Below are 53,516 nucleotides of genomic sequence, written 5' to 3' on the forward strand. Positions count from 1 at the left end.
GCCTTCCAGTCCGTCGGGTTCACCCCGGAGACCGCCACCCGGACCAGCACCTCACCGGGACCCGGCTCCGGCACCGGCCGGTCGACCACTTGCAGCACCGAGGGGTCGCCGGTGCGCTCGTACACGATCGCCTTCATCGCCGTCTCCTCACCTGTGCCGCACGGTGCGCCGCCGGTTGCCGTACCCGGCGCGCCCCCGCTCATGCCGCACCCGGGCGCGGCGGGTCGTCGTCACCGCTCGCAGCGGAAACCCGCCCGCGCACACCGATCCCGGCGGCCCTGGAAACCGTACAACGGGGTAGTCGGTGGGAGGGATGGGGCCATGCGACACAGGCTGCTGGAGAAGGACGCGGAACCGCCTTGCAGTACCGGGTGGCCGGCGCAACCCGAGGCCGGCCCGGACGGCGCGCCGCCGCCCGGGTGGGACGTGGGGCGCGAAACCCGCCGGTTCCTGCCCCGGTCCAGCCGGAGCCGGTCGATCTGACCGCACCGCCGGCTCCCGACCGTCGCTACGCTGACCGGATGACGGCCACAGTGCCCGAGCGGCTGCGCTGGGCGGTGGACCGGCTCGATGTCCGCGCCGGCCACCGCGTACTGGAGATCGGCTGCGGACGGGGCGTCGCCCTGGCGCTGCTCGGAGAGGTCCCGGAGGTCGCCCGCGTGGTCGCGGTGGACCGGTCCGCGTCCGCCCTGCGGGCCGCCGGCCAGCGAAACGCCGATCTCGTCGCCGCCGGCCGGGCGGTCCTCCGCGAGGGTGAACTCGCCACCGTGGACCTGGTCGGGGAACGCTTCGACCGCGTCCTCGCCGTCAACGTGAACCTCTTCTGGACCGGCCCGGCCACCATCGAGTTGGACCGGCTCGCCGCGTCGCTCGCCCCCGGCGGACGGCTGCACCTCGTCTACCAGCCACCGGACGCCGCCCGCGCGGCCGACCTCGCCGTACGTCTCACCGACCGCTTGACGGCCGCCGGCTGGACCGTCCACGACCTCACCCGGCTCGACGGGCCGCCTCCGCTGCTCGGCGTGGTCGCCCACCCGGCCTGAGCAGTCAGGTCAGCGCCGCGACGGTCTCCGGCGTCAGCTCACCGATCGCGCCGAGCACCACCGCGGCCAGCCGCTCGGCGTCCGGGTCCAGCGGATAAGACCCGTGCGGCACCGCCACCACCGCCATCGCCGCCGCGGCCGCGGAGCGTACGCCGTTCGACGAGTCCTCGATCGCGGCGCAGCGGGCCGGGTCGACGCCGAGCCGGGCGGCCACGGCCAGGTAGACGTCCGGGGCGGGCTTGCCGTGCGTCGTCTGCTCGGTCGACAGGGTCGCACCGAACACGTCGGTGAGACCGGTCGCGGCCAGCGCCGCCTCGATCAGCCGAGCCGGCGACGAGCTGGCCAGCCCCAGCGGCCACCGCCCGGCCAGCCGGCGCACCACGTGGTCGGCCCCGTCGATCAGGGGTACGCGCTGCGCGTACCGCCGGGTCATCTCCTCCACCACCTCGGTGGCGACCTGCTCGGCCGTCCGGTCGACGCCCAGCTCCCCGCTCAGGTAGCGGGACCACTCGCCGGTGCTCATGCCCATCAGCCGGCGCTGCGTGTCGGCCTGCCAGGTGCCGCCGTGCGCCGCCACGTACGCCCGCCGCACCTCCTCCCAGACCGGCTCGGAGTCCACGATCACGCCGTCCAGGTCGAAGATCACCGCGTCCACCACGCACCCATCCTGCCGGATCCGCGGCAGCCGCGCGGGTCGGCTTCAGGTCAGGAACGGTGCCCACTCCCGCACGGAGGCGACCCGCACCCCCGGCGTCGTGAAGTACGGGTCGCCGGCCAGCACGGCGTCCACCGTCGCCCGGTCCGGCGCGTCGAGGACGATCACCGCCCCGGAGTCGCCGGCGAGCGGGCCGGCCATCCGGACGACGCCCCGCTCGCGCAGGGCGGTGAGGTTCCGTCGGTGCGCGGGACGGGCGGCGAGCCGTTCCGGTGCGTCGGTGAAGGTCAGTTCCACGATCCACATGCAGAAGACCGTACGGTCGGCGCCCGGGCGAGGCTGTATCACTTGTTACATGACCGGGCTCGCCGACATCCCTGCTCTGCGCGGGCTCGCGCCAGCGGTGCTGGAGCAACTCGACCGGGCCTGCCCGACCGTCCGCCATCGGTCCGGGGCGGTGCTGCGGCCGGTCGGCGCGCCCGCCCGCTTCGCCGTCCTGCTCGTCGCCGGCGCGGTGGTGGCCCGGCACACCGGCCCGTCCGGCGCTGAGCTCTGGTCGGCGCGGTGGGAGGCGCCGGCCATCGTCGACAAGCCGACGCTGCTCTCCGGCGGCCCCGCGACCGCCGATCTCGTCACCCCGCGCGGCTGCACGGTCCGGCTGCTGCCCCGTGACACCTTCCTGGCGCTGCTCGACCAGCACGAGCCGGTGCGGCAGCACGTGCTCGGGCACCTCGCCCGGGACGTGCTCGTCAACCGGGAGCGACTGGCGGCCACGACGACCCGGCCCGCTGTCGCCCGCGTCGCCGCGACGCTGCTCGACACCGCCAACCGCGCCGGCGACCCGACCTGGCGCGGCTCCCAGGAGGAGTTGGCGCGTGCCGCCGGGTTGACCCGTGTCACCGTCAACCGCGCGCTCCATCGGCTCAGCAGGGCCGGTGTGGTCCGGGTGAGTGCCCGGTGTGTCACCGTCGTCGACGCAGAAAACCTGGCCCGCTACGCGTCCGGAACCTGCTGATCAACCCTGTAGCGCGGGCAGGCCGATCGGACTGCCCGGCGGGATGACCGTGTGACCGGCCCGCGCGATGGGATCGAGCAGCTCGCGGACCCGCGCCGTGCGATCGGGCCCGAGGGCCCGCCACGGTCGGGCGGCGGCCGCGTCGGTGGCGTCCTCCACGGCCCGGAACCCGGCCCGACCCCGTTCGGTCGCCTCGCCGTCGGACGTGAGCCAGCCCCGCTCGGCCAGCCGGCCGCGCGCCGCCGTCCACTGCTCCTCCGACCAGCCCCGGCCGAGCAGGTTCGCCGGCGACATGTCCACGGCGACCCGCCAGGCCAGCGTCTCCACCGGGTCGAGGTCGGCAGCCACCAGCGCCGCGACGTGCCCGTCGCCCCGGTGCTCGCGCAGGGTGGTGGCGGCCTGCCAGAGCCGGGCGAGCGGGTAGTCGCCGCGGGGCAGCGCCGCGTTCGCCGCACCCAGGACCCGGCCGGCCACCTCGACCTCGTCCGCCGCGGCCTCCAGCAGGTCGGCGGCCTCCACCAGGTGCGCCTCCGGCAGCTCGTACGTCAGCTCGGCGAGCGCCTGCACGGCGCCGGTGAGCCGGGCCCGCAGCGCCTCCTGCGGGGTGGCCAGCTTCCAGACCGCCGGCAGGGCGCGCTGCACCATGTGCGGGGCGAAGTTGAAGAAGGCGGCCACCACCGGCGCCGCCTCGGTGGCGCCGAGCGGGGCGGCCCGGCCGGCGAAGTAACCCCGCCAGTAGCCGCGCAGCCCCACCGCCTCGTACGCGGCGCGGGCGCGCGGATGGAAGTACGTCACCGCGTGGACCGGCTCGAAGTGCGTCCACATCAACCGGGCGATCCGCCCCGGGTCGTCCGTCACGTGCACCTCCGCGTCCGCTCCGGTCACCCCGGACGGCGGGCCGCCGGGGTGACGCTGAACCTACTGCCGGGGGTGACGGGTCGGAAGCCCTCTGTGGGCAACCGCACCGCTCCGGGGACGGTCCGGCCGTCGGCGCACGTCGCGGCGCCCGCCGTCACTGGGCGCCGAGCACGTCCACGACGAAGCGCAGCGGGCCGGTCGGCCGACCGCTGGACGCGTCGGTGCCGTACGCCAGCTCGGCGGGGATGTCCAGCTGGACCCGGCTGCCGACGGTCACACCGACCAGGCCCTGGTCCCAGCCCGGGATGACCTGCCCGACGCCGATCGCGAAGCTCGCCGGCTCGCCACGCGACCAGGAGGAGTCGAACTCCTTGCCGTCGGCGTAGAAGACGCCCACGTAGTTGGTGGTGATCGTCTGACCCTGCTTGACCTCGGGGCCGGTGCCCTTGATCAGCGGGGTGACGACGAGCTTCGTCAGCTCGCCCTTGCCCGCCTCCACGGCCGGCTTGGTGTTCAACGCCGGGTCGGCCCCCTCCGGCAGCGGGGCGCCCGCACCACCGGCGGCGGGAGCGGAGGCACTCGCCGACGGGCTGCCGGCGGTCTGCTCCGCGGCGTCGTCCCGACCGCGGTCGACCAGCACGAACACGGTGATCAGGATCGCGACCACGGCGATACCGGCGAGACCGCCGGCCCAGGCCTGGCGACGCCGCTTGGCCTCGGCCGCCTTCTGCGCGGCGAGCTGCGCGGCCAGCCGCCGCTCCGACTTCTGTGCCCGGTTCTGCGTACGGTCGCTCACCGCGTCGACTCCCTGCTCGAAAGTGGTGGCCGGCACCGGGTGCCGGGGGGATGGCCGACGCACACGGTACCCGCCCGGAGGCCCACCGTGCCTCCTCCACCGTCGCCGCATCCGGCGCAGCCGTCACGCCGTCCCCGGCACCACCGTGAAGTCGGTCACCAGGTACCGGGCCAGCGACTGCCGGAGGTGGTGCTTCGGTCGGGCCCCGACGACGGACGCGACCACCGCACCGTCGCGGAACACCAGCAGCGTGGGCAGCGACAACACGGCGTACGTGCGGGTGACCTCCGGATTCTCGTCGGTGTCGACGGTGGTGAACAGCATCCGCCCCGCGAACTCGTCGGCCAGCTCGGTGAGGCTCCGGGAGATCGCCCGGCAGGGCGGGCACCAGTCGGCCCAGAAGTCGACCACGACGGGCCGGTCGGCGGCGAGCACCGTGGCGGCGAAGGTGTCGTCGGTGACGGCGGTCAGCGCGCCGTGCATCGTCTCGTGCATGCTTCCTCCCGGTGGGCGATGGCGTCGGCGAGCTGGTCCCGCAACTCCTGCCGGACCGCCTGGAGCCGGTCGATGCCGGCGTCGAGCTCGGCCAGTTTCCGCCGTAGCACGGCCACCGAGTCCGGGCAGACGTGCCCGGAGGCGTTGCCGGCGCGCAGGCAGGCGACGAAGGGGCGGATGTCCGCCAGGGCGAAGCCGGCGCCGAGCAGCGTCCGGATCTCGCGTACGACGTGCAGCTCCGACTCGTCGTAGATCCGGTAGCCGTTCGCCGAGCGGGCCGCCCGGACCAGGCCGTGCGTCTCGTAGTAGCGCAGGGTCCGGGTGCTGGTACCGGCGCGTTCCGCCAGCTCACCGATGCGCATCCGACCTCCCTCGTCCGACGCGCCTCACGCTAGACCTTGCCGCCGACGTCAAGGCAAGCGTGCTGGCGGCGGTTTCAGGTGTTAACAGGGGGCCCGTGCTCTACCGGAGGCGTTAAGAAGGGGCCCTTCCTTACACCTCAGGCGGTTTTGCGGGCGGCCTTCTTCGGGGCGGCCTTCTTCTTGGCCGGCTCGGCCTTCTTCTCCGCGGTCTTCTTCGCGGCGGCCTTCTTGGGCGCGGCCTTCTTCTCCGCGGTCTTCTTGGCCGGGGCCTTCTTCGCCGGGGCCTTCTTCTCGGCGGCCTTCTTCTGCGCCGAGCGCGCCGCCGAGATCGGGGTCGGCTCCCCGGCTCCCCGGCCGGCCGGCGCCTCGCCGCGAGCGGCCTTCGCCCGCTCCACGGACGCCTTCAGCGCCGCCATCAGGTCCACCGCCGCCGCCGGGGCCTCCTCGACCTCCTCCGGCTGGACGACCTCGCGGCCCTCCACCTTCGCGTCGATGACCTCCTGCAGCGCGGCCCGGTAGTCGTCGGTGAAGGCATCCGGCTGGAAGTCGCCGGCCATCGAGTCGATCAGTGAACTGGCCATCGCCAGCTCGGGCGGCCGGACCTTCAGGTCCTCGTCGAGGAAGCCGAAGTCCGGCTTCCGGATCTCGTCCGGCCACAGCATCGTGTTGAGCAGCAGCACGCCCTGGTGGACCCGCAGCGTGGCGAGCTGCTCCCGCTGCCGGATCGCCACCTTGACGATCGCCACCCGCTCGGAGTCGACGAGCGCGTCGCGCAGCAGCACGTACGGCTTGGTGGCGGTGCCCTCCGGTTCCAGGAAGTACGACTTGGCGTAGAGGATCGGGTCGACCTGCTCGGCGGGGACGAACTCCAGCACGTCGATCGCCCGCGAGGTGCTCAACGGCAGGTCGGCGAAGTCCTCGTCGGTGAGGATGACCATCTCGCCGCCGCCGATGTCGTACCCCTTGGCGATGTCGTCGTAGCTGACCTCCTCGCCGCAGACCTGGCAGGTGCGCTTGTAGCGGATCCGCCCGCCGTCCTCCTTGTGCACCTGGTGGAACCGGATGTCCTTCTCCTCGGTCGCCGAGTACAGCTTCACGCCGATCGAGACAAGCCCGAACGACACGGCTCCCTTCCAGATGGCGCGCATGCTGCACTCCCTTCCCCGGTAGCGACCATGCTCCCATCCGATCGAACGAGGCGCGAGGCGTTCCGCGTGCCACTACAGTCGGGTCGTGCCCGGCGCGCCGATCAAGCCGATGCTCGCGATGACCGGGCAGCTCCCGGCGGGTGACGGCTGGGCGTACGAGTTCAAGTGGGACGGGGTGCGGGCCCTCGCCGACATCGCCGGTGGCCGGCAGCACCTGTACGCGCGCTCCGGCGTCGAGATCACCGTCGCGTACCCCGAACTCGCCACGCTGCCTCAGCAGGTGGACGACGCGCTGCTCGACGGCGAGGTGGTGCTGCTCGGCGAGACCGGGCAGCCCTCGTTCACCGCCCTCGCCGAGCGGATGCACGTCCGGGACCGGACCAAGGCCGCCCGGCTGGCGGCCGTCATGCCCGTCACGTACATGATCTTCGACGTGCTGCGGCTCGACGGCACCGACCTGACCGGCCGTCCCTGGCAGGAGCGGCGCGCCGCCCTGGACGGGCTCGGCCTCGGCGGCGCGCGGTGGGCGGTGTCCCCGGTCTTCCCGGACGGTCTGGCCACCTACCAGGCGGCGGGTGAGCACGGGCTGGAAGGCGTGATGGCGAAGCGGGTCGGCTCGGCCTACCGGCCGGGCGTGCGCTCGCCGGACTGGGTGAAGGTCAAGCTGGAGGTGACCGGCGACTTCGTGGTGGGCGGCTGGCGGCCGGGGGCGCGGAAGATCGGCGGGCTGCTGGTCGGGGTGCCCCGGCCCGACGGCCGGCTCACCTACCGCGGCCGGGTCGGTGGCGGCATCGGCGCGGCCCTGGAACGGGAACTGCTGCGCGAGTTGGAGCCACTGCGGACGACCGGCTCGCCGTTCGCCGCGGACGTGCCGCGCGAGGATGCCCGGGGCGCGATCTGGGTAACACCCCGGGTCGTGGTGGAGGTGAAGTACGGCCAGCGCACCCCGGACGGGCGGCTACGCTTCCCCCGCGTGCTGCGGCTGCGGCCGGACAAGCCCGCCGAGGAGGTCGACGATGCCGGGTGACCGGTTCCGGGTCGAGGTCGAGGGCCGCACGCTGGAGCTGTCCAACCTGGACAAGGTGCTCTACCCGGCGGCCGCGTTCACCAAGGGCGAGGTGATCGACTACTACACCCGGATCGCCCCGGTGCTCCTGCCGCACCTGGCGGACCGGGCGCTGACCCGGATCCGGTTCCCCAACGGCGTCGACGGCGGCTCGTTCTTCGAGAAGAACGCCCCGGCCGCCACACCCGCGTGGGTCCGCACCGAGACGCTGCCCGCGCCGGGCTCGACGAAGGGCCGGGACAACATCGACTACGTGGTCGCCGACGACCTGCCGACCCTGGTGTGGCTGGCGAACCTCGCCGCGCTGGAGCTGCACACGCCGCAGTGGAAGATCGGCGAGCACCCCGACATGATGGTCGTCGACCTGGACCCGGGCGCGCCCGCGGCGCTGAAGCAGTGCTGCGAGGTGGCGCTGCTCATGCGGGACCGGCTCGCCGACGACGGCATCGACTCGTACCCCAAGACGTCCGGCAAGAAGGGTATGCAGCTCTGCTGCCCGATCGCCGGCACGCAGTCCTCCGACGACGTGTCGGGGTACGCCAAGCGGATCGCGCAGGAACTGGAGAAGGCGCACCCGAAGTTGATCGTGTCGAAGATGGCGAAGAACCTCCGGCCGGGGAAGGTCTTCATCGACTGGAGCCAGAACAACGCCGCCAAGACGACGGTGGCGCCGTACTCGCTGCGGGCGCAGTCGGTCCCGGCGGTGTCCACGCCGCTGACCTGGGACGAGGTGGCGGCGGGCGCGGCCGGCAAGCGGCCGGCGACGAAGCCGTACACCGCCCAGGAGGTGCTCAACCGGGTAGCGAAGCAGGGCGACCTGCTGGCCCCCCTCCTGAACGGCGGCCCCGACCTCCCGCTGTAAGGAAGGGCCCCCTGTTAACGCCTGCGGTAGAGGAAGGGCCCCTTCTTAACACCGGTCACACAGGCGCGGCGGCGTCAGGCGTACGGCCACGTGGTGTACGAGACGCGCGCGTTCAGGTTGGCCGGTACGCCCAGCCAGGCGTAACAGTTGACCCGGACGACCGTGTCCGCCCCCGAGCGCCCCCAGCCCGACAGGACGCAGTGCCCCCGGCTCGGCTGGCTGTCGAAGTGCGGCAGGTGCGCGTTGACGAAGGCGGTGCCGTACGTGGCACCGGTGCCCTGGAACGTCATCTCGTAGCGGCCGGTGCCGAGCAGCGTCCCCCGGGCACCGCCGTACGTGCCCAGCGTCGAGTTGTACGAGTCGCCGAAGATCCTGCCGTCGCGTACGTCCTCGCCGTAGAGGGTGCCGCTGGCGAAGCGCGGGCCGGCCGAGTGGCCGAGCAGGTCGATCCGGACGCCGTAGGTGACCGCGAACCGGGCGTCGACCGGGGTTCCGGCCGCGTTGGCGCAGCGCACCTGCCAGGAGTCCGGCCAGGAGATCTGGCAGTTGACCGCGCTGGTGCCGAGCGCGGTCACGTGGGTCATCGGGAAGTACGGATGCCCGTACTCGCTGTCCGGGTGCGGATCGACGTAGAACTTGTAGTGGCCGGTCCCGCGGCGCTCGTACCGGATCTCGCCGCCGGTGGAGTCGTACCGGTAGGTGGCCGGCAGGGTCCGCACGCCGGTCGGCGCGGCCTGGTCGGTGACGAACCACGCCAGCCGGCCCTGATGGATCTGCCGCCGGTTGGTGAAGGTCGCCACGAACCGGCTGTCCACCGGCGCACCGGTCGCCGCGAAGCAGCGCACCTGGATCAGCAGGTCGTCGCCGCCGAACAGGGTCCGGTACCAGCCCGCGACCGTGCAGTGCACCGGCCCGCCCCCGTAGGCGACCACGTGCGCGACGCCGCCGCTGGTCGCGGCGCCCTCCAGCTCCACGGTGTACGCCCCGGTGCCGGTGCGCCGGACGACCACGTCCCCATCGGTGGAGTTGGCGGTCCAACCGTTGGTGACCACGTACTCCGTGGTGGTCGGCCGGTCCGCCCAGACCGTGGCCGTGACGACCGGGTCGATCGCGGGGATCGGGTCCGCTCCGGCCGGCGTGGGCACGGCGAACGCCGCCCCGATCAGCAGCGCGCTGATCCCCGCCGCCATCCAGCTCGTACGTCGCATGAGCCCTCCCGCCCCTGCCGGCTACCTGGCCCCCGCGCCACGAGTCTGGCAACCGCCGTCAAACGCCAATTCCCGCTCACCCCGATGGCGCGCACATCCCGGCCTCCGGAACCCCCCGGGCCACCGAACCGGAGCACGGCCTGACGTTGTCCCGCACCGCACGGCCCCGCACCGGCCCCGCCCCGGCCCCGGCACCGGCCGGCACCGATCTTGGACAGTTTCCGTTCGCGCCGAACGGAAACTGTCCAAGATCGGCGACGAGCAGTCGGCGGGGCGGGGTGCGGGCGGGGTGCGGGCGGGGGCGGGGGGTGTCTGCGTAGGGTGGGCGGAGCGCGGCTGTTGGCCGGACCTGGCGGCAGCGCCGAGGCGTGGAGGAGTCCGATGGTCACCATCGACACCGTCGTACCGGCGGCGACGCAGGTCAGCCCGGTCACCGGAGCGGAGCGCCCGCTGCTCACCTGGCTCGACGGCGCGACCGGCGAACGGGTCGACCTGACCGCGACGCAGCTCGGCGAGTGGGCAGCCCGGTCGGCCGGTCTCCTGCGCGACGGTTGCGGGCTCGCCCCCGGCAGCCGGGTCGCGGTGCTGTTGCCGCCGCACTGGCGTACCGCTGCGGTGTTGCTGGGCGCCTGGGCGGTCGGGCTGGCGGTGTCGTTCCGGCCGCGCGCCACCGCCGGGCTGCCGGTGCTCGAGCCGGGGGCCGAGCGGCCGTACGACGCGGTGTTCGTCACTCCGGAGCGCCTGGACGACTGGCTGGAGGACGTGCCGGACGGGCTGCACCGCTACCTGGTCGGTGCGGCGGGCCCGCTGGCCGACGTGCCTGTCGGCTGGCTGGACTGGTCCGTCGAGGTGCTCCGGCACACCGACGACGCACCGGACCACGCGGCGATCCGCGCGACCGACCCGGCCAGCCCCGACGGGACCAGCTTCGGGGAGTGGGGCGCGCTCGCGACGGAGGTTGCCGGCCAGCTCGACCTGCGCGCCGGGGACCGGCTGCTGGTCGACGTCGCCGAGCACGAGCAGCCGGTCAAGTGGCTGCTGGCGCCGCTGTCGGCCGGCGCGTCGGTGGTGCTGGCCGCCAACCTCGATCCGGCCCGCCGGGACGCGCTGATCGCCGCCGAACAGGTCACCCGCGTCGTCTGACACCCGGCGGCGCGCCCGCCGGCACCCGCGTGCGGAAGCCTCGATGCCGCCGGCATGGAGTGCGATCCGTCCCGCCGAGGGTCTGTTGCCGAACGGCAACGACGTGGTCTTATACCGGAACGACGACGTCATTGATCCGCACTTTGACAACCCCGCGTCGGTTACCGCACTCCTTTCATAGCTCTCGAAAGGTGCAACGATGCACAGAAGACCGACGTTCAAACTGGCTGTCCTCACGACCACCGCTGCGACGTTCCTGGCGGCCGGCGCTGCCTCCGGCGCGGTGGCGTCGGCGGCGCCGGTGACCGCCTCCCCGGGCGTCGAGGCGTGTGAGCCGGATGACCACGGGCACAGCACGGCGCGGGTGAAGGAAGGCGCCACGGCCAAGGAGCCGGAGCTGTACTCGAAGAACGAGGCGAACGCCTACGGCGTCATCAAGGACTCGCCGCGTCTGGCCAACGGCAGCGTCACCGTGCCCACGGTGTTCCACCTGATCTCCGACCACCCGCTCACCGCGGCGGAGACCGCCCGGTGGAACACCCTGATCGCGGACCAGATGGAGGTGCTCAACGACTCCTTCTCCGGTGCGACCGCGCCGGACGCCGCCGACACCCCGTTCCGGTTCGACCTGGTGGACACGAACTTCGTGGTGAACAGCGACTGGTACACCGTCGTCCCGGGCAAGAACGAGCGGGACATGAAGAAGGCGCTGTACACCGGCGACTCCGAGACGCTCAACGTGTACGCGGCCAACATCGGCGGCGGCCTGCTCGGCTGGGCGTACTTCCCGAAGGGCTACAACAACGGCCGCGACTACATCGACGGCGTGGTGATCCTCGACGAGTCGATGCCGGGCGGCACCGCCGGCAAGTACGCGCTGGGTGACACGCTGACCCACGAGGTCGGCCACTGGCTGATGCTGGAGCACACCTTCGCGCACGGCTGCTCCGCCTCCGGCGACTTCGTCGCGGACACGCCGCGCGAGGCGCACCCGCAGTTCAACTGCCCGGTCGGTGCGGACACCTGCGACGCGCCCGGGCTGGACCCGATCCACAACTTCATGGACTACACGCAGGACTCCTGCATGAACATGTTCACCCCGGGCCAGGCGGACCGGATGAGCGACGCCTGGGTGGCCTTCCGGGCCGGCGGGCGCGGCTAACCACGCCGTCGGAGGGGTTGACGGGTCGCGGCACGGCGACCCGTCAACCCCTTCGCCGTTCCAGGCCGGTCACGCTCCGGGAGCAGGGCGCGGTGTGGTCGACCGGCAGGGCACACCGCGCGCCGCCGGGCAGCAGCCGGTCGCAGAAGACCCAGTGGCGTACGTCCTGCTGGTCCTCGGCCGACACGGTCACCCCGCCCGGCTCGACCCGCGCGCTGAGCCGGGCCAGCACCCGGGCGGCGGTCCGGGCGAAGATCCGGGCCCGAACCAGGTCCGGTGCGGTGACCGGCAGGTGGATCACCCAACGCGCGCTCATCGGTAGCGGTGGCTCGCCGACTGGACGCTCTGCCACGCGCGCAGCGCGTTCTTGATCCGTACGTTCTCCTCCTGCACCGCGACCAGGGCCGTCTGCGCGACGGTGAGTTCGTCGGCCACCTGGTGCAGGAAGGCGCGGATCTCGACCGGGTCGAGGCCCCGCCGGCGGACGTTGAAGCACCGGTCCCGGATCTGCCAGGGCCGTAGCGGATGCCGGGCCTGCGGCGGGGCCGGTTCGGCAGGGTTCGTCTGATGCCGGCGCATGAGCCGGCGGAGCAGGTTGTGCACGCTGACCACCCTTCGTCGGATCGGGTGACGGTGGAGGGGCGGTCTCCGCCGGTTGCGGTCGGCGGAGACCGCCCGTGCCCGGCCACCGCAGCCTTGATCGGCGGTACGACGGCAGGGCCGCGCCGGGGGAGCGCGGAGGTGAGGTCTCGGCGGCGATGCGAGACCGGTACGAGAGGCGCCAACCGACCGCAGCGGAACCGCATCACCGAGAGCGACGCTACCGATACCTCTCACCTCTGTCAACGCTCTCTTACCTATCGAATCTGGCTGGGCGTGCCTGCCGCACCTCCTTCAGTTATTGCCGCTCTTTCACCTGGTGCTCGATACTGGGAGGGCCAACCGACTGCAAGGGGCCTTCACGTGCCGATTCCGCCGACCATGGACGAGTTGATCAAGGATCTGCTGCGTCGGATCGAGGTGGGCGAGTTCCAGCCCGGATCACAGATTCCGTCCACACAGGAGCTGTCCGACCACTACAACGTGTCGGTGTCGACCATTCACCGGGCGGTAGCGAAGCTGCGAGGGCAGGGGATGCTTGTCGGCCGCCCGGGCCGCGGCGTTTTCGTCGCCGAGTCGAGGAAGCGCTGACTCCGCAGGCGGAACCGGGCGGGAACGGATCACCGCCGGACCCCGATCTGCTGGACTTCGCGGTCGGGCTGGCCGACCACGGCGCGCTTCCGCGCTGCTCGGCACCGGCCACCACCACGACGTCCTGCTCGCCTGTTCCTGACTGCGTGATACGGAACGTGAGCACCGCCGGAACGGGCCGATGCTAACGGGCTGTTAAATCCCTTCGCCCGGTTCAACGAAAGGCCGGGAGATCCGTCGAGGGCCCCGTCGTCTCGATGTACGAGGTCACCGGCCTTGCGCGGGTCAATCAGAAACAAGGTGACCAATAGAAGCAACTCTCGGGGCAGTGTTACGCGGAAAGACAGGGACTGCGGCGCTGGCCTAGTGTCCTCCTCGGCAGCAATCAATGCTGCTGCATCACGGGGGATGCATTCTTCAGCGCATTGAACATCGACGTCGTGGTGACGCGCATGGCACTGCCGTGCGTTGTCCCCGCAGGCGGTTTCAATGTGTGCTCACCTCCCCTGTCGGTGCGAAAGTCACACGGGAGGAGAAGCAGTGAGCTGGAAAAAGGCAACGGGGATCCTGGTGGCGACGATGGTCGCCTCGGTCTTCGGCTTCGCCGGCACGGCAGCGGCCGCCACGGACATCAGCGCGCCGGCCGCAGCCGACGCGGTGGTGGGCGTTGGCAGCGCGGACCTACTGCCGCGGTGGCGGTGGAAGACCCGGACGCCTTCGCGGCGACGGTGGACGCGGTCGAGCGTTACCTCGCCGCCGACCGCGCGGGCAACCTCCGCCTGGCCGTGCCGGCTCAGATCGCCGGCGACCTCGACGCTCAGGCGCTCGCCGCTCTGCAGCACAGCGTTGCGGTCTACAACGACCTCAACCGGGACGGCGGCCCGGCAGAGGTCACGGACGCGGAGACGTTCGGCATCCCCAGCGCGATCCTTGCGTTCGTCAAGAGCAACTGGAAGAAGATCGTCGACATCGCCAAGAAGTCGGGGAAGTGGGCCTGGTACAAGTCGGTGCAGTGTTCCGCGGGCGCGGCGAACGCGCTCTACCGGAACTACGGCAACGACGTCGCGGCGATGGCGGCAAATGCCAAGGTCGCGGTGGCTATCGCCGGTGCCGGCTGTGTCGCTAACCTGTAAGCCTGCCTGAATCGCATGCAGCCGAGGGGGCGCCCAACCTGCGGGCGCCCCCTCGGTGGCGACGCGGAACCGGTGCCCTGCCGACAGAAACCCGGCCGGACGGCCCTGTTGCTCAGTTGAGGTTGCCAGAGGATGTTCAATATCCAGTCGCCGATTCGCCGTTCGCTGCTCCGCACGGTCACGCTACTTCTCATTGTGGGAATCATCTCGGTCGCAGCTTCCTCCCTCGGCTATGGCGACACCGGGTTCGCTCTTTTCGGGGCGTCCGTTCTCGTGATGGCAGTGGCTGCGGACTGGATCAGCGCCATCCGCGAACTCCGGAGATCCCCACGAGAGACCGTCGAGCGTCAGCCGGATGGCAGGTCGTCCTAGTCCATGCGTACCGGCGAGGGATTGACCTACGAGCGTCTCGCGAGGACCGGCTTCCATCGATGGTGGCTGCCGCCCGTCGCTGTTCTGGCCGCGGCGTTCGCCGCCGCCGTCGTGGTGTGTGGACTGATCGGAGCTGCGTTCCTGGCGACGCGCGTCCTCGGACTGCAGAGTGCCGACAGTGACGTGATCGGTACCCCCCTGTTCGAGAACCTGCTGGGGCTGGTCGTCCTGGCTTCGTTCATTCCGGTCACCCTCGGTGTGGCGCGGGTGGTGCAACGGCGTCCGGCGGGGACCCTGCACTCCGTGGCCGGTCGTCTTCGATGGCGGTGGTTCGCGGTGTGCGGGTGCCTGGCCGTCGTCGTGGCGGTCCTGGCCATCGGGGCCCTGACGCTGGTCTACGACGACAGGGCCGAGCTACGACTGGAAATCGACCCCTGGCAGTTCCTCGGGCTCGCGGTGCTGCTCGTCGTCCTGGTTCCGCTGCAGGCCGCCGGTGAGGAGTACGTCACCCGTGGGTTCCTCCTGCAAACCCTCGGGGCGTACCACCGGTGGGTCGGCATCCTCGGTTCGGCCCTGGCGTTCACGCTGCTGCACGGCCTCGGCACCTGGTCCGGGTTCGTGGCCCTGTTCGTCGGCGCCATCATCTGGGCGCTGCTGGTCATCCGGACCGGGGGGCTCGAGGTGTCCATCGCCGCCCACGCGGCGACCAACCTTCTCGCCTTCGTCGTCACCGCTGCGGCAGGTGGCCTGGACGTCGTCGACGACACCACCGCCGCGCACGCGCCCCTCGGTGCCACGCTGATCCTGCTGGGCGGTGACCTCACCTACCTGGCCTGCGTCCTCACCGCCCTGCGCCTGGTCGCGCGGCACCGGCCGCAATGGATGCCAGCGAATCGCACGGCGCTGCAGGTGGTGGCAGATGAACCGCAGCTTGCCCCGCAGCCAACGGCCACCGGAGACGCGGACTCCGGCGATGCCCGGATGAGCCGCGACGGCGCCCCGCCGATCGCCGAAGAGGGCGTCAGCCTCGACCAGTAGGGAGCTCAGCGGTGCCTGGGCCGCGGGCGGCACCACGCCTCGCTATCCTGCTGCGATGCAAGCCACCGTGGACAGTCCAATGCTCGGCAGCCGGTTGGTGTCGGCGCTGGTGTGGACGCAGCTGCTTGTCGTCCTGGCGTACGGCTACGGTGTAGTCGCGTACCTGCTCACCGACGCGCCCTACTTCCCCGAGCAGGCTCCGCCCGGGTGGTCGTGGCCCGCCGTCGTGGCGGTGGGCGTCGGCTTCTTCCCCGCCCTGCTGTGCCTGCTCGCTGCCGTGCCGGCGCTGATGTCGGCCCAGATTCGGTCCGCGCGGCGGCAGTGGCGTGCGCTCGCGGCGGTCAGCGCCGCGAGCGTTCTGATGCTGCTGGTCATGGCGACGCCGCCCGGATGGGCGCTGTTCGACTGGTACGTCAGCTAGCCGCGAGCATGGTCGGGAGGCGCTGACCACCGACTCACTGACGACATCAGCTCCACAGGCAACCAGAGGAGACCTGTCCGGCGCGGCCCAGCGGCGCTGATCAGTCGAGCGAGGGCAGCGTCGGGCCGAGGACGTCGTCGGCGTCGACGATCGTGTACGCGTACCCCTGCTCGGCCAGGAACCGCTGCCGGTGCGCCGCGTACTCCGTGTCGATCGTGTCCCGGGACACCACCGTGTAGAAGTGCGCCTGCCGGCCGTCCGACTTCGGCCGCAGCACCCGCCCCAGCCGCTGCGCCTCCTCCTGCCGCGACCCGAACGTCCCCGACACCTGGATCGCCACCGCCGCCTCCGGCAGGTCGATCGAGAAGTTGCCGACCTTGGAAATCACCAGCGTCCGGAGCGAGCCGGACCGGAACGCGTCGAACAACCGCTCGCGCTCCTTGTTCGTCGTGGACCCCTGCACGATCGGGGCGTCCAGGTACTCGCCGAGCTGGTGCAACTGGTCGATGTACGCGCCGATCACCAGCGTCTGCTCGCCCGCGTGCCGGTCCACCAGGGCGCGCACCACCGGCAGCTTCGTGCGGGCGGTCGCCGCCATCCGGTAGCGCTCCTCGGCCTCCGCCGTGGCGTACGACATCCGCTCCGCGTCGGTGAGCGTCACCCGTACCTCGGTGCACTCGGCCGGGGCGATCCAGCCCTGCGCCTCGATGTCCTTCCACGGCGCGTCGTACCGCTTGGGCCCGATCAGGCTGAACACGTCGCCCTCCCGGCCGTCCTCGCGTACCAGAGTTGCCGTGAGGCCGAGCCGCCGACGGGCCTGGAGGTCCGCGGTGAACCGGAAGATCGGCGCGGGCAGCAGGTGCACCTCGTCGTAGATGACCAGGCCCCAGTCGCGGGCGCCGAACAGGTCCAGATGCGTGAACACGCCCTTCTTGCGGGACGTGAGCACCTGGTACGTGGCGATGGTGACCGGCCGGATCTCCTTGCGCTCGCCCGAGTACTCGCCGATCTCCTCCTCGGTCAGCGACGTGCGCGCCACCAGCTCCCGCTTCCACTGCCGCCCGGCCACCGTGTTGGTGACCAGGATCAGCGTGGTCGCCTTCGCCTCCGCCATCGCGGCCGCCCCGACGAGGGTCTTGCCAGCGCCGCAGGGCAGCACCACCACGCCCGAGCCGCCGGCCCAGAACGAATCCACGGCCTCCCGCTGGTACGACCGCAGCGTCCACGGCTTGCGGCCGTCCTTGCCGGCCTCGGCCAGCTCGATCGGGTGCGCCTCGCCGTCGACGTACCCGGCCAGGTCCTCCGCCGGCCAGCCCAACTTCAGCAGCGCCTGCTTGAGCCGCCCCCGCTCGGACGGGTGCACCGCGATCGTGTCGTCGTCGATCTTCGCGCCGAGCATCCCGGCGAGCTTCTTGCTCTTGGCGACCTCGACCAGCACCACCCGGTCCAGCGCCCGCAACACGAGGCCGTGCACCGGGTCGTTGGCGAGCTGCAGCCGCCCGTACCGGTCCATCGTCTCGGCCACGTCGACAAGCAGCGCGTGCGGCACCGGGTAGCGGCTGAACTTGATCAACGCGTCCACCACGCCCTCGGCGTCGTGGCCGGCTGCCCGGGCGTTCCACAGGCCCAGCGGGGTCAGCCGGTACGTGTGCACGTGCTCCGGCGAACGCTCCAGCTCCGCGAAGGGAGCGATGGCCATCCGGCAGGCCTGCGCGTCGGGGTGGTCGATCTCCAGCAGCAGGGTCTTGTCCGACTGCACGATCAGGGGTCCACCGCTCACGAAAGCGCCTCTCCTCCGCTCGGGACGCCGGCCGCCGCCTGCGGGCTGACCTGCCCCGGGCCGACCATCCAGTGTTGCACGCCAACGGCCGACGGCAGGAAAACGCGTACCTGTGCAACCTTGTGACGCATTCACACGTCTAGCAGGGTGACGACCGTCGCAGGGGGAGGCGCCATGTTCACGTTCCGGTTCGCCACCCGGCTCCTCGCCCTGGTGGTCGTCACGCTGGTCGGCACCGGTGCGTGCGCGTTCGAGCCGGGGTCCGAGGGCGGTGTGGGCGGGGGAGCCGCACCGGCCGGGGCCGCGGAGCAGCCAACGGGGGCGAGCGGTACGCCCGGGCCGGACCGGTCCGCCCCGGCGTCGCCGAAGCCGAAACCCACGCCGACCCGCAGCGGCCCCACCGCGAAGCCCGAACCGAGCCGCAGCGCGCCGAAGCCCAGCAGCTCACCGTCGCCGGCCGGCTGCCCGCAGGGCGAGCGGCAGCGCCAGGTCGAGACGTACCTCACCCGGCTGGGCGGTTTCGGGAAGCTGACCGTGGACGGCCGCCAGTCCGCCGCCGACTGCGCCGCCATCAAGCGCTTCCAGCAGAGGTACGACATCCGCCCGGCCCACGGCCGTGCCGGCCCCCTCACGTACGCGGTGGCGAAGCGGCTCGCGACGACCGACACCGACGTGTGCGGCAGGCGTTCCGGGCTCACCTTCTGCGTCGACCTGACCCGGCAGACCACCTGGGTGATGCGCGACGGCAAGGTGATCGTCAAGCCGACCGTCACCCGCACCGGCATGGCCGGCTTCCGCACCCCCGCCGGCACGTTCACCATCGACCGCCGGAACCGGAAGGAGTGGTCCAACCCGTACGAGGTGTGGCTGCCCTACTGGCAGCACTTCACGCGGGGCATGGGCTTCCACGAGACCACCACCTACCTGCACGACTACTCGCTCGGCTCGCACGGCTGCGTCAACCTGCTGCACGCCGACGCCATCCGCTACTGGGAGCTCGGCCGCATCGGCAGCCGCGTGGTGCTGGTCGGCAGCCGCTCCGGGTGACACCCTGGACTCCGGGTTCGCATGCGGACGGGGAGGACGCACATGACCGTCGACCAGGACGTGCCGGCCGAGGCGCGGCAGGCGCCGGACGAACCGGTCTCCACCGGGACCGTGGTCGCGTACGTGGCTGCCGGGGTGCTCCTCTTCGGCTGGTTCCTCTTCGGCTGGCTGGTGCAGCAGCAGGGCTTCATCGCGTCGGTGGGGGAGACCGCCGGCACGGCGTTCGGCCTGCTGCTGGTGATCGCGATCGTCGGGACGTACCGGCGCGACCGGCGCTGACCCGTTCGCCGTTCAGTCCTCCAGTACGGCCGCCGTGATCCGGTGCAGGGCGAACGTGTGCAGCATCTCGGTGCGCTCGTCCTCGGCGCGCAGGTAGCCGGCGCCGATCGACACCGGCCGCACCAGCCGGGACGCGGTCGCCCCGTGCGCGTCGACGTAGCCGACCCAGACCAGCGCCTTGTCGCGTACCGCCTGCTGGAGCACGGCCAGCGCGTCGGCGTGACTGTGCACCGGCACCGGGCCGGCGGGCGCCTGCCCGCGTACCACGGCCGGCGCGCGCCGGGCCGCCCGGGCGGCGGCGTCGCCACGCCGGATCTGGTCCACCACGCCGAGCAGCCGGGGCATCGGCAGCTTCGGAGCGGCGAGCGGGTCGACGGTCCGCGCGGCCACCGACACCCGGGCCGGTGCGCGCCGGACCTTCGGCCGGGTGAGGACCGCCGCGCCGGTGGCGTCCTCGGGCACCGGCGCGTACCCGGCCTCGCGCAGCGCGGTCAGCATCCGGCCCACCTGGTACGGGGTGGCCAGCACGGTCGGCGCGAGCCGGCGCAGCGCCAGCACCTCCAGCCGCTTGTCCGCCAGCACCTCGGTGAGCAGCGCCTCGTCGTCGCTGCGCACGTACGCTCCGGCGGACCCGACGCGCAGGCCGCCGTGCCGGCGGGCGGTGTCATCGACCAGGTACGTGAGCCCCTGCGGCACCGGGGTTCGTGACCGTCGCTTGAACAGGCCGTGCAGGTCGTCGGCGGAGTAGCCGGCGTCCAGCGCCCGCCGCACGCTCGCCGGGGTGACCCGGTGCACGCTGGCGCCGCCGGCCGACTCGTGCTCGGCCACCACGTCCAGCTCGGCGGCGAGCGCCGGGTCGGGCGGGCCGGGCACCACGACGGTGAGGTCGGCCTGCACCAGGAAGTGGTCGACCGGGGCGGGCAGCAGCGCGTCAAGCGCCCGTACCGCCGTCGACGGCTCGCCCTCGACGTCGTCGCGTACCCCCAGCGGGTCGCCCGCTGCCCGCTCGTCGCCGGCCGTGACGTCGGCGAGCAGCAGCCGCCCGTACGAGGTGAGCGCCCCCAGCCCGGTCACGCCCAGCGTGGCCGCCTCGGTGAGCACCTCCCGGTGCGCCGCCTCCCGCCCCCGGCTGCGCCGGGGCGCCCGCCAGTCGAGCAGCTCGAGGACCTCGTCGGGGGTGGGCGCGGTCGCCGGCTCCAGGTCGGCGAGGACTCCGAGCACACCGCGCCGGACGGTCGGCGCCCCGGCCCGTTCCGCTTCGGGGGACAGCACCGTGATCGGGCGGTCCCGGTCGTCGCGCTGGCCGACCAGCCCCGGCTGGCGGGTCATCGTGAGCCACGCCCGGGCCAGCTGTTCCCAGCGTTGCGCCAGCGACCCGGCTCGCCACACCTCGTAACCGGCGCTCGGCACCACCTGCTGGTCGGCCCCGTGGCGGGTGGTCACCGCACCGGGCAGCTCCAGCTCGCCGGTCAGCCCCGCCGCGTACGCGGTCTCCAGCAGCAGCGCGGCCGCCGGCTCGTCCAGCCCGACGGCCCGGGCCAGGCGACGCAGGTCGCGGACGCCCAGACCGCCGGAGCGCAGCACCGGGGCGGGCTCGGCGGCGAGCTGCTCGAGCAGCGACTCCGTCTGCCGTACCACCTCCATGGTCTGCCCGGCGCCGGCCGAGTCGACCGCCTTCGGTTCCCGGGGCGCGGCCGCGACCGGCGGCGGGGTGGTGGACAGCGGGCCGAGCGGGCCGGTGTCCCGGCGCAGCAGCAGCCCGACCTCCCGGGGCAGCTCGACGGTCCCGGGCCCGCCGCTGCGCCCGGTGCTGACCGGAACCAGCAGCCGGTGGTCGACGAGCCAGCGCACCGGCGAACCGGTCGGCGCACCGCCGTTCGTGGTGTCCGGCGGCAGGTCGTCCTCCGCGCCGACGGGCGGGGCCTGCAACGCGCCCGGCGGGACGCTGCCCACCGGCGGGCCGGCGGCGAGCCGGTCGAGGATGGCCCGGGCGGAGGGCGGCGCCGACAGCAGCGTGCGCCGCAGCTTGGCCGGGTCCGCGCAGAGCGCCGCCGTCCGCAGGTCCAGCTCCGCGGCGGGCCGGCCCAGCCCCGCCGGGTACGGGGAGATCTCGTCGATGCCGCCGACCAGGTGTACGCGGTCGTCCGGCCCGTACAGCAGCAGCAGGGACCGGAGCCGCTCGACGGCTGCTCGTACGGTGGCCGGTGCGGGCGGCTGCGCGCCGGAGGTGGCCATGGTGTGCACGGCGTCGACGCTTGTGGTGCCGTCGGCGGCCCGGGTCAGCCGTGCCGCGTCGAGGATCAGCAGCGTGAACCGGTCCAGGCCGTCCAGGGCGCGGGCAACCGACACCCGGGACTGGGCCCGGATGGCGAGCGCGGAGACGTCGGCGGGGACGGGGACGACGAGGTCCGGCCGCTGCTGGAGCAGGGCCGCCAGCGCCTCGTCGGGCAGCGCGCGCAGGTGGTCGGCGAGTGAGGTGGTCATCGTCGTTCCACGCTAGCCCGGCGGGAGGCGGTCCCGCCCCTCGGACGTTCGGCTCGCCCGGCTACGGTCTCGGCATGCCCCCTCCGCCGACGGTCGGTTTCGACCTCGACATGACCCTGGTCGACTCGCGCCCCGGAATCGCCGCGACGTACCGGGCGTTGACCGCCCGGACCGGCGTGCCGGTGGACGCCGAGGTGGCGGTGTCCCGGCTCGGCCCGCCGCTGCGGACCGAGATCGCCCACTGGTTCCCGCCCGAGCAGGTCGAGGACGCGGTCCACATCTTCCGCGAGCTGTACCCGGCGTACGCGATCACACCCACGGTCCCGCTGCCGGGCGCCCGGGAGGCGGTGGAGGCGGTCCGGGCGTACGGCGGGCGCGTGCTCGTGGTGACCTCCAAGCTCGGCCGCCTGGCGCGGCTGCACCTCGACCACCTCGGCCTGGTGGTCGACGAGGTCGCCGGTGACCTGTTCGCCGAGGAGAAGGCGACCGCGCTGCGGGCGCACGGCGCCACCCACTACGTCGGGGACCACGTGGCCGACATGACGGCCGCGCAAACCGCCGGGGTGCCCGGGATCGCGGTGGCGACCGGCCCCTGCACGGCCGACGAGCTGCGCGCTGCCGGCGCGGGCCTGGTGCTGGATGATCTCACTGGATTCCCGGGGGCGCTCGCAGGCATGATCCGGCTAGCCTTGTAGGCCGTAGCCGTCTTGAGTGAAGCAGAGGTTCTCAGGTGCCGACGGGTCGAGTGAAGTGGTACGACGCGACCAAGGGATACGGGTTTGTCACCAGTGACGAGGGTGGCGACGTGTTCCTGCCCAAGGCCGCGCTACCGGCGGGTGTCACCGACCTCAAGGGCGGGCAGCGGGTCGACTTCAGCGTGGTCGACAGCCGCCGGGGAGCCCAGGCGATGGGGGTCAAGCTGCTGGAGGCGCCGCCGTCGGTGGCGGAGCTGCGGCGCCGGCCGGCGGAGGAGCTGCACGGCCTCGTCGAGGACATGATCAAGGTGCTGGAGGCGAAGGTGCAGCCGGACCTGCGCCGGGGTCGCTTCCCGGACCGGAAGACCGCGCAGAAGATCGCTCAGCTGGTCCACGCGGTCGCCCGCGAGCTGGAGGTCTGAGGCACCAGCCCGGCGTCGGCGGCCCGGCCGAGCAGCGCCTCGACGGCGGCGAATCCGGCCTCGCCCAGGTCGGCGGTGAACTCGTTGACGTAGAGGCCGATGTGCCGGTCCACCACGTCGGGTTCCATCTCCTGCGCGTGCGCCAGGACGTAGTCCCGGCTGGCCGCCGGGTCCGCCCAGGCGCGGCGGACCGATTCGCGGATCCAGCCGGCGGCGGCTTCGGGGTCGACCGCGCCGCGGCGGGCCAGGATCGCGCCGAGCGGGATCGGGAGGCCGGTGTCGGCCTCCCACCACTCGCCGAGGTCGACAAGGGCGGTCAGCCCGTGCCGGGGGTAGGTGAACCGCGCCTCGTGGATCACCAGCCCGGCGTCGTACCGCCCGGCGGCGACGCCCGGCATGATCTCGTGGAACGGCACGACCTCGATCCGGGCCGGCGGCCGCCCGGCCGACCAGAGCCGGAAGAGCAGGTACGCCGTGGTCCGGTCGCCGGGCACCGCGACGGTGGCGCCGGTCAGGTCGGCGGAGGTTGGGCCGTCGCCATCGCCATCGCCGGCGTGGCCGTTGCCGGCGCCGTCGGGCCGGGTGAGCACCAGCGGGCCGCAGCCGCGCCCGAGCGCGCCGCCGCAGGGCAGCAGGTGATAGTCGTCGAGCAGCCACGGCAGCGCCGCGTAGCTCACCTTGACCAGGTCGAATGCCCCGCGTTCGGCGGCGGTGTTGGTGACGTCCACGTCCGCGTAGGTCACCTCGACCGGCGGTGCGCCGGGTACCTGCCCGTGTACCAGCGCGTGGAAGACGAACGTGTCGTTGGGGCAGGGCGAGATCGCCAGCGAGAGCGCCACGCCCCCACCGTAGCCCCGCCCGTGCGATGGCCGTGACGCGCAGCCCCGCCCGCCGGTAGCTACCTCGGCGCCTTTGGATCTGATGCCGTTTGTGCATCGGCGCGACCCGCGACACGCTGGCCCGTCACGCGTCGCGCTGCTCCGTCAAGCATCGCGCTGGCCGTCACGCGCCGCGCGCTGACCCAAACGAGTCAGCTCCAAAGGGAATCGACCAGACATGCCGCCTCACAAGCCGGCCGTGTTATCCACAGGTTTTCCACAGCCTGGTCGGGCCCTGTTGATCGGTGCGGGCCAGCCGTGAAGCATCGACGTCATGGCCGAACCCAACGAGGCGCAATCGACGGAACCCGGCTCGACCGGAGCTGCCGACCTGGGCGGCCTGCTCCGGGCCCTCCGCCGCACGGCGGATCTCAGTCAACGTGAGCTGGCCGAGAAGTCCGGCGTCCCCCAGGCGACCCTTGCGCGGATCGAGGCCGGGCACACCACCAACCCGAGGTTCCGGACGGTCGAGCGGTTGGTGCGGGCGACCGGCGGTGTAATCGTGGCCGGGCTGCCGGCAACCGGAGAGGGCGTCACCGCCCCGCCCCCGGTGCCACACGACGGATGGACGGACCAGGCGGGGCGCAGCTACCCCGCGCACCTCGACGCCTGGGAGGTCCGTGAACCCCGGGACTGGCCCGGTGCCTGGTGGGCGGAGTGGTACCGGCTGCCGCCGGCGCGGTACCCGCGTAAGGTGCCGGCGGTCACCTACGAGCGGAGCCGGCGGTACCGGGACCAGCGTCGGCGGGCCGAGGAGACCCGCCGGTCGATCCGGGTACGGCGGGTCGTGCAGCCGGACCTGCCAGACACGTCGTGGCGGTTCGTGGCGGAGCTGCCGGACGGTGAGCTGGTGGGCGAGCTGCGGGCGCACGAGCGCAGCCCGCATCTGGCGTGCGGCGACGAACCGAGCGACGAGCGCGAGGCGGTCCTGGACGAGATCCTGGTCGCCGCCGAGCACCGCCGGCTGGGGGTGGGCCGGCGGCTGGTCGCGCAGCTCGTCGAGGAGATGGACCGGCGTGGCATCCGCACCGGCTGGGCGCTTGCCGAGGGACCCACCGCCGACCTGCTGTTCGCCTGCGGCTACCGGGTCGAACGGCGAGGGTGGACACTCCGCCTCGACCGCCCGACCGGGCAGCACGGCTGATCAGGCCGCGACGACGGTCAGGATTGCCGGGGCCGCCTCGGTGAGGGCGGCGAGCGCCTCGCGGAGACGCCACGCGTCCCGGTCGCGCGGCCCGACCGGGTTGGAGACGGTACGCAGCTCGACGAAGGGTAGACCGGCGTGGGCCGCGGCGACGCCCACCCCGTACCCCTCCATGGCCTCGGCCACCGCGTCGGGGTGCCGGCGCAGCAACGCGGCGGTGCCGGCGGCCGTGCCGGTGACCGTGCCGACGGTCAACACCGGGCCCACCGCGGCGGCCGGGAGCGCGGTCCGCAGGGCGGCGACCAGCCCCGGGTCGGCGGTGATGGTGCTGCCGCCGCCGAGCACCTCCGCCGGCATGCCGAGCTGGTCCACCGGGATGAAGCCCTCCGGGGACTCGGCACCCAGGTCGGCGGCGATCGCGCTGCTGCCGATGACCGTGCCGCCGACCGGCACCCGCCCGACGAAGCCGCCCGCCACGCCCGCGCTGACCACCGCCCGGTAGGGGCGGCCGGCGGCCTCGGCCAGCGCCAGCAGCCGCGCCGTGGCGGCGGCGGCGACCGCCGGGCCGACCCCGACCGGCGCGACGGTGGCGGTCCCGTCCGGCAGGCCGGCCCGGACCGCCTGGGCCTCCGCGGGCACCGCGGTGACCACCAGCAGGCCGGTCACGGCATCGGCCCCCGCGGCTCCCGCCGGGTCTCGTCGTCCGTGCCGCCGGGTCCGCCGACGGCCGACGACGGCCGGTAGATGTGGTAGCCCGGCGGTGCCAGGTCGTCCAGTGCGGCGCCCGGTGTCGGGGCGGGTGAGGTGGGCGCCGGGTTGCCGGGGGTCGGGCCGACGTGCCCGGGCTCGTCCGGAGGTGACTCGTCCTCGGTGAGCTCGTCGTCGGCCAGCGGCCGGCCCACCAGCCTCTCGGCCCGCAGCCGGCCCGCCATCACGATGCCGCGGGCGGTGGCGAGCGTGGCCACGCCGGCGGCGACGGCGATGCCGAGCCGGCCGTCGAAGGGTACGAGACCCAGCCCGCCGCCGGCGACGAAGGCGAGCACGAGGACCGTCTCGGAATGGGCGAACGAGCTGGCGCGCAACCGCTCGGGGATGCGCTCCTGGATCGAGGCGTCCACGGCGAGCTTGGCGATGCCGCTCATCAGCGCGGCGACCAGGCAGAGCAGCCCGACCATCGGGAGCGAGAACTTCAGCGCGGTGAGCACCGCCACCCCGGCCACGATGACCATGCCGCTCGACTGGATCGTCGCCGGCCGGTGGATGCGCAGCCGGGTACCGATCGCCGTGGCCAGGAACGTACCGGCGGCCAGTGCCCCGCCGACCAGGCCGAGCGCGGCCTCGTCACTCAGCTCGCGCCCGAAGACGGTGGTGGTCAGGTCACCGGCCTTGATCGCGAAGGCCAGGAAGAGCAGCAGGAAACCGTAGACGGCGCGCAGCGTGGCGGCGCCGACGAGGGTGGCCATCACCAGCCGGCCGTGCGGCCGACCCCGGCCGAGCGGCCGCTCCCCGGTGCCGCGCCGGAGCGCCCGCAGCGGACGCGGCACCCGCTCCGGCGGCTCGGAATCCGCCTTCGGAGGCAGCCGCAGGGCGATGACCATGCCGACCAGGAAGATCACCGAGGCGACCCGCAGCGGCCACTGCGGCCCGAACCAGAAGGCGGCCAGGCCGATCGGGGCGACCAGGGCACCGGCCACCGTGCCGTAGACACTGGCCCGGGCACCGACCTGGGACAGGCCGAGACCCTCCGGGAGCAGCCGGGGCACGGCCGCCGAGCGGGCCACCCCGTACGCGCGGGAGAGCGCCAGCACACCGAAGGCCGCCGGGTACAGGCCGAAGCCGTGGATGTAGTCGGAGATCAGCCACGCCAGGAAGGCCCGGCCGAGCATGGTGGCGGCCAGCGCGTACCGGCGGCCGTGCCGGAAATGGTCGAGCAGCGGACCGACCACCGGGGCGAGGAGGGCGAACGGCACCATGGTCACCAGCAGATAGAGAGCGACCTTGCTGCGCGCCTCGCCGAGCGGGACGTTGAAGAAGATCGTCCCCGCCAGGCCGATCGCGATGAGGGTGTCGCCGGCGCAGGAGACCGCGTGCAGGTCGAACAGGCGGACCATGCCCACCTCGCGGCCGGCGCCCCGCGCCCGGGCACGACCCGCCGAGCGGGTCACCCAGCGGCCGCTGCTGACCGAGCCGCGCAGCAGCAGGCGGACCGCCTTGACACCCGTGCCGACGGTCCGCCCCAGAACGGAACGCTCGGAGCGGGAGAACAGCGGCATGTGCACCAGTCTCGCCCATCCGGGGAGTGCCTGTCAGGCGGCCCTGCGCATGGGGAACAATGGTCGGGTGACCAGGCCCGCCTCCGCTCGTGCCGCCCGTCTCGACCAGGTCTGCGCCGCCGCGGTCGACGTGGCCCGCGACGCCATCACCGAGGTCGACCCGGCCGACGTCGGCGACCACCTGCAGGCGGTCGCCGAAGGCGACCGGCTCGTCACCCACTACTTCGAGTGCCGGCAGGCCGGCTACCGCGGCTGGCGCTGGGCCGTCACCGTCACCCGGGTGCCCCGCAGCCGCACCGTGACGATCTGCGAGACGGTGCTGCTGCCCGGCCCGGACGCGCTGCTCGCACCCGGGTGGCTGCCCTGGCAGGAGCGGCTCAAGCCGGGCGACCTCGGCCCGGGCGACCTGCTGCCCACCCCGCCGGACGACGAACGGCTCCAGCCCGGCTACCTGCTCTCCGACGACCCGGCGGTCGAGGAGACCGCCTGGGAGCTGGGTCTCGGCCGGCCACGGGTGATGTCCCGGGAGGGGCGCATCGAGGCCGCCCAGCGGTGGTACGACGGGGACCACGGACCCGCCGCGCCGATCTCCAGCGCCGCCCCCGCCGCCGCCCGCTGCGGGACGTGCGGGTTCTACCTGCCGCTCGCCGGTGCCCTGCGGCAGTCCTTCGGCGCCTGCGGCAACTTCTTCGCCCCGGACGACGGCCGGGTGGTCAGCGCCGACCACGGCTGCGGCGCCCACTCGGAGATCCTCGTCGAGACCCCGGAAACGCCGGTCGAGGAGCTGCCCACGGTCTACGACGACAGCGCGGTGGAGGCGGTCTCGGTGAGCCGGGCCCACGGGTCGGTGGAGGCCGCGGAGCCGGCGGAGCCGTACGGGCACCCGTGAGGTGACAGCCGCCGCGGGTCAGTGACCGGCGCGGCGGCGACGGCGGTTCGCGTCGTGCCGCATCATCACCGCGAGACCGGGGAAACCCCACAGGAATCCGGCCAGGCAGGTCCAGAGCCAGCTCTCCCGCCCGCTCTCGACCAGCTGGTCGCGGAAGAGCAGCAGCACGAGCCCGGCGACCGCCCAGGCGGCGATCCCGGCGAGGGCGAACGGCACCATCGGCGGGTCGAGCGGCTCGGGCCGCGGCGGCTGCTGCTTCGGCACCGGGCAAGCGTACGGGATCGGCTTCCGCACCCGGCCGGCGATCTGCGACGATGCGGCCGACAAACGGAAGATCACCTGCGAGGACCCGATGGCTGTAGCTCCGCCCGACAACGGCACACCGCCCGCAGCGCCGCGGAACGGATTCGACCGCTACTTCGAGATCTCCGCCCGCGGCTCGACGATGAGTCGCGAGGTCCGGGGTGGCCTGGCCACCTTCTTCACGATGGCGTACATCGTGGTGCTCAACCCGCTGATCCTCGGCTCCGCCGTCGACGGTGACGGCAAGAGCCTCCCCATCCCGGCGCTCGCCGCCGCGACCGCGCTGGTCGCCGGCCTGATGACGATCCTCATGGGCGTGGTGGGCCGGTTCCCGCTGGCGCTCGCCGCCGGTCTCGGCGTCAACGCGCTTGTCGCGTACGAGATCGCCCCGGAGATGACCTGGGCGGACGCGATGGGCCTGGTGGTGATCGAGGGTGTGATCATCGGCGTGCTCGTGCTCACCGGCCTGCGTACCGCGGTGTTCCGCTCGGTGCCCACCCAGATGAAGACCGCGATCGGCGTCGGCATCGGCCTGTTCCTGACCATCATCGGTCTGGTCGACGCGGGCTTCGTCCGGCGGATCCCGGACGAGGCGAACACGACCGTGCCGGTCGGGCTGGGCATCGGCGGGAAGCTGGTCAGCTGGCCGATGCTGGTCTTCGTGGTGGGTCTGCTGCTGACCCTGGTGCTGGTGGTACGCCGGGTGAAGGGCGCGATCCTGCTCGGCATCCTCGCCTCCACGGTGCTGGCCATGATCGTCGAGGCGATGGGGAACATCGGTCCGTCGTTCGTCAACGGCGAACCCAACCCCGAGGGTTGGTCGCTGAACGTTCCGACGATCCCCACCACCTGGGTGGACGTGCCGGACCTGTCCCTGCTCGGCAAGTTCAACGTGCTGGACTCGTGGAGCCGCGCCGGCTGGCTGGTCGTGCTGATGTTCGTCTTCACCCTGCTGATCACGGACTTCTTCGACACGATGGGCACGATGGTCGCCGTCGGCCAGGAGGGCGGCATGCTCGACGAGCGGGGCACCCCGCCGCGGGCGAGGGAGATCCTGCTCGTCGACTCGATCGCCGCGGCCAGCGGCGGCGCGGCGAGCGTCTCCAGCAACACGTCGTACATCGAGAGCGCCGCCGGTGTCGCGGAGGGCGCCCGGACCGGCGTGGCCAACCTGGTCACCGGCGTGCTCTTCCTGCTGGCGATGTTCGTGGCGCCGCTGGTGCAGGTCGTGCCGTTCGAGGCCGCGTCGACCGCGCTTGTGGTGGTGGGCTTCCTGATGATGACCGCGGTCCGGACGATCGACTGGTCGGACTACGAGATCGCGATCCCGGCGTTCCTGACGATCGTGCTGATGCCCTTCACGTACTCGATCTCCAACGGCATCGGGGCGGGCCTGATCACGTACGTCGTGGTGAAGCTCGCGAAGGGCAAGGCGCGGGAGATCCACCCGCTGCTCTATGCCGTCGCCGCGCTGTTCGTGCTGTACTTCCTGCGCGGGCCCATCGAGTCCGTGGTGCTGTGACACGTGCTCCGGGCCGGTCGGCCGAACCGGACGACCGGCCCGGAGCAGGGCAAACCTCCCGTGAGGCTGGTCATATCGTATGTCGTTAGCCAGGCTCATTAGTTAGGCTAACTATCGTGACGGAGCGGACGGTGACGGCTCAACGCATGCCACCGGCGCAACTGGCGGTCCAGTTGCGTAATGCGATCACCCGGCTCAACCGACGGGTCCGGCAGGCCCGGCCGGTCGGCGACCTCACGGTCACCCAGCTCTCCGCGCTCACCAGCCTCCGGCTGGCGGGCGCGCTGACGCCCCGGGAGCTCGCCGACGTCGAACGGGTCCAGCCACCGACGATGACCAAGATCGTCGCGAAGCTGGAGGAGCGCGGCCTCGTGCAGCGCACGCCGCACCCGACCGACGGCCGGCAGGTCATCCTGGCGGCGACCGAGGGGGGCCGGGCGGTGCTCGACCAGCTCGAACGCGCCCGGGACAGTTGGCTGACCCACCGGCTCGCCGCACTGACCGACGAGGAACGGGACACGCTGCGCGAAGCGGCGGAGATCCTGCACCGGCTGGCCCGCGCCTGACGCACCCGCGTCACCGCGCCCGCGCCGTCGCACGGCGATGACGCGTACGCGAGGAGGCGCACCAAGAGTGCAGGCGAAGCTGAGCACGATGTTCCAGTCCCTACAGGTCCGCAACTACCGGCTCTTCGCATCCGGGCAGCTGATCAAGCTGATCGGCGTCTGGATGATGTTCATCGCCCAGGACTGGCTCGTCCTCGAGCTCAGCGACAACTCCGCCACCGCGCTCGGCATCGTCACCGCCCTCCAGTTCACCCCGGTCCTGCTGCTCACCCTGATCTCCGGGCGGCTCGCCGACCGGTACGACAAGCGCATGCTGCTCTTCGTCGCCAACGCGTTCTGGACGGTGCTGGCGCTGGCCATGAGCCTGCTGGTCATCACCGGCGTGGTGCAGCTGTGGCACGTGTTCGCCTTCGCCGCCCTGCTCGGCGTCGCCAACGCCGTCGAGACCCCGGTACGGCAGGCCTTCGTCTCCGAACTGGTCGGCACCCCGCTGCTGCCGAACGCGCTCTCCCTCAACGCGGCGACCTTCAACTCCGCCCGGATCATCGGCCCGGCCCTCGCCGGCCTGGCCATCGCCGTCTTCGACGTCGGTCCCGTCTTCCTGGTCACCGCGCTCAGCTCGATCGCCCCGCTGGTCAACGTGGTCCGGATGCGCCCGGCCGAGCTGCACCGGGAGGTGCTGCCGCCGCGCGAGGAACGGGCCGCCGCGAAGGTCGTCGACGGGTTGCGCTACGTCTGGGGCCGCCCCGACCTGCTGCTGCCGATGGTGATGGTCCTGGTCATCGCCACCTCCCTGTTCAACTTCCAGCTCACCCTGGCCGCCCTGGCCAAGACGGTCTTCAACACCGGGGCCGCGTCGTTCGGCCTGTTCAGCAGCGCGCTCGCGGTGGGAGCGCTGATCGGCGCGCTGGCCGGCACCGGGCGGCGCAGCCGCCCCTCGGTATGGCTGGTGCTTGGTGCCGCGGTCGCTTTCGCCAGCTTCGGCACGCTTGTCGGGCTGGCGCCGACGTACTGGCTGGTGGTCGTGCTGCTGCTGCCGACCGGGTTCTTCATGGTGTTCTTCGCCCAGGCGTGCAACCAGCGCATCCAGCTCGGCACCGACGCCGCGTTCCGCGGCCGGGTCATGGCGCTGTGGGTGCTGGTCTTCCTCGGCACCAACCCGGTCGGTGCGCCGGTGATCGGCTGGCTCGCCGAGACGTACGGCGCCGGCGCCAGCATCTGGATCGGCGGCCTGGTCTCCCTCACCACCGCGCTGCTCGCGCTGGCCTGGCAGCTGCGCCGCTCGGGTGCCCGGCTGCGGTTCCGGATCCTGCCGATGCCCCGCTTCTACGTCACCGACCGCGTGTAAGGAAGGGCCCCTGTTAACGCCTCGGGTAGAGGAAGGGCCCCTTCTTAACACCCGCCCCGCCGACGGATGCGGCCAATTCGGTGGCGGGGCCCCACCGGTCGGCTTAGCGTCGGTTCGTGGAGGTGGGACGGGCGCTGCTACTGACCGTGATGGTCGCCGCCGTGGTGTGCCTGCCGGTGGTGATCGCGCTGCTCTTCTGCGCCGACGAGCTGGTCGACCGGCTGGTGTGCGGTTGTGCGGAGTGGCGGCGACGGCGGCGGGAACGGCGTACGATCGCCCGGCTGAACCGGGCGGTCGGGGCCGACGCGCTCACCCGAGGCATCGATCTCAGTCGCTTCGATCGGCCCGACCGGCGCCCGCTTGAGCAACTCGCCACCGACCTGCGACGCCTCGGCGGCCAGCGGGTCGGCGCCGGTGGGCGCTCGGCCGTCTGGCACGGCGCGGTGCTTCAGGCGTACGACGAGCGGCTCCGCCTGGCCTGTGCCGCCCTCGGGATCACGCAGCACCTCGACGAGCTGACCGGCGTGGACCGGGAGATCGAACGGGTCCGGGTCGAGGGCCTGCTGCACCGGGCCGGGCTGATCCTGCCCGCCGCCCGGCCACAGCACCGGCAGCGCCACCGCTGAGCGACGGCCCGGTTGAGGCTCTTCACCGCCGTCTACCCACCGCCCGAGGCCGTGGAGCACCTGAACGCGCAGATCGCCCGCCTGCGCGTCGGGGCGGCCGCCGCCGCCGGGATCAACGTCCGCCTCGCCGACCCCGCCCAGGCGCACGTCACGCTCGCCTTCCTCGGCGAGGTGGAGGCGGACCGGCTGGTCGCCGTGGAGAGCGCCCTCGGCCTGGCCGCCGAGTGGTCCCGGGACGGCCGGACCGCCGCACCCCGCCTACGGCTTGGCGGCGGCGGGACGTTCGGCCGGGGTCGTTTCACGGTGCTCTGGGTGGACCTGCTGGGCGACGTACCGGCAATGACCGTGCTGGCCCGACTCATCCGGTCCCGGCTGCGCAACAACCGCCTGCCGTACGACGAGAAGCCGTTCCGTTCGCACCTGACGGTGGCCCGCCCCGGCGACCGGGTGCCACCCGAGGACGTGGCCGCCGACGTCGAGGCGCTGCACGCGTACGAGGGTCCGGAGTGGCCGGCCAGCGAACTGGTGCTGATGCGCAGCCACCCGGGCCCCCGCCCGACCTACGACCGCCTGGCCGCCTGGCCGCTCTGACCGGGCCCGCAGCGACGGTTACCAGGCCCACGCCTCCGGGCCGGGGCCACCGTTGCCGATCGGAGGGAACAGTTCGTCGAGACGCGCCAGCGTGGCGTCGTCGAGCTTCACGTCCAGCGCACCGAGGGAGCGGTCGAGTTGCTCCACCGTCCGGGGGCCGATGATCGGGGCGGTCACCCCGGGCCGGGAGAGCAGCCAGCCGAGCGCCACGTCCGCCGCGTCGTGGCCCAGGTCGCCGCAGAGCTTCTCGTACGCCTCGATGGTCGGCCGGTGCTCGGCGAGTGCGTCGGCGGCGCGGCCGGTGGTGCCGCGCGCCGCCCCGCCCTCGGACATCTTGCGCAGCACGCCGGCGAGGAGCCCGCCGTGCAGCGGTGACCACGGGATGATTCCCAGGCCGTGGTGCTGGGCGGCCGGCACGACCTCCAGCTCCACGTGCCGGGTGAGCAGGTTGTAGATGCACTGCTCGGAGACCAGACCGAGGAAGTTGCGTCGGGTGGCGGCCTCCTGCGCCACCGAGATGTGCCATCCGGCGAAGTTGGACGATCCGACGTAGAGCACCTTGCCCTGCGCCACAAGCGTCTCCATCGCCTGCCAGATCTCCTCCCACGGCGTGGCCCGGGAGACGTGGTGCATCTGGTAGAGGTCGATGGTGTCGGTCTGCAACCGGCGCAGCGACGCCTCGCAGGCCCGGACGATGTGCCGGGCGGAGAGCCCCTGCTCGTTGGGCCAGTCGCCCATCTTGCCGTACACCTTGGTGGCCAGTACGACCTTCTCGCGCCGGTCGCCGCCCTGTGCGAGCCAGCGGCCGATGATCTGCTCGGTGACCCCCTCGCCGAGCTTCCAGCCGTACACGTTAGCGGTGTCGAAGAAGTTGACCCCGTGCTCCAGGGCCCGGTCCATGATGGCGAAGCTGTCCGCCTCGCTGGTCTGCGGCCCGAAGTTCATCGTGCCGAGGCAGAGACGGCTGACCGAAAGGCCGGTGCGACCCAGGTTCGTGTACTCCATGGGACCACCCTGCCACGGCCCCGGCCGGGTCGCCGCCCGTCATCGGACGACCGGCGACCAGGCTCAGGAAGACTCGCGGGCCGCCGGGCCGCTGCCGAACAGCACGTCGTCCCAGCTCGGCAAGCGCTTGCGCGGCTTACCGCCCTCGCCCGACTCGCTGCCACCCGCGGCCGCCGCGGCACCCGTGCGGCGCGGTCGCAGCACCGCCAGCGACGGTACGGCCGGCACCTCCTTCGGCGCGTCCGAGTCGTCGTCGAAGGCGGAACCGGGGCCGCCGCCGAGCAGCGCCGCCGCACCGCCGCCGACCGCCCGCTGCCGTGGCGAGTCGGAACCCGCGAGCGCGGCCGGGGTACGCGGCTCGAGACCGCGGCCGGAGGTCCCGCCGAGCGGACGGTCGAGGGAGGCGAGCAGGGCGTCCCGGCCGGCGCGGATCGGGTCGCGACCCGGGCGGGTGTGCTCGGCCGGCGCCGGCAGGCCGTGCCCGCCCCGGCTGGGCTCACCACGGGACGGCGTGGGCAGCCCGTGGCCACCGCGCTCGGGGGCCGGCTCCTGGCCGAGGATCGGTGTGGGGCGCTCGGCGCACAGATACTGCGCCATGTCGTCGTGCGGCGCGACCGACTGCCGGGTCTTGTCCAGATCCCACACCGCCTGGGCGGTGGCCTTGCCGGACGGCCACGTCGCGACGATCCGCCAGGTGCCGTCGTCGCGGCGCCACGCGTCCCACGAGATCTTCTCGGTGTCGATGCCGTGCTGCGCCAGCCGGCCGTTGACCACGTCAGCGAGCGGGGTGGGCTTCTCCGCGCCCTTGAGCCGGCTGCGGCGGGCGTGCTGGGCGAGCATGGCCCGCTCCTGCAGGACCGGGCCGGCGTAGCGCAGCACCCGGTCGACCGGGACACCGGCGATGCGGGCGACGTCCTCAGCGGACTCGCCGGCGCGGATCCGGGACTGGATGTCGCGGGGGGACAGTGACGGCGCGGGATCGGCGGCGGGTGCCGGGGCCACCGCCAGCGGCGGGGCACCGGGCTCCGCGTGCAGCGCGGTCGCGATGCGCTCGTCGATGGGCAGGGCGAGGAGTCGCCCCACCTCGTCGGCGAGCACCAGGGCCTGGCCGTCCTCGGAGAGGGCGACGAAGCGTACTGGGCGCATAGCGTTGCCTCCGTCCCGCTTCGCTGGCCGCGCGCCACGGGTCCGGCCACCCGGGCGTCTCGCACCACCGTACGCTTCTCCGCCCACAGGTGGGGGAAGCGACACCCGGTGATTCGCGATTGAGCTGCGGCGATGATCACGGTGGGTGTTGGCCGAAGCCGCGGCCAACACCCACCGTGACGAAGGTCAGAGTCGCTCGACCACGTAGTCGATGGACGCGGTCAGCGCCTCCACGTCGGCCGGCTCGACCGCCGGGAAGAGCGCGACCCGCAGCTGGTTGCGGCCCAGCTTGCGGTACGGCTCGGTGTCCACGATCCCGTTGGCGCGCAGCGCCTTCGCGATGGCGGTGGCGTCCACCCCGTCGGCGAAGTCGATCGTGGCGACCACGTTGGACCGCAGCGCCGGGTCGGCGACGAACGGCGTGGCCACCGCCGAGCGCTCCGCCCAGCCGTACACGATGTTGGCGCTCTCCGCCGTGCGCTTGGCCGCCCAGGTCAGGCCGCCCTGCGCGTTCATCCAGTCGGTCTGCTCCGCGGCCAGGAAGATCGTGGCGAGGGCGGGCGTGTTGTACGTCTGCTCCAGCCGCGAGTTGTCGATCGCGGTGACCAGGTCCAGGAAGGCCGGGATGTAGCGGCCGGACGCCTTGATCTCGGCGGCCCGGTCCAGCGCGGCCGGCGACATCAGGGCGAGCCAGAGGCCGCCGTCGGAGCCGAAGCACTTCTGCGGGGCGAAGTAGTAGACGTCGGTCTCACCGACGTTGACCTCCAGCCCGCCGGCGCCCGAGGTGGCGTCGACCAGCAGCAGCGCACCGTCGTCCGCGCCCGGCACCCGGCTGATCGGCACCGCGACACCGGTGGACGTCTCGTTGTGCGGGGTGGCGTAGACGTCGACACCGGCCTCGGCGACCAGGCTCGGAGCGGTACCGGCCGCCGACTTGCGGATCGTGGGCTCGCCGAGGAACGGCGCGTCCTTGACCGCCTTGGCGAACTTCGCGCCGAACTCGCCGAAGCTCGCGAACTGGGCCCGGTCCCGGATGAGGCCGAACGTGGCGACCTCCCAGAACGCGGTGGTGCCGCCGTTGCCGAGGACGACCTCGTACCCCTCGGGCAGGGCGAAGAACTCGGCGATGCCCCGGCGCAGGCGGGCGACCTGGTCGCGGACCGTCTTCTGCCGGTGCGACGTGCCCAGGTAACTGGTCGCCACGTCGGCGAGCGCGGAGACCGCGGCCGGACGGACCTTGGACGGCCCGCAGCCGAAGCGCCCGTCGGCGGGCTTGATGTCGTCGGGAATCCGGATGGTCGGTGCGTCAGCCACGGTCTTGGAGATCCTTCCGCAAGGGCGAGGGCGGGCCCGGACAGGCGGGGCAGGCCCGGTCAACGCCGGGCGCGGATCGACGGCAGCCGCGCGGCCCGCACGGCTCGGCCGGGACCCGAACCCTGTCCGGCGACACTGCCGGCCCCCATCCTCCCACCCGCCGCCGGCCCGTCGGCCGCCGGTCCCACCAGCGGCGATGAGGCGTACGCCACAGGACGCCCCGGGCGCGGCGAAGGCCCCGGCCGGAGCGGCCGGGGCCTTCGCTGAGTGTTAACAAGGGGCCCTTCCTCTACCGGATGCGTTAAGAAGGGGCCCTTCCTTTCAGACGCCGTGGGGGACCTGGTCCCAGCCCTCGACCTCGTTCGGCTTGCGCGGGCCCGGGCCGACGTAGCGGGCGGACGGGCGGACGAGCCGCTGGAGCTTCTTCTGCTCCAGGATGTGCGCGCTCCAGCCGCCCATCCGGGCGCAGGTGAACATCGAGGTGAACATGTGCGCGGGCACCTCGGCGAAGTCCAGCACCACGGCCGACCAGAACTCGACGTTCGTGGCGAGCACCCGGTCCGGGCGGCGGGCCTGCAACTCGGCCAGCGCGGCCTTCTCCAGCGCCTCGGCGATCTCGAAGCGCGGGGCGCCCAGCTCCTTGGCGGTGCGGCGGAGCACCCGGGCGCGCGGGTCCTCGGCGCGGTAGACCCGGTGGCCGAAGCCCATCAGCCGCTCGCCGCGGTCGAGCACGCCCTTGACGTACCCCTCGGCGTCGCCGCTGCGCTCGACGGCCTCCAGCATGGTGAGCACCCGCGACGGCGCCCCGCCGTGCAGCGGCCCGGAGAGCGCCCCGATGCCGGAGGAGATGCAGGCCGCGGCGTCCGCGCCGGTCGAGGCCACGATCCGGGCGGTGAAGGTGGAGGCGTTCAGGCCGTGCTCGGCGGCCGAGATGAAGTACGCGTCCACGGCCTTGACGTGCCGCGGGTCCGGCTCACCCCGCCAGCGCTTCATGAAACGCTCGACGATGGTGGACGCCTTGTCGATCTCCTTCTGCGGCACCGCCGGCAGCCCGAGGCCGCGCGCGGACTGGGCGACGAAGGAGAGCGCGGTCACCGACACCCGGGCCAGGTCCTCGCGGGCCTGCTCGTCGGAGATGTCGAGGAGCTGGTTGAGCCCCCAGTACGGGGCGAGCATCGCCACCGCGGACTGCACGTCGACGCGGATGTCACCGGAGTGCACCGGGACCGGGAACGGCTCGGCCGGCGGCAGGCCCGGGCCGAAGCGCCCGTCGACCAGCAGCGCCCACACGTTGCCGAACGAGACCTGGCCGATCAGATCCTCGATGTCGACGCCGCGATAGCGCAGCGAACCGCCTTCACGGTCGGGTTCGGCGATCTCGGTCTCGAAGGCTACGACGCCCTCGAGCCCGGGTTTGAAGTCGGCCATGTCGCTCTCCTGGATCTGGCTCGGTGCGCCCGGACGGGCCCTCATCCGGCCCAGCGCCTTAGGCGACCCTCAGGGATGTGTTCGGAACATCTTGCCTGCTGATTACGGAAGTTTGCGACCCGTGACAACTGTGCCCCACGCCTCATCCCCCGCCGGGCCGGCCGCGTGACCGTCGGTGACACTTGTCGGCGGGCGCTGGCCTGCGCCGTAACGTGGCCGGTGGCCGGACGGCGAGGGGAGTGGACGTGACAGGCGACACAGTGCCGCCGTCTGACATGCGTAACGAGTACGCGGCGGACCTGGGCCTGACCGAGGCGGACCTTGCCGGCGACTGGCACACCCAGTTCGACCGCTGGTTCGCCGACGCGGTGGCCGCCGGGCTGCCCGAGCCGAACGCGATGGTGCTCGGCACCGCCGACGCCGACGGGCGGCCGAGCGGCCGCACCGTGCTGCTGAAGGGGTACGACCCGGACGGCTTCGTCCTGTTCACCAACTACGGCTCGCGCAAGGGCACCGAGGTGGCCGCCAACCCGCACGCCAGCCTGGTGTTCCCCTGGTTCGCCATGCAGCGGCAGGTGGTGGTGACCGGCCGGGTGGAGCGGCTGGACCGGGCGGAGACCGAGGCGTACTTCGCCAGCCGGCCGCGCGGCTCCCAGCTCGGGGCGTGGGCGAGCGAGCAGTCGCGGGTGCTCCCCGAACGGGCGGCGCTGGACGCCGCGTACCGGGCCGCTGCCGAGCGCTTCGCCGCCGTGGAGCCGATCCCCGCCCCGCCGCACTGGGGCGGCCTGCGGATCCGGCCCGACGGCGTGGAGTTCTGGCAGGGTCGGGCGAGCCGGCTGCACGACCGGCTGCGGTTCCGGCGTACCGGCGGGGGTTGGGTCGTCGAGCGGCTGGCGCCGTGACCGAGGTCACGGAGACCCGGCGGGCGGGTGCCCGACGCTGGGCCATCGACCTGCGCCCGCTGCGGGTGCCGGCGTTCCGCCGGATGTGGCTCGGCAACACCCTGGCGATGTTCGGGTTCCAGTTCACCGCGGTCGCCGTCCCGGTGGAGATGTACGCGCTGACCAGGGACTCGTTCTGGGTCGGCCTGCTGGGCATCGCCGGCTTCGTACCCCTGCTGGTCTTCGGGCTCTGGGGCGGCGCGGTGGCCGATGCCCGCGACCGGCGGCGGGTGCTGCTCGGCGGCTCGGCGCTGCTCTGGGTGTCGATGCTCGGCCTGCTGGCGCACGCGCTGCTCGGGATCGGCAGCCCGGTGCTGCTGCTGGCGCTGGTCACCGTGCACTCGATCGCGTTCGCGATCAGCTCGCCCGCCCGCACCGCGATCCTGCCCCGGCTGCTGCCGCCGGAGCTGGTCCCGTCGGGCACCACTCTGAACTACACCACCTTCACGGCGGCGTCGGTGGTCGGCCCGCTCGCCGCCGGCCTGATCTTCGCGGCCTTCGGCACGGGGCAGGGCCTGCCGGTCGCGTACGCGGTGGACGCCGTCCTCTTCACCGGGCTGGTCGTGGCGACGCTGCGCCTGCCGGCGATGCCGCCGGAGCCGCCCGCCGACGGCGAGGTACGGCGCGGCGGGCTGGCCGGCATCGTCGACGGCTTCCGGTACCTCGCCACCACCCCGGTGCTGCTGCTGTCGTTCGCCATCGACCTGATCGCGATGATCCTGGCGATGCCGCGGGCGCTCTTCCCCGAGGTGGCGCAGGAGCGGTTCGGTGGCGGCGCGTCGGTCGGCTGGCTGTTCAGCGCCATCGCGATCGGGGCGATGCTGGGCGGGCTCACCTCCGGCTGGATCGGTCGGCTGCGCCGGCAGGGCCTGGCCCTGGTGGTGGCGGTCGTCGGCTGGGGCCTGGCCATCGCGGCGGCCGGGCTGGCCCGGCAGCTGTGGCTGATGGTGGTGCTGCTCGCGGTGGCCGGCGCGGCGGACCTGGTGAGCGCGGTCCTGCGCCAGTCGATGCTGCTGGTGTACGCGCCGGACCGGATGCGCGGCCGGCTGCAGGGCGTCAACACGGTGGTGGTGGCGGGCGGGCCCCGTCTCGGTGACCTGCGAGCCGGCGCGATGGCGGCCGGCTTCGGCGGCGCCGGGGTGGCCTGGGTCGGTGGCGGACTGGCGTCCGCCGTGCTCGCGCTGCTGCTGGCGGTGTCGTTCCCGGCCCTGGTCCGCTACCGGGCGGCGAGCGCGTCGAGCGGGAAGGCGAGTTGACCGGTTAAGGTCCCCGGCATGGAGATCCCCGGGCAGCGTCCCCCCTCGGGCGCGCAGTGGACCATCGCCGCCGCCGGCCACGAGGCCGTGATCGTCGAGGTCGGTGGCGGGATCCGGAGCTACCGGCAGGACGGCGTGGACCACCTCGACGGGTACGCCGCCGACGAGCTGTGCCCCGGCTGCGCCGGGCAGGTGCTCGCGCCCTGGCCGAACCGGATCCGGGACGGGCGTTACCGCTTCGGCGACCGGGACCTCCAGCTGTCGATAAGCGAGCCGGAGCGGGACGTGGCGATCCACGGCCTGGTCAACTGGACGCCCTGGCGGCTGCTGGAGCGCTCGGCCGACGCGGTGATCGTCGGGTACGAGCTGGCGCCCACCCCCGGCTACCCCTGGTCGCTGCGACTGCGGAGCCGGTGGAGCGTCGGGCCGGACGGGCTGCGCGCCGAGCACGAGGTCACCAACAGCGGCGGTGAGCCGGCGCCGTTCGGCTTCGCCACCCACCCGTACCTGCGGGTGCCCGGCGTCGCCGTGGACGACGTGGTGCTGCGGCTGCCGGCCCGGAGCCGGCTGCAGGTCGACGGCCGCCTGCTGCCGATCGCCGTGTCCCCGGTGGCCGGCACCGAGTACGACTGGACGACGCCGCGCCGTATCGGCCGGACGGTGCTCGACCACACCTTCGGCGATGTGGTCCGGGACGACGACGGCGGTTCGGCGGTCGAGCTGGCCGGCCCGGACGGCGCGACCCGGCTGCGGATCTGGGCGGACCGGCAGTTCGGCTGGTGGCAGGTCTTCACCGGGGACACGCTGGCCGGGGAGCGGCACCGGCGCTCGGTGGCGGTGGAGCCGATGACCTGCCCGCCGGACGCGTTCCGGTCGGGGCGGGACCTGATCACGTTGAAGCCCGGCGACACCTGGCGGGGTGTCTGGGGCGTCCGTCCGATGGCCTGAGGAGGCGAGCGTGGAGTTCGCGGAGGTGGTCCGGCGCCGCCGGATGGTCCGCAACTACGACCCGGACCGGCCGGTCCCGCCGGAGGTGGTGGACCGGTTGCTGGACCACGCGATCCGGGCGCCCTCGGCCGGCTTCTCCCAGGGCTGGGGCTTCCTGGTGCTGGACGGCCCCGAGGACCGGGACCGTTTCTGGGCGGCGGCCACCCCGGACACCGACGGCCGGGACCGCTGGCTGGCCGGAATGCGCCGGGCCCCGCTGATCATCGTCCCGCACGCCAACCGGTCGGCGTACCTGGACCGGTACGCCGAGCCGGACAAGGGTTGGGCGGACCGCTCGACCGAGCGCTGGCCGGTGCCGTACTGGTACATCGACACCGGCTTCGCCGCGCTGCTGATGCTGCTCTCCGCCGTCGACGAGGGCCTCGGGGCGTGCTTCTTCGGCATTCCGCCGCAGCGTCTGGACGACTACCGGGCGGCGTTCGGGGTCCCGGCGGAGTACGACCCCATCGGTGCGATCACCGTCGGTTACCGAGCGCCGGACCATCGGTCACCATCCCTGCGCCGGGGCCGGCGTCCCGCCGAAGAGGTGGTCCGCCGTGGCCGGTGGAGCTGACCGGGACGCGCGCTTCGTCCGGTTGAGAAGCGGACTGCCGGTAGCGAAACTGACATCAAGGAACAGAACGCGACGTGACCGGGGCGGCTAGGCTGGCACGGGTCATCGGTGCCGCTGGTCGCGGTGCCACGCCGCGACCCGGCCCCGGGTGGCGGGTCGGCCGGTCAGGGGGAGGGGAGCGTGCCGTCGTGATCTTCAGAGCGGTCCGGGACGGGCGTCCCTACCCCGAGCACAACCTGACGCTCAAGCAGTGGGCCGAGATCCCCCCGCGCCCGCTGCGCCTGGATCAGTTGATCACCACGAAGCGCGAGCTCGCGCTCGACAAGCTGCTCGCCGAGGACTCGACCTTCTACGGCGACCTCTTCCCGCACGTCGTCCAGTGGAACGGCGGCCTCTACCTGGAGGACGGCCTGCACCGGGCGCTGCGGGCGGCGCTGCAGCAGCGCAACCAGATCCACGCCCGGGTGCTCGTGCTCTCCGAGGCCGTGGAGTGAGCCTTCGTTAGGGTGGCTCCCATGAGCCCTCTCGACCTGCTGGACATCGACGCGTCGCTCAGCGAGGAGGAGCGGCAGATCCGCGCCGTCGTGCGACAGCTCGTCGACGACAAGGTCCGGCCGCACGTCGCCGGCTGGTACGAGCAGGGCCGGGTCCCCGCCCGCGAGCTGGCCCGCGAGTTCGGCAAGCTGGGCCTGCTCGGCATGCACCTGACCGGGTACGGCTGCGCCGGCTCGTCGGCGGTCGCGTACGGGCTGGCCTGCCTGGAACTGGAGGCCGGCGACTCCGGCGTCCGGTCGCTGGTGTCGGTGCAGGGCTCCCTGGCCATGTACGCCATCTGGCGGTTCGGCAGCGAGGAGCAGAAGCAGCGCTGGCTGCCGGCGATGGCCGCCGGCGAGGCGATCGGCTGCTTCGGGCTGACCGAGCCGGACCACGGCTCCGACCCGGCGTCGATGACCACCCGGGCCCGCCGGGACGGCGGCGACTGGGTGCTGCACGGCACCAAGATGTGGATCACCAACGCGCCGGTCGCGGACGTCGCGGTGGTCTGGGCGCGTACCGGCGAGGGGGTACGCGGCTTCGCCGTACCGATGGACACACCCGGCGTGACGGCGCGGGAGATCGGCCGCAAGATGTCGCTGCGCGCGTCGGTCACCGGCGAGATCTCCCTCGACGACGTGCGCCTTCCGGCGGCCGCGCAACTGCCCGGCGCGACCGGGCTGAAGGCGCCGCTGAGCTGCCTCACCGAGGCCCGGCACGGCATCGTCTGGGGTGCGCTCGGCGCGGCCCGCGAGTGCCTGGAGACCGCCCTGGGGTACGCGACCAGCCGCACCCAGTTCGGCAAGCCGCTGGCCGCGTTCCAGCTCACCCAGGCGAAGCTCGCCGACATGGCGGTCGAGTGGAACAAGGGGTACCTGCTGGCGCTGCACCTGGGCCGGCTCGCCGACGCCGGCAGGCTGCGCCCCGACCAGGTGAGCGTCGGCAAGCTCAACAACGTGCGGGAGGCCCTGGCGATCGCCCGGCAGTGCCGCACGATCCTCGGCGCCAACGGGGTGTCGGGCGAGTACCCGGTGATGCGGCACGCCAACAACCTGGAGAGCGTCCTCACCTACGAGGGCACGTCGGAGATCCACCAGCTGGTCGTCGGTCAGCGGTTGACCGGCCTCTCCGCGTTCGCCTGACCTGGGCGTTCACCCGATCGGGTCGCTCAGCGAGCAGGTGTCGTACGAGGGCCGTACCGTCATTGTCAGACGCCAGTGTCTGACGAGGACGGAGAGGGCGATGGCCGGCGACGGTGACAGCAAAGAGCCCACCCGCGAGTTCCCGGGTTATCCGACCACCGACGCGGTCAAGACCCGGTCCGACGTGCCACCGGAGCCTTCGGGGGCACCGGCTTCCGGCCGGTCGCTGCGCGGCCTGCTCGTCGCGCTCGGCGCGGCGGCGCTTGTCGTGGTGGCGCTGCTCGGCGTCCAGGCGACCGGCATCCTGCCCGACTTCCGCAACCCGTTCGCCAAGGAGCAGACCGACCGCAGCCAGCCGCCGCTGCTCAAGTCGATCCAGGACCTGAGCCGCTACGTCGCCGCCGAGGGCAACTTCCAGGTGGTGGTCGACCTGCAGAACGACCGGCGGAACGTGCCGGACTGGCTGCTCAACGAGCGCACGCTCTTCGTCGGGGCGGGCAGCGTCGAGGCGTACGTCGACTTCGGGACGATCTCCGAGGGTGCGATCGTCCAGTCCGCCGACGGGAAGTCCGTCGAGATCAAGCTGCCGGCGCCCCAGCTCGGCCGGACCAACCTGGATCTGGAGAAGAGCTACGTCTTCGCCGAGCAGCGTGGCCTGCTCAACCGGATCGGCGAGCTGGTCGACGGCGACCCGAACCGGCAGCAGGAGGTCTACCGGCTCGCCGAGGAGCGGATCACCGCCGCCGCCCGGGACAGCGGCCTCACCCAGCGTGCCGAGGAGAACACCCGCAAGATGCTGGAGGGCCTGCTCCGCTCCCTCGGCTACGAGCGCGTCACGGTGACCTACACGGCCCCCTGACCCCGCCCGGCCCGCCGGGGGCGGCAACGTCGCCTGGGGTTGCCGCCCCTCGGCATGGGTGCGGGGATCAGTAGGTGGTGGCGTAGCGGTCCTCGTTCGGCATCAGGATCCAGAGGATCAGGTAGACGATCACCTGGGTTCCGGGCAGCAGCAGGGACAGGATGAAGAGCAGCCGGACGAACCCGGCCGACCAACCGAACCGTTGCGCCAGGCCGGCACACACGCCGGCGATCATGCGCCCCTGACGGGGCCGGACCAGTCTGCGACTCATCGTCGTTCTCCCACTCTGCGGCGTTTCGCCGCCTCTACGGTCAACGGTAGGAAGGGGTGGCGACCGCGCCCTCGGTCGCGAGGAGGATCGGCGCCCCGTCGACCCGTAAGTGCTTACCCGTGCGGCTCGCGGGCAACGCCCCCGATCCACCCGTCGGCGTTCCCCGCTCGTCCCGCCCGCGCGGGAACCTCCAAGATCGCGCTCGACGGTCGGAGTAGTCCCCTCGACCGAGCAGCGAGGCCACTACTCCTGCGATCGAGCGCAGTCTTGCGGGGGTGGCCGCGGCGGGGGGATGCGGCAGGAGGTGGTTGGTGACCTGGGCGGGTAGGCTGGCCGGTCGGGCCCCGACAACCCCCGGGTGCCCGTGCGGACCGTCCCGACCGGGCGGTCACCACCGGACCGGGAGCCCGCACGACGGGTACGGCGGCGAGGAAGTGCAGCCATGATCAGTGTCTTCGACCTCTTCAGCGTCGGCATCGGGCCGTCCAGCTCGCACACGGTCGGGCCGATGCGCGCCGCCCGGACGTTCGTCACCGGCCTCAAGGCCGACGGGCTGCTCGCCGACACCGCCGGGATCCGCGCGGAGCTGTTCGGCTCGTTGGGCGCGACCGGCCACGGCCACGGCAGCGACCGGGCCGTCCTGCTCGGGCTGGCCGGGGAGGCGCCGGAGACGGTCGACACCGACACGGTCGAGCCACGGGTCGCCCGGATCCGGGCCGAGCGGCGGATCGCCCTGCTCGGCGCGCACGAGATCGACTTCGACCCGGACCGGGACCTGGTGCTGCACCGCCGCCGGTCGCTGCCGTACCACCCGAACGGGATGACCTTCGCGGCCCACGACGGCACCGGTGCGGAGCTGCGGACGAGGACGTACTACTCGGTGGGCGGCGGGTTCGTCGTCGACGAGGCGGCCGCCGGTGCGGACCGGATCAAACCGGACAGCACCCCGGTGCGGTACCCGTTCAGCACCGGCGCCGAGCTGCTCGCGCGGACCCGCGAGACCGGGCTGTCGATAAGCGAGGTGATGCTCGCCAACGAGCTGTCCTGGCGGAGCGAGCGCGAAGTGCGGACCGGCCTGCTGGAGATCTGGCGGGTGATGCGGGAGTGCGTGGCGGCCGGCTGCGAGCGGGACGGCGTACTCCCGGGTGGGTTGAAGGTCCGGCGGCGCGCCGCCGAGCTGTACCGCGGCCTGATGGCGGACGCGGACCCGGTGCGGTCGTCGGCGGGCGCGGCCGGCCGGGGCGCGGCGGACCCGTTGCGGGCGATGGACTGGGTGACCCTGTTCGCCCTGGCGGTCAACGAGGAGAACGCGGCCGGCGGCCGGGTGGTGACCGCGCCGACAAACGGCGCGGCCGGGATCATCCCGGCGGTGCTGCACTACTACGACCGGTTCTCCCCCGGCGCGTCGGAGGACGGGGTGGTGCGGTTCCTGCTCGCGGCCGGCGCGATCGGGGTGCTGTTCAAGGAGAACGCCTCGATCTCCGGGGCCGAGGTGGGCTGCCAGGGCGAGGTCGGCTCGGCCTGTTCGATGGCGGCGGCCGGGCTCGCCGAGGCGCTGGGCGGCACGCCCGAGCAGGTGGAGAACGCCGCCGAGATCGGCATGGAGCACAACCTCGGGCTGACCTGCGACCCGGTCGGTGGCCTGGTGCAGATCCCCTGCATCGAGCGGAACGCGGTGGCTAGCATCAAGGCGATCACGGCCGCCCGGCTGGCGCTGCGCGGCGACGGGGTGCACCACGTCTCGCTCGACAAGGTCATCAAGACCATGCGCGAGACCGGGGCCGACATGAAGGTCAAGTACAAGGAGACGGCACGGGGCGGCCTCGCCGTCAACGTGATCGAGTGCTGAGAGCCGCCGGCGGCCGCCGAGCCGGGTAGCGGCGGCGACCGGGCAGGAGGCGACGCGGTGACCTCTGGCGTCGGGGCGCTCTGGTCCCACCGCGACGCGCTGCGCATCCTGGTCCGGCGCGACCTGGCGGTCAAGTACCAGCAGTCGGTGCTCGGCTATTTCTGGTCGCTGATCGAGCCGCTGGGCTTCGGCGCCATCTACTGGTTCGTCTTCGGCGTGCTGTACGAGCGGGACACCAGCCGGCACCTGGGCGAGGCGGCCGACTCGTACCCGCTGTTCCTGCTCACCGGGATCTTCGCCTGGATGTGGACCAGCTCGGCGCTGGGCGAGGCGACGAACGCGCTGACCGGCCAGGCCCGGTTGATCACCACGATGAACATCCCGCGGCAGGTCTTCCCGATCGGCCGGGTCGCCGGCAGGGTGGCCGAGTACGCGGCCGGCCTGCCGATCCTGGTGGCGGTCGCGGTGGCGTACGCGGTCGCGGGCCGGGTCGACCTCGGCTGGTCGGTCCTCGTCCTGCCGCTGGCCGTGGCCGTGCAGGGCGTCCTGCTCGTCGGGTTGGCGCTGCTGCTCTCCGCGGCCAACGTGCTGATGCGGGACGTGGAGCGGTTCATGCGGCTGGTCGTCCGGGTGCTGTTCTACGCCACGCCGATCATCTACCCGCTCAGCCTGGTCCGGGACTCCGCGCTGCCGGGCTGGCTGCGGACGGCGTACGAGCTGAACCCGCTGGTCGGGATCTTCCAGCTGCACCACTCGGTGTGGTACCCGGACGAGTTCCCGGGCGCCCGGCTGCTCGCCACCACCGTGGCCGGCAGCCTGCTGGTGTTCGCTGTCGGCTGGTGGACGTTCCGCCGCCTCGAACCGGCCGTCCTCAAGGAACTGTGAATGGCCGACCCGATCATCGAGGCGGACGGGCTCGGCATCCGGTTCGTCCGGAACCGCCGCCGGCAGCTGCGGCTGCGGGACCTGGTCATCCACCGGGGCCGGCGGGGCGGGCGCGCGGACGGCCGCTTCTGGCCGCTGCGTGACCTGTCCTTCTCGATCGCGGCTGGGGACACCGTCGGGGTGATCGGCCGCAACGGCACCGGGAAGAGCACGCTGCTGCGGTTGATCGCCGGGGTCCTGATCCCCGACGAGGGCCGCATCAGCGTCCGGGGCGACGTGGCGCCGCTGCTGGAGCTGTCCGCCGGCTTCTCCAGCGAGCTGACCGGCCGGGAGAACCTCTACCTGGTGGGCGGCCTGCACGGCCTCTCCCCGGCCTATCTGCGCCGGCACTTCGACGAGATCGTGTCGTTCGCGGGCGAGCAGGTGCAGCGGGCCATCGACACGTCGGTGCGACACTACTCGTCCGGGATGAAGGTCCGGCTCGGGTTCGCGATCATCTCGCACCTGCCGCACCCCGTCCTGCTCATGGACGAGGTGACCGCGGTCGGGGACGCGGAGTTCCGCCGGAAGTGCTATGCGACGATCGATCGTCTGCTCGGGGAGGGGCGCACTCTGGTGCTGGTGTCACACAACGAACAGGATCTCACCCGGTTCTGCCGTCGCGGGTTCTACCTCGACGCCGGCCGGATGACCGTCGACGGGACCATCGACGAGGCGCTGGCCGCGTACCACCGGGCGGTGCCCCGGTGACGCTCGCGATCGTGCTGACCGCCGGGGCGCCGGTTGACCTCGCGGACCGGCTGGCCGAGCAGTGCCGGCGTGCCGGCGCCGACGAGGTGCGCCCCGTCGCCGACCTGGCGGCACTTGCCGGCGTGGTGGAGGCGGCCACCGGGCCGGTGCTGGTCACCGGCGCCGACCTGGTCGCGCACACCGCCGTCCTGCGGCACCTCGCCACCAGCCCGGTCGGGCCGACCGTGGCGCTGGTGCTCGCCGACCCTCCGGCGTCCGGGCGTACCGCGGTGCGGGAGGACCGGGGTCAGGTGGTGGCCGCCGGGCCGCCGGACGAGCTGGACGGCGCCACCGGCACGTTCGGCGGGGCGCTGCGGGTCGGTACGGAGGACCTGCCGGCGCTGGCCGCCGCGGCGCGGGCGGCCGCGGCGGTGCCGGTCGGTGCCGCGCGCGCCGCCGAGGGCCCGGGCGGCACCGGGCCCGCCGTGGACCGGCTCTTCGCCGACCTCACCGCCCGGGGCACGCTGACCTTCGCCCACCGGGTACGCCTGCTCGTCGCGCACCGGGTCACCGACGCCGCCGAACTGTCGGCCGCCGAGGCGGCCGTGGCCGCCGTGGACGGGGACCGGGCCGAGTTGCGGCTGTCGGTGAAGGAGCGGGACGACTTCTTCACCACGTACTTCGTGAGCACCTGGTCCCCGTACGTGACGAAGGCGGCGGCGCGGCTGCGCCTGAGCCCCACCACGGTCACGATGATCTCGGTGGCGTTCGCGGTGGCCGCCGCGCTGCTCTTCGGCGCCGGCGGGCGGCCCGCGCTGGTCGCCGGCGCGGTGCTGCTGTACCTGGGCTTCGTGCTGGACTGCGTGGACGGCCAGCTCGCCCGCTACACCCGCAGCTTCAGCGCGTGGGGCGGCTGGCTCGACACGATGGCCGACCGGGCCAAGGAGTACGTGGTCTACGCGGGCCTGGGGTACGGCGCGACCGCCGCCGGGTACCGGTACGGGTGGGCCCTCGCCATCGCCGCGATGACCCTGCAGACCGTCCGGCACATGACCGACACCTGGTACGGGGCGATGCACGACGAGGCGGCCCGCCGACCGAAGCCGGCCACCGGTGGCGGCGGGATCGGTGACCGGCTCAGCGCGGCGTCCAACCGGGTGCAGGCGGACACCGGCTCGGTCGCGTACTGGCTCAAGCGGACGGTGGTCTTCCCGATCGGCGAGCGGTGGGCGCTTGTCGCGTTGCTCGCGGCGCTGTTCGACCAGCGGATCGCGCTGTTCGCCGTGCTGGCGTGGAGCGTGCTCGCGTTGGCGTACACGGGCGGCCTGCGTACGCTGCGGGCCCGGTCGATGCGGGTCGGGGTGCTCGACACGGTCGACACCCCGCTGCACCGCGACGACGGTCCACTGGCCCGCGCGCTGCCGGTGGTCCGCGGGCCGCTGGTGCTGGCCGTTCTGGCGGCACTCGCGGCGGCGGCCCTGCTGGTGGCGGCCCTGACCGTCGAACCGTCGCGGTGGGTGGCGGCGGTGGCGCTGCCGGTTCTGCTCGTCGGTGCGCTGGGCAGCCGCGCCGCGCACGGCGGGGCGTTGGACTGGCTGGTGCCGGCGGCGCTGCGGGCGGCCGAGTACCTCTTCGCGATCGCCGTCGGCGTGCTCGGCGACGTGCCGGCCTGGGTGATCTTCGGGTACGTCTTCGTGCTCACCCTGCACCACTACGACCTGACCGCCCGGCAGGAGAAGCGCAAGGGCGGGCCGCCGCTGCACGCCGCCAGCCTGGGCTGGGAGGGACGCTCGGCGCTGCTGACCCTCACGGCGATCGCCGGAATTGCCACCATTGGCATGGTTACACTCGGTGCGTACCTTCTCGTGGTTTTCGTGGGGAGCGTCGCCCTCGCCTGGCTGGTCCCGCCCGCCCGCGCCGCGCGGGCGGCGGTGGGCCCGGTCGATGCCGGAGGCCGCTCGCCGGGCTGACGGGGGCGGCCGGTTGGCATTGATCAGCTTCGTGGTTCCGGCCTACCGGGTGCAGGGCTACCTGCGCGAATGCCTCGACTCGATCCTCGGGCAGCCGGAGACCGACATCGAGGTGATCGGTGTCGACGACTGCTCGCCGGACGGCAGCGGCGAGATCCTCACCGAGTACGCGGCCCGCGACCCGCGGGTGCGCGCGCTCCGGCTGCCGTGCAACGTCGGGCTCGGCCCAGCCCGCAACGCCGGGCTGGACCGGGCCACCGGCGAGTACGTGTGGTTCGTCGACGGCGACGACTGGCTGGCCCCGGAGTGCCTCACCGAGGTCGCCGAGCGGTTGCGTGCCACCCGCCCGGACGTGCTCGTGGTCGACCACGTCCGGGTGTGGTGGAGCGGGGCGGCCACCCGCAGTGGGATGCTCGACGTCTACCCCGACCCGCCCGGGCCGGGGACGTTCCGGCTGCGTGAGCGGCCGGAGGCGATCCACCTGCTGCACACGGCGTGGAACAAGGTGCTGCGCCGGGACTTCCTGCTCGACCACGGGCTGCGCTTCGCGCCCGGCTGGTACGAGGACGTCTCGTTCAGCTACCCGGCGCTCCTGCTCGCCGAACGGATCGGGGTGCTGGACCGGGTGTGTGTGAACTACCGGCAGCGCCGGGCCGGCGCGATCACCCGTACCCGCGGCGACCGGCACTTCGAGGTCTTCGCGCAGTGGCACCGGGTGTTCCGGCTGCTGGACGAGTGGGGACCGGCGGTCGACGAGCTGCGCCCGGTGCTCTTCGAGCGGATGATCTGGCACTACCTGACGGTGCTCGGCAACGGCGAGCGGATCGCCCCGGAGCTGCGCCCGGGCTTCTTCGCCCAGATCACCGCCGACCACGCCCGCTGGCGCCCCGCACAGGGCTACCCGGTGCCGGGCGGTGCGGAGGGCCTCAAGCACCGCCTGGTCGCCGACGGCCGGTGGCGGACGTTCAGCGCGCTGCGTGGCGCGTACCGGGCGCGGGACGTCGCCGCCCGACAGGCACGCCGGGTGCGGCGGCGGGTGATGCCGGCCGCCCGGCGCGGCGCCCGGCTGGCCCGGGACGCCGTGCTGCGCGAGTACTACCGCGCCGAGCTGCTGCGACCGGTGGACCCGAAGCTGGCGGTCTACGCCGCGTACTGGTACCGCGGTTACGCCTGCAACCCGGCGGCCATCCACGAGGCGGCCCGCCGCCTCGCCCCGGACGTGCGCGGCGTGTGGATCGTCCGGCGGGACCGGGTGGGCGGGCTGCCGGCAGGCGTCGAGTACGTGGTGGCCGGCACCCCGGCCGAGTACCGGGTGCTGGCGCGGGCCCGCTGGCTGGTCAACAACGTCAACTTCCCGGACTTCGTCCGCAAGCGCCCCGGCACCGTCCACGTGCAGACCCACCACGGCACCCCGGTCAAGGTGATGGGGCTGGACCAGCAGCGCTACCCGATCGGGGCGGTGGGGATGGACTTCGCCGGGCTGCTGCGCCGGGTCGACCGGTGGGACTACAGCATCACCTCGAACAGCTTCTCCACACAGATGTGGGAGCGGGCGTACCCGGCGGCGTACACCACGTTGGAGGTCGGGTACCCGCGCAACGACCGGCTGGTCACCGCGACCGCCGACGACGTGCTGCGGATCCGGGCCGAGCTGGGCCTGGGCATCGGCGAGCAGGTCGTCCTGTACGCGCCGACGCACCGCGAGCACCTGCCGGGCTACCGGCCGCCGTTCGACCCGGACCGGTTCCTCGCCGCGCTCGGGCCGTCCGGACGGCTGCTGATGCGCAGCCACTACTTCCACGACCGGGAGCGGCGGGCGCTGCGGGCGGTGACCCGGGACCGGGTACGCGACGTCAGCGCCCACCCGCGGGTGGAGGACCTCTATCTCGCCGCCGACGTGCTGGTCACCGACTATTCGTCGGCGATGTTCGACTACGCGGTGCTGGACCGGCCGATCGTCGTGTACGCGCCGGACCGGGAGGCGTACCGGCTGGCGCGCGGTGTCTACTTCGACGTGACCGCCGAGCCGCCGGGTGCGGTGGCGCTGGACTTCGCCGGCCTGCTCGACGTGTTCCGGTCCGGGGCGGTACGCGGACCGGAGGCGGAGGAGGCGCGACGCCGGTTCCGCGACCGGTTCTGCCGGCTGGACGACGGTCACGCCGCCGAGCGGGTGGTCCGACGCGTCTTCCTCGGTGAGCGGCCGGAGCCGGAGCAGGCCCGCTGACTGCCCGATGCCGGGATTGTCGCATTAATGCGGATCGATGGCGCGTAATAGGACTGTCACGGCCTCAACATGGCACGTTCACCCGATGTGCAAATTGGGTGCTCCTCGTCACAGTCATTCCCGGGTTCGGCCGACGAGCTGGGGGAGGAGACGGTGACCACCGTCGCGCTCAAGGATGTGACCAAGGTCTTCAACGACGGTACGCGCGCCGTCGACAGCGTGAACCTCGACGTCAACGACGGAGAGTTCATGGTGCTGCTGGGCCCCTCCGGCTGCGGCAAGTCGACGGTGCTGCGCATGGTCGCCGGTCTCGAGGACCCGACCTCAGGAGCCGTGCTCCTCGACGGGGAGCTGGCCAACGACCTGCCGCCCCGCGACCGGGGCGTGGCGATGGTCTTCCAGGACTTCGCTCTCTACCCGCACATGAGCGTCGGCGACAACATCGCCTTCCCGTTGCGGCTGGCCGGTCTGGAGCCGGAGCGGCGGGGCGAGCGGGTCGCCGACGTCGCCGGCGCGCTCGGCATCGGCGACGTCCTCGCCCGCCGGCCCGGCCAGCTCTCCGGCGGCCAGCGCCAGCGGGTGGCGATGGGGCGGGCGATCGTGCGCCGGCCCGGCCTGTTCCTCATGGACGAGCCGCTGTCCAACCTCGACAGCGGGCTCCGCGCCGAACTGCGGGCGGAGATCTCCGGCCTGACCCGCGAGCTGGGCGTGACCACCCTCTACGTCACGCACGACCAGGCCGAGGCGCTGACCATGGCCGACCGGGTGGCGATCATGCGCAAGGGCGTCCTCCAGGACGTCGGCACCCCCACCCAGGTGTACGGGCGCCCGGCCACCCTGTACGTGGCGGCGTTCCTCGGCAGCCCCCGGATGAACCTGCTGGAGGCGTCGGTCTACGTGCACCTGGACCGGTACGTCACGCTCACCCTCGGGGAGCAGGCGCTCTACCTGCCGTGGGACGACATCCGCAGCCGGGCGGTGGCCCACTACCACGGCGAGCGGATCGTGGTCGGCATGCGGGCCGAGGCGCTCACCCCGGTCGCCCCCGACACCCCGGGCGACGTCCTGTACGGCCGCATCCGCTACCTGGAGCACCACGGGCACGAGTCACTCGCCTTCCTCGACATCGGAGCCACCGCGGTCGTCGTCGACGAGATGGGCGCGCCGGTGGAGTCGACGCCGGTGGGGCAGCGCGGCCTGCGCCGGTTCAACCAGGTGGTGCAGCGGATCACCGGCCGGGCCGCCGACCAGCCGATGGAGGAGGCCGCGCCGATGGCCGGCACCCGGACCAGCGTCCTCCCCGATCCCGGCCGGCACCATCGCCGCCCGGCGGAGCTGGCGGTGCGGCTGGCGCCGTACCCGGCCGTGTCGCCCGGCCACCAGCTCGCGGTCCAGGTCCGGATGGATGCCCTGCACTTCTTCGACGAGCGCGGCGACCGCATCGACGTAGGCTGGCGCTGAGTAAGGAAGGGCCCCCTGTTAACGCCTCCGGCTTGGGTTCTAGGGATCGTTGCAACACCTGACTGTTTCAGGGGTTGTGATGGTCTTCGAGGTCCGCAGTGATCGAGGGCCGCAGGGTCGTAAGAA

Annotated in this window: 56 protein-coding genes (1 of these 56 only partly in view); 34 read left to right on the forward strand and 22 right to left on the reverse strand. The window is 73.0% G+C overall.

All coding sequences use genetic code 11. From position 1 onward, the window contains the following. Positions 1–137 carry the beginning of an NADPH:quinone reductase gene (locus ABTW87_RS01605; RefSeq protein WP_350647468.1) on the reverse strand. Its footprint begins 880 nt before the window's first position, so only the first 137 of its 1,017 coding nucleotides appear in the window; the start codon lies at positions 135–137; its stop codon lies beyond the left edge, outside the window. Positions 138–521: 384 nt separating this feature from the next. Between ABTW87_RS01605 and ABTW87_RS01610 the strand changes: the two genes are divergently transcribed. Continuing rightward, positions 522–1,043 (forward strand): SAM-dependent methyltransferase, encoded by a 522-nt coding sequence (locus ABTW87_RS01610; RefSeq protein WP_350647470.1) that lies wholly within the window; start codon positions 522–524, stop codon positions 1,041–1,043. A 4-nt stretch (positions 1,044–1,047) separates the two neighbouring features. On the opposite strand, the gene ABTW87_RS01615 is transcribed toward ABTW87_RS01610, so the two are convergent. Together ABTW87_RS01615 and ABTW87_RS01620 are read right to left on the reverse strand one after the other, a co-directional pair. Continuing rightward, on the reverse strand, positions 1,048–1,701 hold the full coding sequence (locus ABTW87_RS01615; RefSeq protein WP_350647472.1) for an HAD family hydrolase: 654 nt from the start codon (positions 1,699–1,701) through the stop codon (positions 1,048–1,050). 42 nt (positions 1,702–1,743) lie between these two features. After that, the gene (locus tag ABTW87_RS01620; RefSeq protein WP_350647474.1) at positions 1,744–2,004 is read right to left on the reverse strand and encodes a YciI family protein; all 261 of its coding nucleotides are present in this window, start codon (positions 2,002–2,004) and stop codon (positions 1,744–1,746) included. A 49-nt stretch (positions 2,005–2,053) separates the two neighbouring features. On the opposite strand from ABTW87_RS01620, the gene ABTW87_RS01625 reads away from it, so the two are divergent. Then, positions 2,054–2,713 carry a Crp/Fnr family transcriptional regulator gene (locus tag ABTW87_RS01625; RefSeq protein ID WP_350647476.1) on the forward strand — a complete coding sequence of 220 codons (660 nt, stop codon included), beginning with the start codon at positions 2,054–2,056 and terminating at the stop codon, positions 2,711–2,713. Here the strand turns inward: ABTW87_RS01625 and ABTW87_RS01630 are convergent, their stop codons facing one another. The 5 genes from ABTW87_RS01630 to ku all read right to left on the reverse strand — a co-directional run bounded on the left by ABTW87_RS01630 (position 2,714) and on the right by ku (position 6,372). Next, positions 2,714–3,571 (reverse strand): SCO6745 family protein, encoded by an 858-nt coding sequence (locus ABTW87_RS01630; protein ID WP_350647478.1) that lies wholly within the window; start codon positions 3,569–3,571, stop codon positions 2,714–2,716. A gap of 154 nt (positions 3,572–3,725) precedes the next feature. After that, positions 3,726–4,403 (reverse strand): FKBP-type peptidyl-prolyl cis-trans isomerase, encoded by a 678-nt coding sequence (locus ABTW87_RS01635; RefSeq protein WP_350647480.1) that lies wholly within the window; start codon positions 4,401–4,403, stop codon positions 3,726–3,728. 87 nt (positions 4,404–4,490) lie between these two features. Next, positions 4,491–4,862: a thioredoxin gene (gene trxA, locus ABTW87_RS01640; protein ID WP_350647482.1), complete on the reverse strand. Its 372-nt coding sequence runs from the start codon at positions 4,860–4,862 to the stop codon at positions 4,491–4,493. Next, positions 4,835–5,224, reverse strand: a complete 390-nt coding sequence (locus ABTW87_RS01645; protein WP_350647484.1) for a MerR family transcriptional regulator — start codon at positions 5,222–5,224, stop codon at positions 4,835–4,837. The genes trxA and ABTW87_RS01645 overlap by 28 nt, the downstream gene beginning before the upstream one ends. Before the next feature lie 137 nt (positions 5,225–5,361). Next, positions 5,362–6,372 carry a non-homologous end joining protein Ku gene (gene ku / locus ABTW87_RS01650; RefSeq protein WP_350647485.1) on the reverse strand — a complete coding sequence of 337 codons (1,011 nt, stop codon included), beginning with the start codon at positions 6,370–6,372 and terminating at the stop codon, positions 5,362–5,364. An 85-nt stretch (positions 6,373–6,457) separates the two neighbouring features. Here ku and ligD (ABTW87_RS01655) point away from each other — a divergent pair, with 85 nt between their 5' ends. Both ligD (ABTW87_RS01655) and ligD (ABTW87_RS01660) read left to right on the forward strand, forming a co-directional pair. Continuing rightward, a complete protein-coding gene (gene ligD, locus ABTW87_RS01655; protein WP_350647487.1) occupies positions 6,458–7,399 on the forward strand; it encodes a non-homologous end-joining DNA ligase in 942 nt (313 codons plus the stop codon). After that, entirely contained in the window at positions 7,389–8,300 is a 912-nt protein-coding gene (ligD, locus tag ABTW87_RS01660) for a non-homologous end-joining DNA ligase (protein ID WP_350647489.1), read from the forward strand. Before ligD (ABTW87_RS01655) ends, ligD (ABTW87_RS01660) begins: the two co-directional genes overlap by 11 nt. Positions 8,301–8,374: 74 nt before the next feature. On the opposite strand, the gene ABTW87_RS01665 is transcribed toward ligD (ABTW87_RS01660), so the two are convergent. Beyond that, entirely contained in the window at positions 8,375–9,508 is a 1,134-nt protein-coding gene (locus tag ABTW87_RS01665; protein WP_350647491.1) for a hypothetical protein, read from the reverse strand. 381 nt (positions 9,509–9,889) lie between these two features. Here ABTW87_RS01665 and ABTW87_RS01670 point away from each other — a divergent pair, with 381 nt between their 5' ends. Beyond that, on the forward strand, positions 9,890–10,651 hold the full coding sequence (locus ABTW87_RS01670) for a TIGR03089 family protein (protein ID WP_350647492.1): 762 nt from the start codon (positions 9,890–9,892) through the stop codon (positions 10,649–10,651). Between the two features lie 199 nt (positions 10,652–10,850). Further along, positions 10,851–11,813 carry a zinc metalloprotease gene (locus tag ABTW87_RS01675; RefSeq protein WP_350647494.1) on the forward strand — a complete coding sequence of 321 codons (963 nt, stop codon included), beginning with the start codon at positions 10,851–10,853 and terminating at the stop codon, positions 11,811–11,813. A gap of 43 nt (positions 11,814–11,856) precedes the next feature. On the opposite strand, the gene ABTW87_RS01680 is transcribed toward ABTW87_RS01675, so the two are convergent. Next, positions 11,857–12,129, reverse strand: a complete 273-nt coding sequence (locus tag ABTW87_RS01680) for a hypothetical protein (protein ID WP_350647496.1) — start codon at positions 12,127–12,129, stop codon at positions 11,857–11,859. Next, on the reverse strand, positions 12,126–12,425 hold the full coding sequence (locus tag ABTW87_RS01685) for a DivIVA domain-containing protein (RefSeq protein ID WP_502891510.1): 300 nt from the start codon (positions 12,423–12,425) through the stop codon (positions 12,126–12,128). Before ABTW87_RS01685 ends, ABTW87_RS01680 begins: the two co-directional genes overlap by 4 nt. Positions 12,426–12,776: 351 nt before the next feature. Here ABTW87_RS01685 and ABTW87_RS01690 point away from each other — a divergent pair, with 351 nt between their 5' ends. The 4 genes from ABTW87_RS01690 to ABTW87_RS01705 all read left to right on the forward strand — a co-directional run bounded on the left by ABTW87_RS01690 (position 12,777) and on the right by ABTW87_RS01705 (position 15,968). After that, entirely contained in the window at positions 12,777–13,004 is a 228-nt protein-coding gene (locus ABTW87_RS01690; RefSeq protein ID WP_350647498.1) for a winged helix-turn-helix domain-containing protein, read from the forward strand. A 425-nt stretch (positions 13,005–13,429) separates the two neighbouring features. Next, positions 13,430–14,137, forward strand: a complete 708-nt coding sequence (locus tag ABTW87_RS01695; protein WP_350647500.1) for a hypothetical protein — start codon at positions 13,430–13,432, stop codon at positions 14,135–14,137. A gap of 375 nt (positions 14,138–14,512) precedes the next feature. Then, the gene (locus ABTW87_RS01700) at positions 14,513–15,547 is read left to right on the forward strand and encodes a CPBP family intramembrane glutamic endopeptidase (protein WP_350647502.1); all 1,035 of its coding nucleotides are present in this window, start codon (positions 14,513–14,515) and stop codon (positions 15,545–15,547) included. Positions 15,548–15,602: 55 nt separating this feature from the next. Beyond that, positions 15,603–15,968 carry a hypothetical protein gene (locus ABTW87_RS01705; RefSeq protein WP_350647503.1) on the forward strand — a complete coding sequence of 122 codons (366 nt, stop codon included), beginning with the start codon at positions 15,603–15,605 and terminating at the stop codon, positions 15,966–15,968. Between the two features lie 100 nt (positions 15,969–16,068). Here the strand turns inward: ABTW87_RS01705 and ABTW87_RS01710 are convergent, their stop codons facing one another. Beyond that, positions 16,069–17,748, reverse strand: coding sequence for a DNA repair helicase XPB (locus tag ABTW87_RS01710; protein WP_350647505.1), 1,680 nt, complete (start codon positions 17,746–17,748; stop codon positions 16,069–16,071). Between the two features lie 174 nt (positions 17,749–17,922). Between ABTW87_RS01710 and ABTW87_RS01715 the strand changes: the two genes are divergently transcribed. Next, entirely contained in the window at positions 17,923–18,795 is an 873-nt protein-coding gene (locus tag ABTW87_RS01715; RefSeq protein ID WP_350647507.1) for a L,D-transpeptidase family protein, read from the forward strand. 42 nt (positions 18,796–18,837) lie between these two features. Beyond that, positions 18,838–19,074, forward strand: coding sequence for a hypothetical protein (locus ABTW87_RS01720; protein ID WP_350647508.1), 237 nt, complete (start codon positions 18,838–18,840; stop codon positions 19,072–19,074). 12 nt (positions 19,075–19,086) lie between these two features. Here ABTW87_RS01720 and ABTW87_RS01725 read toward each other — a convergent pair whose 3' ends face one another. Next, positions 19,087–21,558 carry a helicase-associated domain-containing protein gene (locus ABTW87_RS01725; protein WP_350647509.1) on the reverse strand — a complete coding sequence of 824 codons (2,472 nt, stop codon included), beginning with the start codon at positions 21,556–21,558 and terminating at the stop codon, positions 19,087–19,089. Between the two features lie 74 nt (positions 21,559–21,632). Between ABTW87_RS01725 and ABTW87_RS01730 the strand changes: the two genes are divergently transcribed. Both ABTW87_RS01730 and ABTW87_RS01735 read left to right on the forward strand, forming a co-directional pair. Further along, complete coding sequence (locus ABTW87_RS01730; protein WP_350647510.1) at positions 21,633–22,253, forward strand: HAD family hydrolase; 621 nt, start codon at positions 21,633–21,635, stop codon at positions 22,251–22,253. Between the two features lie 35 nt (positions 22,254–22,288). Further along, positions 22,289–22,675 carry a cold-shock protein gene (locus ABTW87_RS01735; protein ID WP_130321396.1) on the forward strand — a complete coding sequence of 129 codons (387 nt, stop codon included), beginning with the start codon at positions 22,289–22,291 and terminating at the stop codon, positions 22,673–22,675. On the opposite strand, the gene ABTW87_RS01740 is transcribed toward ABTW87_RS01735, so the two are convergent. After that, a complete protein-coding gene (locus ABTW87_RS01740; RefSeq protein ID WP_350647511.1) occupies positions 22,636–23,514 on the reverse strand; it encodes a 1,4-dihydroxy-6-naphtoate synthase in 879 nt (292 codons plus the stop codon). The two genes, ABTW87_RS01735 and ABTW87_RS01740, sit on opposite strands and share 40 nt — an antisense overlap. Positions 23,515–23,827: 313 nt before the next feature. On the opposite strand from ABTW87_RS01740, the gene ABTW87_RS01745 reads away from it, so the two are divergent. Further along, positions 23,828–24,697, forward strand: a complete 870-nt coding sequence (locus ABTW87_RS01745; protein WP_350647512.1) for a GNAT family N-acetyltransferase — start codon at positions 23,828–23,830, stop codon at positions 24,695–24,697. Here the strand turns inward: ABTW87_RS01745 and ABTW87_RS01750 are convergent, their stop codons facing one another. Together ABTW87_RS01750 and ABTW87_RS01755 are read right to left on the reverse strand one after the other, a co-directional pair. Next, positions 24,698–25,363 (reverse strand): futalosine hydrolase, encoded by a 666-nt coding sequence (locus ABTW87_RS01750; protein WP_350647513.1) that lies wholly within the window; start codon positions 25,361–25,363, stop codon positions 24,698–24,700. Continuing rightward, positions 25,360–26,970 (reverse strand): MFS transporter, encoded by a 1,611-nt coding sequence (locus ABTW87_RS01755; RefSeq protein ID WP_350647515.1) that lies wholly within the window; start codon positions 26,968–26,970, stop codon positions 25,360–25,362. The genes ABTW87_RS01750 and ABTW87_RS01755 overlap by 4 nt, the downstream gene beginning before the upstream one ends. Between ABTW87_RS01755 and ABTW87_RS01760 the strand changes: the two genes are divergently transcribed. Continuing rightward, complete coding sequence (locus ABTW87_RS01760) at positions 26,969–27,859, forward strand: DUF3027 domain-containing protein (protein ID WP_502891511.1); 891 nt, start codon at positions 26,969–26,971, stop codon at positions 27,857–27,859. The two genes, ABTW87_RS01755 and ABTW87_RS01760, sit on opposite strands and share 2 nt — an antisense overlap. Positions 27,860–27,877: 18 nt before the next feature. Here ABTW87_RS01760 and ABTW87_RS01765 read toward each other — a convergent pair whose 3' ends face one another. Continuing rightward, entirely contained in the window at positions 27,878–28,123 is a 246-nt protein-coding gene (locus ABTW87_RS01765) for a DUF2530 domain-containing protein (RefSeq protein ID WP_350647518.1), read from the reverse strand. Positions 28,124–28,211: 88 nt separating this feature from the next. Between ABTW87_RS01765 and ABTW87_RS01770 the strand changes: the two genes are divergently transcribed. The 5 genes from ABTW87_RS01770 (at position 28,212) to thpR (ending at position 32,815) form a co-directional block, all read left to right on the forward strand. Further along, on the forward strand, positions 28,212–29,684 hold the full coding sequence (locus tag ABTW87_RS01770; protein ID WP_350647520.1) for an NCS2 family permease: 1,473 nt from the start codon (positions 28,212–28,214) through the stop codon (positions 29,682–29,684). Positions 29,685–29,800: 116 nt separating this feature from the next. Beyond that, entirely contained in the window at positions 29,801–30,250 is a 450-nt protein-coding gene (locus ABTW87_RS01775; protein WP_350647522.1) for a MarR family winged helix-turn-helix transcriptional regulator, read from the forward strand. Between the two features lie 67 nt (positions 30,251–30,317). Next, complete coding sequence (locus ABTW87_RS01780; RefSeq protein WP_350647524.1) at positions 30,318–31,598, forward strand: MFS transporter; 1,281 nt, start codon at positions 30,318–30,320, stop codon at positions 31,596–31,598. Positions 31,599–31,714: 116 nt separating this feature from the next. Next, complete coding sequence (locus ABTW87_RS01785) at positions 31,715–32,224, forward strand: hypothetical protein (RefSeq protein ID WP_350647526.1); 510 nt, start codon at positions 31,715–31,717, stop codon at positions 32,222–32,224. Between the two features lie 12 nt (positions 32,225–32,236). Beyond that, the gene (thpR, locus tag ABTW87_RS01790; RefSeq protein ID WP_350647528.1) at positions 32,237–32,815 is read left to right on the forward strand and encodes an RNA 2',3'-cyclic phosphodiesterase; all 579 of its coding nucleotides are present in this window, start codon (positions 32,237–32,239) and stop codon (positions 32,813–32,815) included. 18 nt (positions 32,816–32,833) lie between these two features. On the opposite strand, the gene ABTW87_RS01795 is transcribed toward thpR, so the two are convergent. From ABTW87_RS01795 to ABTW87_RS01810, 4 genes are all read right to left on the reverse strand, one after another. Further along, entirely contained in the window at positions 32,834–33,820 is a 987-nt protein-coding gene (locus ABTW87_RS01795; RefSeq protein WP_350647530.1) for an aldo/keto reductase, read from the reverse strand. Positions 33,821–33,883: 63 nt separating this feature from the next. Further along, complete coding sequence (sepH, locus tag ABTW87_RS01800; protein ID WP_350647531.1) at positions 33,884–34,966, reverse strand: septation protein SepH; 1,083 nt, start codon at positions 34,964–34,966, stop codon at positions 33,884–33,886. A 186-nt stretch (positions 34,967–35,152) separates the two neighbouring features. Further along, positions 35,153–36,280, reverse strand: a complete 1,128-nt coding sequence (gene serC, locus ABTW87_RS01805) for a phosphoserine transaminase (RefSeq protein WP_350647533.1) — start codon at positions 36,278–36,280, stop codon at positions 35,153–35,155. A gap of 321 nt (positions 36,281–36,601) precedes the next feature. After that, a complete protein-coding gene (locus tag ABTW87_RS01810; protein WP_350647535.1) occupies positions 36,602–37,708 on the reverse strand; it encodes a citrate synthase 2 in 1,107 nt (368 codons plus the stop codon). 239 nt (positions 37,709–37,947) lie between these two features. On the opposite strand from ABTW87_RS01810, the gene pdxH reads away from it, so the two are divergent. The 7 genes from pdxH (at position 37,948) to ABTW87_RS01845 (ending at position 44,001) form a co-directional block, all read left to right on the forward strand. Then, complete coding sequence (gene pdxH, locus ABTW87_RS01815; RefSeq protein WP_350647537.1) at positions 37,948–38,610, forward strand: pyridoxamine 5'-phosphate oxidase; 663 nt, start codon at positions 37,948–37,950, stop codon at positions 38,608–38,610. Continuing rightward, a complete protein-coding gene (locus tag ABTW87_RS01820) occupies positions 38,607–39,905 on the forward strand; it encodes an MFS transporter (RefSeq protein WP_350647538.1) in 1,299 nt (432 codons plus the stop codon). The genes pdxH and ABTW87_RS01820 overlap by 4 nt, the downstream gene beginning before the upstream one ends. Positions 39,906–39,923: 18 nt before the next feature. Then, a complete protein-coding gene (locus ABTW87_RS01825; protein ID WP_350647540.1) occupies positions 39,924–40,853 on the forward strand; it encodes an aldose 1-epimerase family protein in 930 nt (309 codons plus the stop codon). 10 nt (positions 40,854–40,863) lie between these two features. Continuing rightward, positions 40,864–41,466 (forward strand): nitroreductase family protein, encoded by a 603-nt coding sequence (locus tag ABTW87_RS01830; RefSeq protein WP_350647541.1) that lies wholly within the window; start codon positions 40,864–40,866, stop codon positions 41,464–41,466. Positions 41,467–41,654: 188 nt separating this feature from the next. After that, a complete protein-coding gene (locus ABTW87_RS01835; RefSeq protein ID WP_091593012.1) occupies positions 41,655–41,960 on the forward strand; it encodes a type II toxin-antitoxin system VapB family antitoxin in 306 nt (101 codons plus the stop codon). 21 nt (positions 41,961–41,981) lie between these two features. Continuing rightward, complete coding sequence (locus tag ABTW87_RS01840) at positions 41,982–43,142, forward strand: acyl-CoA dehydrogenase family protein (protein WP_350647543.1); 1,161 nt, start codon at positions 41,982–41,984, stop codon at positions 43,140–43,142. 100 nt (positions 43,143–43,242) lie between these two features. Next, positions 43,243–44,001 (forward strand): DUF4230 domain-containing protein, encoded by a 759-nt coding sequence (locus tag ABTW87_RS01845; protein WP_350647545.1) that lies wholly within the window; start codon positions 43,243–43,245, stop codon positions 43,999–44,001. 67 nt (positions 44,002–44,068) lie between these two features. On the opposite strand, the gene ABTW87_RS01850 is transcribed toward ABTW87_RS01845, so the two are convergent. Then, positions 44,069–44,272, reverse strand: coding sequence for a PspC domain-containing protein (locus tag ABTW87_RS01850; protein ID WP_350647547.1), 204 nt, complete (start codon positions 44,270–44,272; stop codon positions 44,069–44,071). A gap of 442 nt (positions 44,273–44,714) precedes the next feature. Between ABTW87_RS01850 and ABTW87_RS01855 the strand changes: the two genes are divergently transcribed. From ABTW87_RS01855 to ABTW87_RS01880, 6 genes are all read left to right on the forward strand, one after another. Beyond that, the gene (locus ABTW87_RS01855; RefSeq protein WP_350647549.1) at positions 44,715–46,121 is read left to right on the forward strand and encodes an L-serine ammonia-lyase; all 1,407 of its coding nucleotides are present in this window, start codon (positions 44,715–44,717) and stop codon (positions 46,119–46,121) included. A 57-nt stretch (positions 46,122–46,178) separates the two neighbouring features. Continuing rightward, on the forward strand, positions 46,179–47,006 hold the full coding sequence (locus ABTW87_RS01860) for an ABC transporter permease (RefSeq protein WP_350647551.1): 828 nt from the start codon (positions 46,179–46,181) through the stop codon (positions 47,004–47,006). After that, the gene (locus ABTW87_RS01865) at positions 47,007–47,756 is read left to right on the forward strand and encodes an ABC transporter ATP-binding protein (RefSeq protein ID WP_350647553.1); all 750 of its coding nucleotides are present in this window, start codon (positions 47,007–47,009) and stop codon (positions 47,754–47,756) included. Further along, on the forward strand, positions 47,753–49,705 hold the full coding sequence (locus ABTW87_RS01870; RefSeq protein WP_350647555.1) for a DUF5941 domain-containing protein: 1,953 nt from the start codon (positions 47,753–47,755) through the stop codon (positions 49,703–49,705). Before ABTW87_RS01865 ends, ABTW87_RS01870 begins: the two co-directional genes overlap by 4 nt. 13 nt (positions 49,706–49,718) lie before the next feature. Then, entirely contained in the window at positions 49,719–51,929 is a 2,211-nt protein-coding gene (locus ABTW87_RS01875) for a bifunctional glycosyltransferase/CDP-glycerol:glycerophosphate glycerophosphotransferase (RefSeq protein ID WP_350647557.1), read from the forward strand. Positions 51,930–52,082: 153 nt separating this feature from the next. Next, on the forward strand, positions 52,083–53,390 hold the full coding sequence (locus ABTW87_RS01880; RefSeq protein ID WP_350647559.1) for an ABC transporter ATP-binding protein: 1,308 nt from the start codon (positions 52,083–52,085) through the stop codon (positions 53,388–53,390). Positions 53,391–53,516 lie beyond the last annotated feature (126 nt).

Source organism: Micromonospora sp. NPDC126480 (genome assembly GCF_040302465.1).
In the GTDB taxonomy this organism is placed as follows: Bacteria; Actinomycetota; Actinomycetes; order Mycobacteriales; family Micromonosporaceae; genus Micromonospora.

Coding starts and splice junctions, on each gene's coding strand:
- ABTW87_RS01610 (WP_350647470.1), top strand. CDS start 522: ATGACGGCCACAGTGCCCGAGCGGCTGCGCTGGGCGGTGGACCGGCTC.
- ABTW87_RS01620 (WP_350647474.1), bottom strand. CDS start 2,004: ATGTGGATCGTGGAACTGACCTTCACCGACGCACCGGAACGGCTCGCC.
- ABTW87_RS01625 (WP_350647476.1), top strand. CDS start 2,054: ATGACCGGGCTCGCCGACATCCCTGCTCTGCGCGGGCTCGCGCCAGCG.
- trxA (WP_350647482.1), bottom strand. CDS start 4,862: ATGCACGAGACGATGCACGGCGCGCTGACCGCCGTCACCGACGACACC.
- ABTW87_RS01645 (WP_350647484.1), bottom strand. CDS start 5,224: ATGCGCATCGGTGAGCTGGCGGAACGCGCCGGTACCAGCACCCGGACC.
- ku (WP_350647485.1), bottom strand. CDS start 6,372: ATGCGCGCCATCTGGAAGGGAGCCGTGTCGTTCGGGCTTGTCTCGATC.
- ligD (WP_350647489.1), top strand. CDS start 7,389: ATGCCGGGTGACCGGTTCCGGGTCGAGGTCGAGGGCCGCACGCTGGAG.
- ABTW87_RS01665 (WP_350647491.1), bottom strand. CDS start 9,508: ATGCGACGTACGAGCTGGATGGCGGCGGGGATCAGCGCGCTGCTGATC.
- ABTW87_RS01670 (WP_350647492.1), top strand. CDS start 9,890: ATGGTCACCATCGACACCGTCGTACCGGCGGCGACGCAGGTCAGCCCG.
- ABTW87_RS01675 (WP_350647494.1), top strand. CDS start 10,851: ATGCACAGAAGACCGACGTTCAAACTGGCTGTCCTCACGACCACCGCT.
- ABTW87_RS01680 (WP_350647496.1), bottom strand. CDS start 12,129: ATGAGCGCGCGTTGGGTGATCCACCTGCCGGTCACCGCACCGGACCTG.
- ABTW87_RS01700 (WP_350647502.1), top strand. CDS start 14,513: ATGCGTACCGGCGAGGGATTGACCTACGAGCGTCTCGCGAGGACCGGC.
- ABTW87_RS01705 (WP_350647503.1), top strand. CDS start 15,603: ATGCAAGCCACCGTGGACAGTCCAATGCTCGGCAGCCGGTTGGTGTCG.
- ABTW87_RS01715 (WP_350647507.1), top strand. CDS start 17,923: ATGTTCACGTTCCGGTTCGCCACCCGGCTCCTCGCCCTGGTGGTCGTC.
- ABTW87_RS01720 (WP_350647508.1), top strand. CDS start 18,838: ATGACCGTCGACCAGGACGTGCCGGCCGAGGCGCGGCAGGCGCCGGAC.
- ABTW87_RS01725 (WP_350647509.1), bottom strand. CDS start 21,558: ATGACCACCTCACTCGCCGACCACCTGCGCGCGCTGCCCGACGAGGCG.
- ABTW87_RS01730 (WP_350647510.1), top strand. CDS start 21,633: ATGCCCCCTCCGCCGACGGTCGGTTTCGACCTCGACATGACCCTGGTC.
- ABTW87_RS01745 (WP_350647512.1), top strand. CDS start 23,828: ATGGCCGAACCCAACGAGGCGCAATCGACGGAACCCGGCTCGACCGGA.
- ABTW87_RS01760 (WP_502891511.1), top strand. CDS start 26,969: ATGTGCACCAGTCTCGCCCATCCGGGGAGTGCCTGTCAGGCGGCCCTG.
- ABTW87_RS01755 (WP_350647515.1), bottom strand. CDS start 26,970: ATGCCGCTGTTCTCCCGCTCCGAGCGTTCCGTTCTGGGGCGGACCGTC.
- ABTW87_RS01770 (WP_350647520.1), top strand. CDS start 28,212: ATGGCTGTAGCTCCGCCCGACAACGGCACACCGCCCGCAGCGCCGCGG.
- ABTW87_RS01795 (WP_350647530.1), bottom strand. CDS start 33,820: ATGGAGTACACGAACCTGGGTCGCACCGGCCTTTCGGTCAGCCGTCTC.
- sepH (WP_350647531.1), bottom strand. CDS start 34,966: ATGCGCCCAGTACGCTTCGTCGCCCTCTCCGAGGACGGCCAGGCCCTG.
- ABTW87_RS01810 (WP_350647535.1), bottom strand. CDS start 37,708: ATGGCCGACTTCAAACCCGGGCTCGAGGGCGTCGTAGCCTTCGAGACC.
- ABTW87_RS01825 (WP_350647540.1), top strand. CDS start 39,924: ATGGAGATCCCCGGGCAGCGTCCCCCCTCGGGCGCGCAGTGGACCATC.
- ABTW87_RS01840 (WP_350647543.1), top strand. CDS start 41,982: ATGAGCCCTCTCGACCTGCTGGACATCGACGCGTCGCTCAGCGAGGAG.
- ABTW87_RS01845 (WP_350647545.1), top strand. CDS start 43,243: ATGGCCGGCGACGGTGACAGCAAAGAGCCCACCCGCGAGTTCCCGGGT.
- ABTW87_RS01850 (WP_350647547.1), bottom strand. CDS start 44,272: ATGAGTCGCAGACTGGTCCGGCCCCGTCAGGGGCGCATGATCGCCGGC.
- ABTW87_RS01855 (WP_350647549.1), top strand. CDS start 44,715: ATGATCAGTGTCTTCGACCTCTTCAGCGTCGGCATCGGGCCGTCCAGC.
- ABTW87_RS01865 (WP_350647553.1), top strand. CDS start 47,007: ATGGCCGACCCGATCATCGAGGCGGACGGGCTCGGCATCCGGTTCGTC.